Origin of the sequence: Bradyrhizobium sp. Mp27 (assembly GCF_029953005.1) — a bacterium.
In the GTDB taxonomy this organism is placed as follows: domain Bacteria; phylum Pseudomonadota; class Alphaproteobacteria; order Rhizobiales; family Xanthobacteraceae; genus Bradyrhizobium; species Bradyrhizobium barranii.
Genome location: NZ_JASAUS010000035.1, coordinates 1 through 55,683, shown reverse-complemented (window position 1 = coordinate 55,683; position 55,683 = coordinate 1). Strand labels below are relative to the sequence as shown.

The 55,683-nt window shown below is 64.3% G+C and carries 54 protein-coding genes and 1 pseudogene (1 of these 55 only partly in view); 29 read left to right on the top strand and 26 right to left on the bottom strand.

The window, feature by feature from the left end:
- Both QJT78_RS19465 and QJT78_RS19460 read right to left on the bottom strand, forming a co-directional pair.
- Positions 1-1,417, bottom strand: the 5' portion of a protein-coding gene (locus tag QJT78_RS19465; protein WP_028147772.1) for an FAD-dependent monooxygenase. The gene continues 176 nt to the left of window position 1, outside the view; only the first 1,417 of its 1,593 coding nucleotides appear in the window; its start codon is at positions 1,415-1,417; the stop codon falls past the left edge of the window.
- 95 nt (positions 1,418-1,512) lie between these two features.
- The gene (locus tag QJT78_RS19460; RefSeq protein WP_038943088.1) at positions 1,513-2,271 is read right to left on the bottom strand and encodes an IclR family transcriptional regulator; all 759 of its coding nucleotides are present in this window, start codon (positions 2,269-2,271) and stop codon (positions 1,513-1,515) included.
- Between the two features lie 155 nt (positions 2,272-2,426).
- On the opposite strand from QJT78_RS19460, the gene QJT78_RS19455 reads away from it, so the two are divergent.
- Together QJT78_RS19455 and QJT78_RS19450 are read left to right on the top strand one after the other, a co-directional pair.
- The gene (locus tag QJT78_RS19455) at positions 2,427-3,758 is read left to right on the top strand and encodes an MFS transporter (RefSeq protein WP_038952658.1); all 1,332 of its coding nucleotides are present in this window, start codon (positions 2,427-2,429) and stop codon (positions 3,756-3,758) included.
- A 195-nt stretch (positions 3,759-3,953) separates the two neighbouring features.
- The gene (locus QJT78_RS19450) at positions 3,954-5,336 is read left to right on the top strand and encodes an aspartate aminotransferase family protein (RefSeq protein ID WP_028147775.1); all 1,383 of its coding nucleotides are present in this window, start codon (positions 3,954-3,956) and stop codon (positions 5,334-5,336) included.
- A gap of 149 nt (positions 5,337-5,485) precedes the next feature.
- Here the strand turns inward: QJT78_RS19450 and rnd are convergent, their stop codons facing one another.
- Both rnd and QJT78_RS19440 read right to left on the bottom strand, forming a co-directional pair.
- Positions 5,486-6,634, bottom strand: a complete 1,149-nt coding sequence (gene rnd, locus QJT78_RS19445) for a ribonuclease D (RefSeq protein WP_028147776.1) — start codon at positions 6,632-6,634, stop codon at positions 5,486-5,488.
- A 352-nt stretch (positions 6,635-6,986) separates the two neighbouring features.
- Entirely contained in the window at positions 6,987-7,886 is a 900-nt protein-coding gene (locus QJT78_RS19440) for a LysR family transcriptional regulator (RefSeq protein ID WP_028147777.1), read from the bottom strand.
- A 103-nt stretch (positions 7,887-7,989) separates the two neighbouring features.
- Here QJT78_RS19440 and QJT78_RS19435 point away from each other — a divergent pair, with 103 nt between their 5' ends.
- Positions 7,990-8,979 (top strand): zinc-dependent alcohol dehydrogenase family protein, encoded by a 990-nt coding sequence (locus QJT78_RS19435; protein WP_028147778.1) that lies wholly within the window; start codon positions 7,990-7,992, stop codon positions 8,977-8,979.
- A gap of 32 nt (positions 8,980-9,011) precedes the next feature.
- On the opposite strand, the gene QJT78_RS19430 is transcribed toward QJT78_RS19435, so the two are convergent.
- The gene (locus QJT78_RS19430) at positions 9,012-9,746 is read right to left on the bottom strand and encodes a FadR/GntR family transcriptional regulator (protein ID WP_199877100.1); all 735 of its coding nucleotides are present in this window, start codon (positions 9,744-9,746) and stop codon (positions 9,012-9,014) included.
- Between the two features lie 192 nt (positions 9,747-9,938).
- Between QJT78_RS19430 and QJT78_RS19425 the strand changes: the two genes are divergently transcribed.
- The 4 genes from QJT78_RS19425 to QJT78_RS19410 all read left to right on the top strand — a co-directional run bounded on the left by QJT78_RS19425 (position 9,939) and on the right by QJT78_RS19410 (position 13,936).
- Entirely contained in the window at positions 9,939-11,078 is a 1,140-nt protein-coding gene (locus QJT78_RS19425; protein WP_028147780.1) for an extracellular solute-binding protein, read from the top strand.
- A gap of 66 nt (positions 11,079-11,144) precedes the next feature.
- Positions 11,145-12,209 (top strand): ABC transporter ATP-binding protein, encoded by a 1,065-nt coding sequence (locus tag QJT78_RS19420; RefSeq protein WP_038943086.1) that lies wholly within the window; start codon positions 11,145-11,147, stop codon positions 12,207-12,209.
- An 11-nt stretch (positions 12,210-12,220) separates the two neighbouring features.
- Positions 12,221-13,105 (top strand): sugar ABC transporter permease, encoded by an 885-nt coding sequence (locus QJT78_RS19415; protein ID WP_028147781.1) that lies wholly within the window; start codon positions 12,221-12,223, stop codon positions 13,103-13,105.
- A gap of 24 nt (positions 13,106-13,129) precedes the next feature.
- Complete coding sequence (locus QJT78_RS19410; RefSeq protein ID WP_281460277.1) at positions 13,130-13,936, top strand: ABC transporter permease subunit; 807 nt, start codon at positions 13,130-13,132, stop codon at positions 13,934-13,936.
- 75 nt (positions 13,937-14,011) lie between these two features.
- Here QJT78_RS19410 and QJT78_RS19405 read toward each other — a convergent pair whose 3' ends face one another.
- The 4 genes and pseudogenes from QJT78_RS19405 to QJT78_RS19390 form a co-directional block, all read right to left on the bottom strand.
- Positions 14,012-15,343, bottom strand: a complete 1,332-nt coding sequence (locus QJT78_RS19405; protein ID WP_028147783.1) for an ABC transporter substrate-binding protein — start codon at positions 15,341-15,343, stop codon at positions 14,012-14,014.
- A gap of 11 nt (positions 15,344-15,354) precedes the next feature.
- A complete protein-coding gene (locus tag QJT78_RS19400; protein ID WP_028147784.1) occupies positions 15,355-16,224 on the bottom strand; it encodes a carbohydrate ABC transporter permease in 870 nt (289 codons plus the stop codon).
- A pseudogene (locus QJT78_RS19395) lies at positions 16,221-17,170 on the bottom strand (sugar ABC transporter permease). Before QJT78_RS19395 ends, QJT78_RS19400 begins: the two are co-directional and overlap by 4 nt.
- 1 nt (position 17,171) lies before the next feature.
- Positions 17,172-18,023 carry a phosphodiesterase gene (locus tag QJT78_RS19390; protein ID WP_028147786.1) on the bottom strand — a complete coding sequence of 284 codons (852 nt, stop codon included), beginning with the start codon at positions 18,021-18,023 and terminating at the stop codon, positions 17,172-17,174.
- Positions 18,024-18,283: 260 nt separating this feature from the next.
- Here QJT78_RS19390 and QJT78_RS19385 point away from each other — a divergent pair, with 260 nt between their 5' ends.
- Positions 18,284-19,294: a M23 family metallopeptidase gene (locus tag QJT78_RS19385; protein WP_049807577.1), complete on the top strand. Its 1,011-nt coding sequence runs from the start codon at positions 18,284-18,286 to the stop codon at positions 19,292-19,294.
- Positions 19,295-19,400: 106 nt separating this feature from the next.
- Here QJT78_RS19385 and QJT78_RS19380 read toward each other — a convergent pair whose 3' ends face one another.
- Positions 19,401-20,873: a protein adenylyltransferase SelO gene (locus QJT78_RS19380; protein WP_028147787.1), complete on the bottom strand. Its 1,473-nt coding sequence runs from the start codon at positions 20,871-20,873 to the stop codon at positions 19,401-19,403.
- A 197-nt stretch (positions 20,874-21,070) separates the two neighbouring features.
- Here QJT78_RS19380 and aspS point away from each other — a divergent pair, with 197 nt between their 5' ends.
- Positions 21,071-22,843 (top strand): aspartate--tRNA ligase, encoded by a 1,773-nt coding sequence (aspS, locus tag QJT78_RS19375; protein ID WP_014495735.1) that lies wholly within the window; start codon positions 21,071-21,073, stop codon positions 22,841-22,843.
- Positions 22,844-23,014: 171 nt separating this feature from the next.
- Here aspS and QJT78_RS19370 read toward each other — a convergent pair whose 3' ends face one another.
- Positions 23,015-24,982, bottom strand: a complete 1,968-nt coding sequence (locus QJT78_RS19370) for a hypothetical protein (RefSeq protein ID WP_028147788.1) — start codon at positions 24,980-24,982, stop codon at positions 23,015-23,017.
- Positions 24,983-25,228: 246 nt separating this feature from the next.
- Between QJT78_RS19370 and QJT78_RS19365 the strand changes: the two genes are divergently transcribed.
- The 3 genes from QJT78_RS19365 (at position 25,229) to QJT78_RS19355 (ending at position 29,941) form a co-directional block, all read left to right on the top strand.
- Positions 25,229-27,538 (top strand): NADP-dependent malic enzyme, encoded by a 2,310-nt coding sequence (locus QJT78_RS19365; RefSeq protein ID WP_028147789.1) that lies wholly within the window; start codon positions 25,229-25,231, stop codon positions 27,536-27,538.
- Between the two features lie 329 nt (positions 27,539-27,867).
- Positions 27,868-28,320, top strand: coding sequence for a DoxX family membrane protein (locus QJT78_RS19360; protein WP_028147790.1), 453 nt, complete (start codon positions 27,868-27,870; stop codon positions 28,318-28,320).
- Between the two features lie 307 nt (positions 28,321-28,627).
- Positions 28,628-29,941 (top strand): outer membrane beta-barrel protein, encoded by a 1,314-nt coding sequence (locus QJT78_RS19355; RefSeq protein ID WP_240537572.1) that lies wholly within the window; start codon positions 28,628-28,630, stop codon positions 29,939-29,941.
- 15 nt (positions 29,942-29,956) lie between these two features.
- On the opposite strand, the gene QJT78_RS19350 is transcribed toward QJT78_RS19355, so the two are convergent.
- From QJT78_RS19350 to QJT78_RS19335, 4 genes are all read right to left on the bottom strand, one after another.
- Entirely contained in the window at positions 29,957-30,508 is a 552-nt protein-coding gene (locus QJT78_RS19350; RefSeq protein WP_028147792.1) for a dihydrofolate reductase, read from the bottom strand.
- A gap of 7 nt (positions 30,509-30,515) precedes the next feature.
- On the bottom strand, positions 30,516-31,529 hold the full coding sequence (locus QJT78_RS19345; RefSeq protein WP_028147793.1) for a polysaccharide deacetylase family protein: 1,014 nt from the start codon (positions 31,527-31,529) through the stop codon (positions 30,516-30,518).
- A gap of 165 nt (positions 31,530-31,694) precedes the next feature.
- Positions 31,695-32,261: a glutathione peroxidase gene (locus tag QJT78_RS19340; RefSeq protein WP_028147794.1), complete on the bottom strand. Its 567-nt coding sequence runs from the start codon at positions 32,259-32,261 to the stop codon at positions 31,695-31,697.
- Between the two features lie 110 nt (positions 32,262-32,371).
- Complete coding sequence (locus QJT78_RS19335; protein ID WP_028147795.1) at positions 32,372-33,991, bottom strand: L,D-transpeptidase; 1,620 nt, start codon at positions 33,989-33,991, stop codon at positions 32,372-32,374.
- A gap of 208 nt (positions 33,992-34,199) precedes the next feature.
- On the opposite strand from QJT78_RS19335, the gene QJT78_RS19330 reads away from it, so the two are divergent.
- Positions 34,200-34,748, top strand: coding sequence for a CreA family protein (locus QJT78_RS19330; RefSeq protein ID WP_028147796.1), 549 nt, complete (start codon positions 34,200-34,202; stop codon positions 34,746-34,748).
- 11 nt (positions 34,749-34,759) lie between these two features.
- Here QJT78_RS19330 and QJT78_RS19325 read toward each other — a convergent pair whose 3' ends face one another.
- Positions 34,760-35,005, bottom strand: a complete 246-nt coding sequence (locus QJT78_RS19325; RefSeq protein WP_049807576.1) for a hypothetical protein — start codon at positions 35,003-35,005, stop codon at positions 34,760-34,762.
- Positions 35,006-35,421: 416 nt separating this feature from the next.
- Here QJT78_RS19325 and QJT78_RS19320 point away from each other — a divergent pair, with 416 nt between their 5' ends.
- Together QJT78_RS19320 and QJT78_RS19315 are read left to right on the top strand one after the other, a co-directional pair.
- Positions 35,422-35,586 (top strand): hypothetical protein, encoded by a 165-nt coding sequence (locus tag QJT78_RS19320; RefSeq protein ID WP_193375936.1) that lies wholly within the window; start codon positions 35,422-35,424, stop codon positions 35,584-35,586.
- Positions 35,587-35,645: 59 nt separating this feature from the next.
- Positions 35,646-36,011, top strand: a complete 366-nt coding sequence (locus tag QJT78_RS19315; RefSeq protein WP_028147797.1) for a hypothetical protein — start codon at positions 35,646-35,648, stop codon at positions 36,009-36,011.
- A 3-nt stretch (positions 36,012-36,014) separates the two neighbouring features.
- Here the strand turns inward: QJT78_RS19315 and QJT78_RS19310 are convergent, their stop codons facing one another.
- Together QJT78_RS19310 and QJT78_RS19305 are read right to left on the bottom strand one after the other, a co-directional pair.
- Complete coding sequence (locus tag QJT78_RS19310) at positions 36,015-36,260, bottom strand: DUF6719 family protein (protein WP_028147798.1); 246 nt, start codon at positions 36,258-36,260, stop codon at positions 36,015-36,017.
- Positions 36,261-36,327: 67 nt separating this feature from the next.
- Positions 36,328-37,797 (bottom strand): PLP-dependent aminotransferase family protein, encoded by a 1,470-nt coding sequence (locus QJT78_RS19305; protein WP_038943080.1) that lies wholly within the window; start codon positions 37,795-37,797, stop codon positions 36,328-36,330.
- A gap of 75 nt (positions 37,798-37,872) precedes the next feature.
- Here QJT78_RS19305 and QJT78_RS19300 point away from each other — a divergent pair, with 75 nt between their 5' ends.
- From QJT78_RS19300 to kynU, 5 genes are all read left to right on the top strand, one after another.
- Positions 37,873-38,586, top strand: coding sequence for a pyridoxamine 5'-phosphate oxidase family protein (locus QJT78_RS19300; protein WP_028147799.1), 714 nt, complete (start codon positions 37,873-37,875; stop codon positions 38,584-38,586).
- A 52-nt stretch (positions 38,587-38,638) separates the two neighbouring features.
- A complete protein-coding gene (locus QJT78_RS19295) occupies positions 38,639-39,916 on the top strand; it encodes an ArgE/DapE family deacylase (protein ID WP_281460276.1) in 1,278 nt (425 codons plus the stop codon).
- A 372-nt stretch (positions 39,917-40,288) separates the two neighbouring features.
- Positions 40,289-41,098 carry an alpha/beta hydrolase gene (locus tag QJT78_RS19290; protein ID WP_038943079.1) on the top strand — a complete coding sequence of 270 codons (810 nt, stop codon included), beginning with the start codon at positions 40,289-40,291 and terminating at the stop codon, positions 41,096-41,098.
- A gap of 30 nt (positions 41,099-41,128) precedes the next feature.
- Positions 41,129-41,968: a tryptophan 2,3-dioxygenase gene (gene kynA, locus QJT78_RS19285; RefSeq protein WP_028147802.1), complete on the top strand. Its 840-nt coding sequence runs from the start codon at positions 41,129-41,131 to the stop codon at positions 41,966-41,968.
- Positions 41,969-41,976: 8 nt separating this feature from the next.
- Entirely contained in the window at positions 41,977-43,179 is a 1,203-nt protein-coding gene (gene kynU, locus QJT78_RS19280; protein ID WP_028147803.1) for a kynureninase, read from the top strand.
- 99 nt (positions 43,180-43,278) lie between these two features.
- On the opposite strand, the gene QJT78_RS19275 is transcribed toward kynU, so the two are convergent.
- Positions 43,279-44,067 (bottom strand): cobalamin-binding protein, encoded by a 789-nt coding sequence (locus QJT78_RS19275; RefSeq protein WP_028147804.1) that lies wholly within the window; start codon positions 44,065-44,067, stop codon positions 43,279-43,281.
- 119 nt (positions 44,068-44,186) lie between these two features.
- On the opposite strand from QJT78_RS19275, the gene QJT78_RS19270 reads away from it, so the two are divergent.
- A complete protein-coding gene (locus tag QJT78_RS19270; RefSeq protein ID WP_028147805.1) occupies positions 44,187-44,588 on the top strand; it encodes a PaaI family thioesterase in 402 nt (133 codons plus the stop codon).
- A gap of 150 nt (positions 44,589-44,738) precedes the next feature.
- A complete protein-coding gene (locus QJT78_RS19265; RefSeq protein WP_028147806.1) occupies positions 44,739-45,350 on the top strand; it encodes a GNAT family N-acetyltransferase in 612 nt (203 codons plus the stop codon).
- Positions 45,351-45,427: 77 nt separating this feature from the next.
- Here QJT78_RS19265 and QJT78_RS19260 read toward each other — a convergent pair whose 3' ends face one another.
- On the bottom strand, positions 45,428-45,733 hold the full coding sequence (locus tag QJT78_RS19260; protein ID WP_014495712.1) for a hypothetical protein: 306 nt from the start codon (positions 45,731-45,733) through the stop codon (positions 45,428-45,430).
- A gap of 95 nt (positions 45,734-45,828) precedes the next feature.
- Complete coding sequence (locus QJT78_RS19255; RefSeq protein ID WP_028147807.1) at positions 45,829-46,515, bottom strand: DUF2161 family putative PD-(D/E)XK-type phosphodiesterase; 687 nt, start codon at positions 46,513-46,515, stop codon at positions 45,829-45,831.
- 126 nt (positions 46,516-46,641) lie between these two features.
- On the opposite strand from QJT78_RS19255, the gene QJT78_RS19250 reads away from it, so the two are divergent.
- The gene (locus QJT78_RS19250; RefSeq protein ID WP_028147808.1) at positions 46,642-46,989 is read left to right on the top strand and encodes a GrlR family regulatory protein; all 348 of its coding nucleotides are present in this window, start codon (positions 46,642-46,644) and stop codon (positions 46,987-46,989) included.
- On the opposite strand, the gene QJT78_RS19245 is transcribed toward QJT78_RS19250, so the two are convergent.
- The gene (locus QJT78_RS19245; RefSeq protein ID WP_028147809.1) at positions 46,986-47,666 is read right to left on the bottom strand and encodes an SDR family oxidoreductase; all 681 of its coding nucleotides are present in this window, start codon (positions 47,664-47,666) and stop codon (positions 46,986-46,988) included. The genes QJT78_RS19250 and QJT78_RS19245 overlap by 4 nt on opposite strands.
- Before the next feature lie 23 nt (positions 47,667-47,689).
- Complete coding sequence (locus QJT78_RS19240) at positions 47,690-48,433, bottom strand: tyrosine-protein phosphatase (RefSeq protein WP_028147810.1); 744 nt, start codon at positions 48,431-48,433, stop codon at positions 47,690-47,692.
- A 68-nt stretch (positions 48,434-48,501) separates the two neighbouring features.
- On the opposite strand from QJT78_RS19240, the gene QJT78_RS19235 reads away from it, so the two are divergent.
- A complete protein-coding gene (locus QJT78_RS19235; protein WP_038943078.1) occupies positions 48,502-48,828 on the top strand; it encodes an MliC family protein in 327 nt (108 codons plus the stop codon).
- A 111-nt stretch (positions 48,829-48,939) separates the two neighbouring features.
- Here the strand turns inward: QJT78_RS19235 and QJT78_RS19230 are convergent, their stop codons facing one another.
- The gene (locus QJT78_RS19230) at positions 48,940-49,143 is read right to left on the bottom strand and encodes a DUF2735 domain-containing protein (RefSeq protein WP_028147811.1); all 204 of its coding nucleotides are present in this window, start codon (positions 49,141-49,143) and stop codon (positions 48,940-48,942) included.
- 535 nt (positions 49,144-49,678) lie between these two features.
- Between QJT78_RS19230 and QJT78_RS19225 the strand changes: the two genes are divergently transcribed.
- The 4 genes from QJT78_RS19225 (at position 49,679) to QJT78_RS19210 (ending at position 53,167) form a co-directional block, all read left to right on the top strand.
- Positions 49,679-50,713 carry a glutamine synthetase beta-grasp domain-containing protein gene (locus QJT78_RS19225; protein ID WP_038943077.1) on the top strand — a complete coding sequence of 345 codons (1,035 nt, stop codon included), beginning with the start codon at positions 49,679-49,681 and terminating at the stop codon, positions 50,711-50,713.
- 196 nt (positions 50,714-50,909) lie between these two features.
- Positions 50,910-51,611: a GrlR family regulatory protein gene (locus QJT78_RS19220; protein ID WP_028147813.1), complete on the top strand. Its 702-nt coding sequence runs from the start codon at positions 50,910-50,912 to the stop codon at positions 51,609-51,611.
- Between the two features lie 18 nt (positions 51,612-51,629).
- Positions 51,630-52,313, top strand: a complete 684-nt coding sequence (locus QJT78_RS19215) for a substrate-binding domain-containing protein (protein ID WP_028147814.1) — start codon at positions 51,630-51,632, stop codon at positions 52,311-52,313.
- A 32-nt stretch (positions 52,314-52,345) separates the two neighbouring features.
- On the top strand, positions 52,346-53,167 hold the full coding sequence (locus QJT78_RS19210; protein ID WP_038943076.1) for a tetratricopeptide repeat protein: 822 nt from the start codon (positions 52,346-52,348) through the stop codon (positions 53,165-53,167).
- Between the two features lies 1 nt (position 53,168).
- Here QJT78_RS19210 and QJT78_RS19205 read toward each other — a convergent pair whose 3' ends face one another.
- Positions 53,169-53,627 carry a hypothetical protein gene (locus tag QJT78_RS19205; RefSeq protein ID WP_028147816.1) on the bottom strand — a complete coding sequence of 153 codons (459 nt, stop codon included), beginning with the start codon at positions 53,625-53,627 and terminating at the stop codon, positions 53,169-53,171.
- A gap of 300 nt (positions 53,628-53,927) precedes the next feature.
- Between QJT78_RS19205 and QJT78_RS19200 the strand changes: the two genes are divergently transcribed.
- Positions 53,928-54,632: a hypothetical protein gene (locus tag QJT78_RS19200; RefSeq protein ID WP_028147817.1), complete on the top strand. Its 705-nt coding sequence runs from the start codon at positions 53,928-53,930 to the stop codon at positions 54,630-54,632.
- 115 nt (positions 54,633-54,747) lie between these two features.
- Here the strand turns inward: QJT78_RS19200 and QJT78_RS19195 are convergent, their stop codons facing one another.
- Positions 54,748-55,563, bottom strand: coding sequence for a hypothetical protein (locus tag QJT78_RS19195; RefSeq protein ID WP_193375935.1), 816 nt, complete (start codon positions 55,561-55,563; stop codon positions 54,748-54,750).
- Positions 55,564-55,683: the final 120 nt, after the last annotated feature.

Sequence of the window (55,683 nt, the reverse complement as noted above, 5' to 3'; positions counted from 1 at the left end):
GCTCGAGAGCTGTAGCCGCGGTGCCGTCCGTCAGATCGATCAAGGTGAAGCCGTCACCCAATTCCTCGAACACGTTTTTGCCTGACGACAGAGGTTGCGGCGTGAGATGATGACCTGCGCGCGCCGGATAGGCGTGCGAGCCGATCGCGCTGCAGACAGCGCCGGCCGGACCAAAGACGATTAGTGACCCCTCGTAGTTCGGCTCGAAGGCGTTGACCTCGGCGCGTGCGCCGGAGTGCCGCTCGTGCCAGGCGACCTCGAAATCCGCCCGATCGCGCGCCGGATCGTGGCGGCGAAGAAAATCGCGGTCGCGGAAGATCGGGGTTTCGATGAAATCGCGCGCGGTGGACGCAAACACCGGACGCCGCTCGGCATCGTAGCTGTCGAGCAGACCGGCTGGCGCCCAGCCTTGCAGGATCGCGGCAAGCTTCCACGCCAGATTTACGGCGTCCTCGAAGCCGGTGTTGATGCCATAGCCGCCGTAGGGCGGATGGCTGTGCGCGGCATCTCCGGCGACGAAGACGCGGCCTGCGCGGTAGCTGTCCGCGACCGTGAAGCGAAGATCCCAGAATCCGACGTGCTCGAATTCGATGTCGAATTGTGCTCCGGCGGCATCGTGCAGCAAGCGTCGGAAATCGAAATTGTCGGCGGTGGTGTCCGCGGGAACGGGGGCATGGAAGAACCAGGTGCTGCCGAGATCGACCCGGCCGAAGAACTTCCAATAGCCCTCGAGGTCCGGATGCAACACGCTATAGAAGGACTTGCCTGGAAAGGCCTCGAGCAGTCGATGCAATTCGACGGAGCGAAACACCAGCAGCACCATTAGCCGGTCGTGGTCGGAGCGGGTCTGGGTGATGCCGGCACGTTCGCGCACGATCGATCGGCTGCCATCGCAGCCGATCACGTAGTCGGCGCGAAGGCTCTGTGTCATCCCGTCGCGATTTTCGATGTCGAGGCTCACGCCCTCGGCGTCAGGCCGGACATCCCGGCAGGTCCAGCCGTATCGCAGGTCAATGGAGGGAAGCTGTGCCGCCCGTTGCCGCAACACGGCTTCGGTTGCGTATTGCGGCAGGCGTTCGTTGTCGGTGAAATAGAAGGGGCGGACGAGTTCGCGCTGCAGCCAGTTGTAATTATAGCCGCTGAGCAGCGTCCCGTAGCTGGTCATTCCGCCGATGCCGTAGTCGGGAGGAATGGTGCGGGCCGCGCGCAGCGCTGCCTCCGCGCCCCAGAAATGGAAATGCTCCATCGTCCGCTGCGTGAGGTTCTGTCCCTTAGGGATCGGCTGCGGCTGTTCGTGGCGTTCCACGACGATGGTCTTAATGCCGCGCTGGCCAAGGCCGATCGCCAGACCCATCCCGACCGGTCCGCCGCCGACGATCACGACGGGCGCGTCGCTATCCGCTGAAGCCTGCCTCACATCGCTTCCCCACGATTGTCATCGCGCGAGGCGCGATCGCTCGTCCTCATGAGACGTCGCATGGATCTCGTCAAGTAAAATCTCACATAGTGAGATTATGATGTGATGCCGTCTGTCGCGGTCTCGGAGATCTGCCGGGCCGCTTCGCGGACCTCCGCGCTGATGCGATCGATCAACTCGCCCTTGGCATGTGGTCCGGCGATCGTGATGCAGAGGCTTGCGATCGGGTAGCCCGCATCGAGGATCGGCGCGGCGATCCCGACCGCGCCCGGTGTCACTTCGCCAAAGGCAACGGCGACGCCCGCGCGCCGCACACGTTTCAGCGCTGCGAGGATTTCGTCGGAAGTGTCGCCGACGCCGACGCTGCGCAGATCGGCGGCATAGCGCGCCACCAGTGGCATCACGCGCTGCTTGGGCAGAAAAGCCATGATCGAGCGCGCGATGGCGCCGCGTCCCATCGCCATCGGTCGGCCGCGCGGATAGCTGCTCACGGGATTCACGACGGAGGCGATCGAAGCCACGCACAGCATCTTTTCGCCATACCAACGCACGACCAGGGCCGTACAGGGGTGCGCGGCCGACAGCCGCTCCAGATGCGGGGTGGCTGCTGCGATCAGCGGATCGGAACGGCGGCTGAGATAGTCCATCTCCACCACGCGCGGGCCAAGCGCGAACCGGCCGCCGCGCGTCGGCATCACGAAGCCGCTGTCCTTCAAGCTCTTCAGATAGCGATACAGCGTCGGCCTCGTGTAGCCGAGCTCCTTCATGAGCTCTTCGGGCGACCATTGCGGCCGTGCCTCGGTGAAGAGATCGAGCACGGCAAGGACCCGATCCTGACTGTTTGCTTTGACCAAGTGAGATTCGATCCAGCTTCGCGTATTCGCCGTGATACCCGCATTCACGCCGGCCGCAAAACGGTGGCACGGCAGCGACTTGCCTTCGTGATAATCTCATTATAAGAGATTTTTAGAAGAATAATAGTGCATGAGCTGCCGGGGAGGGGTTGGGCATGGCCGTCACAGCTACGGATGAGATCGTGTCAGGCACGGTCGACGTTCCCGCCTATGTCGATCGTCAGCCGGTCGGCGCCTTTCAGATCCGGGTCCTGCTCGTCTGCGCCGCGGTGCTGTTCATCGACGGCTTCGACACCCAGGCCATCGGTTATGTCGCGCCCGCAGTCGCGCAGGAATGGAAGCTGGCGCGTGGCAGCCTCGGTCCGGTGTTCAGCGCGGGGCTTCTGGGTCTCATGATCGGCGCCCTGATCTTCGGTCCGATGGCCGACAGGATCGGTCGCCGCCGCATCATCCTCGCAAGCACGCTGGTGTTCGGCATCGGGACGCTGCTCACCGTGTTCGCGGTGGATACGACCTGGCTGATCGCGTTGCGCGTTCTGACCGGTCTTGGTCTCGGCGGTGCGATGCCCAATGCGATTGCGCTGACCTCCGAATTCAGCCCGCATCGCCGCCGCGCCACCATGGTCATGATCATGTTCGCAGGCTTTTCGATCGGTGCGGCCCTGGGCGGGCTGCTGGCGGCCGCCATGATCCCGGCTTTCGGCTGGCGCTCGGTGTTCCTCGTCGGCGGCCTCGTGCCGCTGCTGCTTCTGCCTTTGCTCTTCAAGGCGTTGCCGGAGTCGATCCGGTTCCTCGCGATGATGGGCGGCCGCGACCGCGAGGTGGCGAACCTCCTGCAAAAGCTAGCCCCGGGGGTATCCATCGCCGGCAACGCCAAATTCGTGGTCCAGGAGCCCAAATTGTCGGGATTGCCCGTCGCGCATTTGTTTGCAGAGGGCCGCGCATCGGTGACGGTTCTGCTCTGGGTCGTGTTCTTCATGAGCCTGCTCGACCTGTATTTGCTGTCGAACTGGCTGCCCACCGTGCTCAACGATCTCGGCGTGTCGGTTTCGGGCGCGGCTGCGATTGGTGCTATGCTCCAGGTCGGCGGCGTGGTCGGCACGTTCACGCTCGGCCAGTTCATCGACCGCTTCTCGTTTCGCGCGTTGTCGCTGACCTATCTCGTGGCGGCCGTCGCGGTTGCGGCCGTCGGCATGGCCAGCCATTCGATCGTCCTGGTCACGATCGCGATCTTCGCGTCGGGATTTTGCATCGTCGGAGGACAGATCGCCTCGAACGCGCTGACGGCGACCTTCTATCCGACGGCGATCAGATCGACCGGCGTGGGCTGGGCGCTGGGCATCGGCCGCATCGGCTCGATCGTGGGGCCTCTCATCGGCGGCGTCATGCTGGCCCGCGACATGGGACCGCAGCCGCTGTTTGGCGCTGCGGCCGTCCCGGCATTGATCGCCGCGGCGGCGGCCTTCGTGCTGGCACGGCGAGGCTAGCCGAGGCGATATATCCTGCCGACGTGCGAGCGCTGCTTTCCTGCAACGCTCGTGTGCGCTTGTTGCCAACGAAATGACGTTGCAAGTTGCGGCCTGCCGCAATAGCCAAGATGTCGACGTTTTCTTTGGACAAGCTCGTCGTTTGGACAGGTCTGCGTCATGACCTCCAATGACGCACCGTTGAGGAATCCCGCAATGTCCATGCTGCCCAATTCGCAAGAGGCCCGGGATGTGGCCTACCAGCTCCATTCCTATACCAACGCGCGCGCGCATCAGCAGGCCGGTCCGCTGGTGATCGAGCGCGGCGAGGGTCCTTACGTGTTCGACGCGTCGGGCAAGCGCTATTTCGAGGCCATGGCCGGCCTGTGGAGCGTCGGGCTCGGCTTCAACGAGAAGCGGCTGGTCGAGGCGGCGCACAAGCAGATGCTGGCGCTGCCGTTCTACCATACGTTCTCCGCCAAATCGCACGGGCCCTCGATCGACCTCGCCGAGAAGCTGGTGGCGCTCGCGCCTGTCACGATGAGCAAGGTGTTCTTCACCAATTCCGGCTCGGAGGCGAACGACACCGTCCTCAAGCTGATCGCCTATCGCTCCAATTCGCTTGGCCAGCCGCAGCGCAAGAAGATCATCAGCCGGATGCGCGCCTATCACGGCGTCACCATTGCCTCGGCAAGCCTCACCGGCCTTCCGAACAACCACCGCTCGTTCGACCTGCCGCTGCCCAACATCCTGCACACGGGCTCGCCGCACTTCTACAAGGACGGCGCGCCCGGTGAGAGCGAGGAGGCGTTCGCGACGCGCCGGGCCGAGGAGCTCGACGCGCTGATCCAGAAGGAGGGCCCGGATACGATCGCGGCCTTCTTCGGCGAGCCGGTGATGGGCGCGGGCGGTGTCGTCGTGCCGCCGGCGACCTATTGGGACAAGATCCAGGCAGTCCTGAAGAAGTACGACATCCTGCTGGTCGCAGATGAGGTCATCTGCGGCTTCGGCCGCACCGGCAAGATGTTCGGCTGCGAGACCTACGGCATCAAGCCGGACGTGATGGTGGTCTCCAAGCAGATCACCTCGAGCTATTTCCCGCTGTCGGCGATCATCCTGAACGATCGCATGTTCGAGCCGATCGCGGACGAGAGCAACAAGATCGGCGTGCTCGGCCACGGTTTCACCGCGGGCGGCCATCCCGTCGGCTCGGCCATCGCGCTGGAGAATCTCAAGATCATCGAGGAGCGCGGCCTGGTCGCGCACGCCGCCGAGCTCGGCGGCTACATGCAGGGCAAGCTGCGCGAGCTCACCAGCGATCCGCTGGTCGGCGAGGTCCGCGGCGTCGGCATGATCGCGGCGATCGAGCTCGTGCTCGACAAGGGACGCAAGACGGCCGCCAGCACACCCGGTGCCGTCGGCGGCATCGCCAGCCGCATGCTCCAGGAGCGCGGCGTGATCTCGCGCAACATGCTGGATGCGATCGCCATCTGCCCGCCGCTGATCGTCACCAAGGCCCAGATCGACGAGCTGATCGCGGCGATCGCGGGCGTGCTGAACGACATGAAGCCGGAAGTGGCGAAGCTGACGCCGGCGTAAGCTCTCTCTTCGTCATTGCGAGGAGCCCGCGACAAAATTGCGAAGCAATTTTGCGCTGGCGACGAAGCAATCCAGGCTATTCCGCGGAGACGGTCTGGATTGCTTCGTTTCGCTCGCAATGACGGCGTGGTGAGAGCGGAGCGGGCCGCCTACGCCCGCTGAACCCCGATCACGCGACCCTTCTCGATCGCCAGCGCCAGCTCGCCGCGCTTCAGTTTCAGCGCGGCATCGCCGAACAGCTCGCGGCGCCAGCCGCGCAAGGCGGGGACGTCGGCCTCGTCGTCGGCTGCGATCTCTTCGAGATCGTCAACGGTGGCGATCACCTTGCTGGCGACCGCGTGGCGCTCCGCGGTCATGCGCAGCAGGACCTTCAACAGCTCGACGATGGCGGCGCCATTGTTGTTGTTGCGCGGCTTCTCCAGCTTCGGCAGCGTCGCAAAATCCCGCGCCAGCCCGCGCTCGACCGCGGCGACGATGTCCGCGCCCCATTTGGATTTCTCGAACCCTTTCGGCACCGAGCGCAGATGGGCGAGCTTCTCCAGCGTGTTCGGCGCGTGGGTCGCGATGTCGCTGATGGCTTCATCGCGCAGCACGCGGCCGCGCGGCACGTCGCGGCTCTGCGCTTCCTGCTCGCGCCAGGCCGCGACCTCCATCAGGACCGCGAGGTCCTTGGGCTTGCGGACCCGCGTCTTCAGCCGTTCCCAGGCGCGCTCGGGGTGGAAGTCGTAAGTGCGGGGCGAGGTCAGGACCTCCATCTCGATGGAGACCCATTCGCTGCGGCGCCGCTTCTTGAGGTCGGCATCCAGCGCTGCGAAGACGTCGCGCAGGTGCGTGACGTCGGACACCGCGTAGTGCATCTGCTCTTTCGTCAGCGGCCGGCGCGACCAGTCGGTGAAGCGGTGGGTCTTGTCCGGGCGGTGGCCGGTGACCTTCTCGACCAGCGCGTCATAGGCGATGCTGTCGCCATAGCCGAGCACCATCGCCGCGACCTGGGTGTCGAACACCGGGTGCGGGATGATGTTGGCCTGGTGCCAGATGATCTCGATGTCCTGGCGGGCGGCGTGGAATACCTTCAGCACGCCCTCGTTGCCCATCAGGTCGAAGAACGGCTTGAGGTCGATGCCCTCGGCCAGGGTGTCGATCACCACGGCTTCCTCGGCGCTCGCCATCTGCACCACGCACAGCAGCGGGTAGTAGGTGGTCTCGCGTAGGAACTCGGTATCGACTGTGATGACGGGGTGCTTGGCCAGCCGGCTGCAGGCAGCCGCGAGGTCAGCGGTGGTGGTAATCAAATCCATGAACGGCCCATGACACTTGGTATCAGCCGTTCTGCCGAAAGCGCTGTGATGTCAAGGGGCTCGAAGCGAATTCGAGCCTTGCATCGGGCCGGAATCGCCTGTTTCCGACGAAATTTCTATTCGTAACGGATCCGGTGTGAGGATTTGCGTGCGCAGGGCAGCGCCACCACGACCACGCACATGGCGACCAGCGCCAGCCCCAGGAACTCGAAAACCAACAGATCCACGGCGAATCTCCAGAAACATTGATAGATTTGTCGGGGGTACGTTGAGGGTCTGTTAATGCTCGTGGTTACCGGCCGCACGGCAAGCCGGATGGTGGACGGGGGGTTAACGGGGGCGGGCTCGCCCATCACCCCATGAGCTTCGGCAAGGCGGCAGCGAGCGCGTCCACGGCGGCACGGACTTTTGGCGGAATCCGGGGCGAACGGGGCCACAGAGCGTGGCATTCGTAGAGGAATTCGGGCTGGCCTTCGAACAGGCCGATCAGCGCGCCGCTGTTGAGGCGCTCGCGGACCAGCCAATAAGGCAGCCAGGCGAGACCCATGCCCTGAGCGGCGGCGTCCGCGATCGCCTCCATATCGTCGAGCCTCAGCCTGCCCGAAGGCATGATCTCGCGTGGCGGCTGGTCGGCTTGCGGAAACAGCCACGGCCGGACACGCCCAGAGCGGCGATAGATGATCGCCTGATGCGCGGCGAGATCGTCGAGCGATTTCGGTTTGCCGTTGGCGCGCAGATAGGACCGCGCGCCACACACCACCATGCGCTGGCTTGCGATGCGCCGCGTGATCAGACCGGACTGGTCGTCGAGATCGCCGGTCCGGATCGCAAGATCGTAGCCGGCCTCGATGATGTCAGCGATGGGATCGCCGAAGGAGAGGTCGAGCTCGAGATGCGGATATTTTCGCGCGAGCTTCATCAACAGAGGGGCGATGCAGTGCCGTCCGAGCAGGGCAGGCATGGTCACGCGCAGCCTGCCGCGTGGCGCGGAGAGTTCATCGGCCACGACGGCGTCGGCGGCTTCGGCCTCGCTGAGTACCGTGCGGCAGCGCTCGTAATAGGCCTGGCCAGCCTCGGTCAGGCTCTGGCGCCGCGTGGTGCGGTTGAGGAGGCGGACGCCGAGGCGTTCTTCGAGGAAGCGCACATGCTTGCCGACCATCGGCCCCGACATCTCCAGGGCGTCGGCCGCGGCTGCGAACGAGCCGAGATCGACAGCCCGGACGAATACGGCCATGCTGGTCAGGCGGTCCATGATTGAAAACTCCTGGTTTCGACTGTTCGCGTATTCGGGCCATTTATCCACTTCGGTGGGATCGGCATAGCTCCATTCAGTTCAACTGTTTTGGAGTGTATCCATGACCCGCGTCGTTCGCTTTCACCGGCATGGCGGTCCCGAAGCGCTGCGCATCGAGACGGTCGACGTTCTACCGCCGGCGAAGGGCGAGGTGCAGATCCGGGTCAGGGCGCTCGGTCTCAACCGTGCGGAGGCCCTGTTGCGGACGGGCACCTATATCGAGACCGCGACATTTCCGTCCGGCCTTGGCCTGGAGGCGGCAGGTATCGTCGAGGCCATCGGCGAAGGCGTGGCCGGCTTTGCGCCGGGCGACGCGGTCAGCATCGTGCCGCCGCTGTCGATGGTGCGATGGCCGGCCTATGCCGAGCTTGCCACCTTTCCGGCCGAACTCGTCGTGATGCATCCGCCCGAGCTTGGCTTCGAGGCGGCGGCTGCGGTGTGGATGCAGTATCTGACGGCCTACGGCGCGCTGGTCGATATCGCCGGACTTGGGCGAGGGGACCTCGTCGCCGTCACGGCCGCATCGAGCAGCGTCGGCCTTGCCGCCATCCAGATCGCGAACCGGATCGGCGCTGTCCCGGTCGCCCTGACGCGGACCTCGGCCAAGCGGCGCGCCTTACGCGAGGCCGGCGCTGCGCACGTGATCGCCTCGCAGGAGGAGGACATCGGAGCGCGGCTCGCGGAGATCGCCGGTGCGAGCGGCGTCCGCGTGGTATTTGACGCCGTCGGCGGTCCCGCATTCGAGCCGTTGACTGCGGCGATGGCGCCGGGCGGAATCCTGATCGAGTATGGCGGGCTAAGCCCCGCGCCGACGCCGTTCCCGCTCTTCAACGTGTTGACCAAGAGCCTGGTCCTGCGCGGCTACCTCGTGCACGAGATCATCAGCGACCCTGTGCGGCTTGCGAAAGCAAAGGCGTTCATCCTCGACGGGCTGTCAGACGGCAGCTTGAAGCCGGTGATCGCCAGAACGTTCCCGTTCGAGGAGATCGTCGAGGCGCATCGCTTCCTGGAGTCGAACAATCAGTTCGGCAAGATCGTGGTGACGATCTAACCGCGCGCGGCGGGTGGGTCACGTCGCGGCGATCAACCCCCCTCGAATATTCTCTTGCGGGCATTTTCGACATGCGTGCGCATGGCGCGGCGGGCGCCGTCCTCGTCTTGTGCCTCGATGGCCTCGAACACGCGGCGATGCTCCTGCTGTCCCCTGAGAATGCGACCGCGCGGCTGAATCAGCGACAGGTTGCGGTTGAGATTGACGCCAATGGCGATCTGCTCCCTCAACGAGGTCAGCGTCTCGACAAAGAACCGGTTGCCGCTCGCCTCCGCAATCGTGCGGTGGAAGAGGAGATCTTCCTCGACACCAAGGCCGCCCTCGCGGCCCTGGGCGACCATCGTATCCAGCCTGGTCAGCACCTGCTGAATGCGGCGCAGGCTTTGCCTGTCCCGGTTGCGCGCGGCGAGGGCCGCGGCATCGCCCTCGACGGCCATCCGGAACACGAAGCAGCGCTGGATGTCGGGGATGCTGCTGACGGGCGCGAAGTCGAAGGCATTGGCGGCCGGGCGTCGCGTCACGAACCAGCCCGCGCCCTGGCGTGATGCGATCAACCCGTCATCGCGCAATCGCGTCAGCGCCTCGCGAACGACGGGCCGTGAAACGCCGAGGAGTTCGGCAAGACCATTCTCGGGCGGTAGCCGGCAGTTCACGGGAAGGATGCCGATCGCGATTTGACCCAGCACATGGTCGTAGATCCGGTCGCTCAGTCGTCCCGTTGAGGACGACAGCGGCAACTCCGCGGATTTCATCGCAGGCTTTTTCAAGTCCGGCTCCGCCCGGTTTTGCGTTCGGCTTCCAAACAAGTTTTTGACATTTTAGTCCGTGCACAAGGCGATCGGCCGCCAGTTCAAACAGCTACAGAACAGACCGCTTGACAACTAGCGAAGATTTCGTCGATGCTTGCCTTACAAATAAATAACAAATTCCGCAAAAAATAAAGCGCTTGGGAGGCGAGAATGAAGCCGAGGTCAGCAACCCCAATGGTCGCCGTCCTGTTGGGGGCGTGTCTTTGCAGCGGAGCCCTGGCCGCTCCGATCAGTCTTTCGATCATCGATACCGGCGGTGACCTGGCTTCGGTGCAGACCATCATCGAGAACTACAAGAAGGCGAATCCGGACAAGGTCAGCGAGATCAAGATCCAGCGCGCGCCCGCGCCGGAGCTTCCGGCCAAGATCAAGGCGCAGCAGGATGCCGGACGCCTCGATATCAATCTGGTGCTGACCGGGCAGGATGGCGGCGCGCTGCTCGCCCAGAACGGCCAGCTCATCGCCATCCCCGATTATCAGAAGAATTTTCCGCGCGACGGCCTCACCGATGCGGGCAAGGCGCTTTACGACGAGGGCAAGGGCGTCCTCATTCCTTCAGTCGGCAATGCCGGTGGACCGGTGCTGATCTACAATCCGGCGAAGGTGCCGAGCCCGCCGAAGACGGCGCAGGAATTGCTGACTTGGGTGAAGGCGAACCCGGGCAAATTCATGTATGCGCGTCCGGCGAACAGTGGGCCGGGCCGCGCGATCCTCCAGGGCTTTGCCTTCATTCTAGGGGACTCCAAGCCGCTCGACCCCGAAAAGGGCTGGGACAAGAGCTGGGATTTCCTGAAAGAGCTTGGCAAGTCCGTCGAATATTATCCGACCGGTACCGCGATCACGTTGAAGGAGTTCGCCCAGGGGCAGCGCTGGATGATCGCCGGGATCATGGAATGGGACATGAAGCCGCGCGCACAGAGCGTGATCCCACCGGACTCGAAGATCGCAATTTTGGAGAACACCACGTTCGTGGTGGACGGTCACTATTGGTGCATCCCGAAGGGCGTGCCGCAGGAACAGGTCGATGTCATCGTCGACCTCATGAAGTTCATGTGGAAGCCGGAGCAGCAGGCGCTCAGCTGGAAGGCCTTCATCGGGCCGGTCGTGAAGGCCGCAGCCCTGGCATCGGCGCCCAAGGACATCCAGGATGAGGTGAAGGAGTTCTGGCGTCCTGAATATGATCAGATCGGGACCAAATGGAAAGTATCGCCTCCGCTGGGCGTCACCGAGCTGAGCTACGCGATGGAACGGTGGGACCGCGAGGTCGGCGCCGATCAGGTCAAGAAATAACAATAACCGGGACCAGGACGCGAGGGCGCGCAGGTGCGGCCCTCGCGCGCGTATGCGGGGCGGGGAATGGCCGACTCTATCGATAAGCTGCAGATGTCGATCACCAAGCGTTATGGCGGCAAGGTGGTGCTCGACCGCTTTCCGCTGGAGATCGGCGGCGGCGAGTTCGTCACCTTCCTCGGGCCGAGCGGGTGCGGAAAGTCCACGGCGCTCGGCATCATCGCGGGCCTGGTGCCGCCGAGCGACGGCGAGATCCATCTCAACGGACGACGGATTGACGACGTCTCGCCCGAAAAGCGCGGGTTCGGCATGGTGTTCCAGAACTACGCGCTGTTTCCGCATCTGACTGTGTTCGGCAACGTCGCGTTCGGCCTCTCGCTGCAGAAGCGCTCGTCTGAGGAGATCGACAAGCGCGTTCGGGAAATGCTGGGTCTGGTTCGTCTTGCGGGCTATGAAGACCGCTATCCCGGCCAGCTCTCCGGAGGACAGCAGCAGCGCGTCGCCATCGCGCGCGCCCTTGTGTTGCACCCTCGATTGATGCTGTTTGACGAGCCGCTGTCCAACCTAGACGCAAAGCTTCGGGTCGAGATGCGCGCCGAGATCAAGCAGCTGCATACGCGGCTTGGCTTGACCTCCATTTACGTGACCCACGACCAGGCCGAAGCGCTCTCGCTCTCCGACCGCATCGTCGTGCTGCGTGAAGGTGTGCTCATGCAGGTCGGGACGCCGCAGGAAATCCACGACCGTCCCAAGAACGTCTTCGTGGCGGATTTCATGGGCTTTCGAAATTTCCTCGATGTGACGCTCGGCAAGGAAGCGGGCGGCATGATCGAAGCCGGTTTCAAGGGGCAAATCCTGCAGGCGGGGGCCAGGGATAGCTTCCGCCCGGGCGACCACGCCGTTCTGGCCATCCGGCCGGAAGATGTGCGTCTCGGCAAGTCGGGTGATGGCGTCAATGTGCTGCGCGGCAGGGTCGAGCTCGTCGAATATCTCGGACGCGAGCAGGAGGCCGAGATCGCGCTCGATGGCGACGCAAGGCTCTGGGTGCGCTCGCACGAGAAGCTCGTATTGGGCGAGATGCTGGATCTGACCTTGCCGGCGGACAAATTCGTCCTGCTGCGTCGCGAGTGAGGTGACAGACCGTGGCTCGCATCCGCTCTGATTCTCGCAGCGAACTGGATCTCGTCGCGATCCTCTGCCTTGCGCCGTCGCTGCTCTACGTGCTCGCGATGTTCGTCTACCCGTTCCTCTACGGGATCTACATCAGCTTGCAGCCGAAGAAGCGCGACGCCGGGATATTCTCGAACTATGTCGCGTTCTTCAACGACGCCTACCAGTACAATACGATCAAGACGACCTTCATGTTGGCGTTGCCGACGACGGTCGCGGTCGTGTTGGTTGCGCTGTTCCTCGCATACGGCATGCGGCGCGGCATCTGGTTCGAGCGCACCATCACGACCATTCTCGTGCTTCCGATCTCGCTCGGTGTCGTCTTCCTGTCGGAAGGGATCCTCGGCTTCTACGGCCACAATGGCTGGCTCAACCAGTTGCTGCTAGCGGTCGGATTGATCCAGAACCCGCTCGAACTGACGCATAATTCGATCGGCGTCATCTTCTCGCTGTTCATGCAGAACTTTCCGTTCTGCTTCCTGATGTTGCTCGGTTACATCTCCGGCATCGACCCGAGCCTGGAAAGCTCCGCCCGCATGCTGGGTGCCGGGCCCTGGACCATCTTTCGGCGCGTCATGTTCCCGTTGATCGCACCGGGCCTGATCATCGCGTTTGCCCTCGTCTTCGTGATGAGCTTTGCCGTGTTTCCATCCGCGGTGATGGTTGGTCAGCCGGCCGGTTCGACGCGGACGATCTCGATCGCGGCCTACCAGCAGGCCTTCGAGCAATATGACATGTCCTACGCGTCCGCGATCGCGGTTATCATGGGGCTCTGCCAGCTCGCGGCACTGGTGGTCATCGTGCTGGTTCGCCGCCGCATGACGATTGCAACAACCATGGGCGTCGGCAAACGCTGAGGGGAAGCAGATGCGCGGACGGATGTGGAAATTGGCGATCTACCTGTTCCTGCTGGGATCATCCTGAACCTGCTCGGAATCGTGACGCATGTCGTGGTGAGCTCGTTCGCTAAACGCTGGTTCGGCAAGCCGTTGCCGCCGGCATTCACGACGGATTGGTTTACCTACGCATGGCGGGAGTTCGAGCTCCCCCATGTTCTCTTCATCACGCTATTTATCGCGCTGGCCGTGGTCTTCATCGCGCTCGCGATCGGATTTCCGGCGGCCTACGTGCTGGCGCGGCGGAATTTCAACGCCAAGCCGGTCCTGCTGCTGCTCTACTTCCTGCCGCTGCTGATCCCTCAGATGACCTACGGCATTCCGCTTGCCACGACGCTTTATGGATTTGGTGTCGGCGCGACGGTCATTGGCGTCATTCTCGCCGTGCTCGTCCCCATGGTTCCTCTTGCGGTCTTCATCCTGTTGCCTTTCTTCGAGCAGATCAGCTTGAACCTTGAATGGTCGGCCCAGATGCTCGGCGCGAGCCGGCTGCAGATATTCCGCCGCATCCTGTTGCCGCTGATGCTGCCCGGCATTTTGACAGCGGGCCTGCTGGTTCTCGTGAATACGATCTCGAACTTCGAGCTGGCCTTTCTGCTCGCGGGCGGGGGATCGCAGACCCTGGTCGTCGCGCTGTATTACAACGTCTTCGCTGGCGGTGTGCGGCCGGTCTATTCGATCGATGCGATGGCTGTCATCTACATGTGCACCGTCATGGCCGTGCTGCTGGTCGCATTGCGGTTCGTGCGTCCGACGCAGATGGTGTTCAGGCTCGACGGCAGGCGCAACTGAGGCGATCGTGACCCCTGAAATGAGTTCGGCGCCCCACACCGTGGAGCGCCGAGCTTGTTTGGCTGATCGCTGGCCTTACGGGAGCTTCAGCGAGGTCTCCGCGTTGTACGGCTTTAGCGTCTCGTCGGCGGCCTTCTGGGCGGCGACGAGGGCCTCCTTCGGCTGCTTCTTGCCGTTAAGGACCAGCATCACCTCGTCCTCCAGCGTCTTGCGGACCGGCACCGTCTTGTAGGTCGCGAACCAGGGTTTTGCGACGTCGAGCTGCTCGACGGCGGTCTTGGCGTCCGGGTTCTTGTTGAGGAAGTCGACCATGTCAGGCGTCTTATAGGCGGCCATGTTGGGTGCAAAATAGCCGGTGGCGCGGCTCCACCAGGCGCTCTTCTCGGGCGAGGTCATCCACTTGATCAGGGTCCAGGCGGCCTTCTGCTTGTCGGCTTCGAGGCCGGCCGGAACGATCAGCGAGGCGCCGCCGATCGGCACGGCGTTGCGGACGTTGCGCGGGATGAAGGCGACCTTGTAGTTGAACTTGGCGTTGTCGCGCACATAGGTCAGCGAGCCCGTCGAGAGCATCATCATCGCAGCATTGCCGGAGATGAAGGAGGTGCTGACGGCCGGGCCGGGCGTCGCGCCGGGGGCGTGGACCTTGTGCTTGTAGACGAGGTCGTTCCACCAGGTCAGCGCGCCCAGCATCGAGGGCGTGTCGTAATAGACCTCGCCGCCGAACTCCTCATTGTAGTAGCGCCCGCCATTGGTCATGGTGAGCGTTTCCATCATCCAGCCGCAATAGTCATAGGCGCAGGGGATCGCGATGCCCCATTGGGTCACCTTGTCGCCCTCGCGTTTGGTGAGCTTCTTGGCCCAGTCGGTGAGTTCGGCCCAGGTCTGCGGCGGCTTGCTCGGATCGAGGCCGGCTTCCTTGGCCTTGTCGGCGTTAATGTAGAGCAGCGGCGTCGAATTGTGGAAAGGCACGCCGTAGACCGAGCGGTTGATCACCGCGTTGCCTTGGAGCGCCGGGAAGAACTGGCCGAGGAACTGGTCCTTGGTGGTGCCGTCGGCGGCGATCAGGCTGTCGAGATTGGTTAGCTCGTTCTCGATCTGCATGTCGAGCAGGAAGTTCGCGGACATGATCACGGCGGACGGCGGCTTGCCGGCCTTGATGGCGGCGCGCGTCTTGATCAGCGTGTCGTCATAGGAGCCGGTGTAGACGGCGGTCGCCTTGATGGCGGGATGGGTCTCGTTGAACTCCTTGATCAAGGTGCCCATGTCGCGGGCGAGCTTGCCGTCGACGGGGACGGGGAAGAACAGGTCGATCTCGGTCGGGCCTTCGGCCATCGCCGGGACGGCGAGGGCGCCAGCCATGGAGCCTGCCATGGCAAGGCCAAGCATGAGCCTGCGGGTAAACAGCATCGAAAACTCTCCTATTTGATGCCTGAGGTGACGAAAGAACTGATGAAGCGCTTCTGGAAGATCAGGAAGGTGATGAGCAGCGGCGCGATCACCATCAGCGTGCCGGCGGCAATCGTGCCCCAGGCCTGCGTGCCTTCGGCGGTCGCGGTGAAGACGGACAGACCAACCGTGAGCGGCCGCTTGTCCGGCGAATTGATCACCATCAGCGGCCATAGGAAGTCGTTCCAGTGGCTGGTAACGGAGATGATGGCGAAGGCGGAAAAGCTCGGCATCGACAACGGCACGTAGATGTGGCGGATGCGCTGGAGAAGGCTGGCGCCGTCGATCAGGGCGGCGTCTTCCAGCTCGGTCGGAATCGCTTCAAAAGCCTGCCTCATCAGGAAGGTGCCGAAGGCCGAGGCGAAGAACGGCATCATCACGCCGGCGAGCGTGTCGTAGAGCCCGAGCTGCGCCACCAGGCTCAAATTCGGCACGATCAGCAGCACCGGCACCAGCATCAGCTGCATCAGGAACAAATAGAAGATCAGCGTCTTGCCGGCGAATTCGAGCCGCGCAAAGGCAAAGCCCGCCAGCGTGATCGTGGCGAACTGCACCAGCAGAATGCCGGTGCAGATGATCGTGGTGTTGAGGGTGTAGCGCGGGAAGTCGCCGATCTCCCAGGCATCCCTGACATTGTCGAGCGTGGGCTTGAGGCTCGGGATCAGCTCGGCCATCACGTTGATGCCGTTGGACGCCGGGCGCAGCGTCGCCACGCCCATCCACAGGAACGGGATCAGCCAGACGATCGCGAGCAGCACGGTCAGCAGAAAGCCGAGCTTTGGCGTGATCTCGCGGCGCGTGGCGAGCGGGGCATTCTTGAGCAGGCGGTCGATCAGCGTCATGGCCCGCCCTCGCGGTTTGCCATCGTCCGGAATGAGAGCGCGGTGAGGCCCATCAGCGCCGCAAGTGTCAGCAGCGTTGCCGCCGAGGCCTTGCCGATGTCGTAATGCTCGACCGCCTGCTGGTAGATGTAGAACAGCACGAGATTGGTCGAGTTCGACGGCCCGCCTTTGGTCATGACGAAGACGTGGTCGACCTGCGTGACGGCGTTGAGCGTGGCGATGACGATGACGAACAGGAAGGTGGGCTTGAGCTCCGGCAGGATGATGTAGCGCAGCCGCATGAACGGGCCGGCGCCGTCGAGATGCGCGGCTTCCATGACATCCTCGGGCACGGCCTGGAGGCCGGCGAGGAAGAACAGCATGTAGTAGCCGGCGTTCTTCCAGATGGTGATCAGCATGATCGCATAGAGCGCGATGTCGGGGTCGCCGAGCCAGTTCGGCACCACCGGAAGCAGGCGGCCGATGTAATAGTCGAGCAGGCCGACATTGGGCAGGAAGATGAACAGGAACAGCGCAGAGGCCGCGACCATCGGGATCAGCACCGGCAGGAACAGCGCGGCGCGCAGCGCGCTGCTCACCGCATTGGTGCGCGACAGCGCCAGCGCGAACAGCAGTGCAAGTCCTATGCTGGGGATCGCCGTGCCGATGGCGTAGACGAGATTGTTGACGACCGCGCCGGTGAAGGCGGGATCGGCAAGCACCGCACTGACATTGTCGAGGCCGACGAAGCGGACCGGCGCGTTCGGCGTGGCGCGCTGGTAGAGCGCGTCGATCAGCACGCGGCCCATCGCGCCATAGGTGAACAGTGCGAGGAAGACCAGCGATGGCAGAAGCAAAAGGTAGGCGGGCAGCGAGGCTTTGAATCGGCAAGAAACCGCTTCAGGACGTGCAGACGCGGTGCCGCCGAAGTCGCGACCGGGAGAGCCGCGGGTTCAGCGAGGCTCATCTCATCGCGCCGGGAAATTGAGCGCGTAGTCGCGGTCGTTCATTCCCGTCGGTGCGGCGAATGGAAAGCGCAGGCTGGTGTCGAGGAAGTCGTGGCTGTGCACGACCAGGTTCTCGCGGTCGATCAGCACCACGCCATAGGCCGGCGGCTCATGGCTGGCGAGATGGTCGGTCGCGGCAGCGTCAAGCTCGAACCAGACCTGGTGGTTGGTGCCGCGGAGCGTCGAGAACGGGATCTTGCCGTAGCTGCCGAAGATCGGCCGGTGCACGTGGCCGAAGAAGAGGTGACGGATGCGTGCGCGATAGGGCGCGATCACCTCGGCGAATTCGGCGCTCTGCGCCAGTGCGATCTCGTCCATTGCGTGGACGCCGACCGGGAAGGGCGGATGATGCATGAAGACGACGAACGGCATGTCGGCGGGCGCGGCCGCCAGCGTGCTTGCGAGCCAGCCGAGGCGCTTGGCGCACATCTCGCCGGCGTGGCTGGTCTCGTCCAGCGTGTCCAGGAACACGAACAACCCGTGCTCGGTGGTGCGCGTGCCCTGCACAAAGCCGTTCAGGTCGCGCGGCGCGGCCTTCAGGCCGTCGAGGCAGGCCACGCGCTTGTCGTGATTGCCGACCATGGCGATGTACGGAATTTTCAGCGCGGCCATCGCCTCGGCGAAATTGGCGTAGGATTCAGGCTCGCCCCAATGGGTGAGGTCACCGGTCACGACTGCGAAGGCAGCATCGGACTGGTGCTTGTTGATGTCGGCAACCGCCGCGTCCAGCCGTGCGCGCGGATCGAGGCCATAGAGCTTCAGTCCGGGGTTCGCGAGATGCGTGTCGGTGATGTGGATGAATTTGAAGGGCATGGCGCGTCAGGACTGTTGGAGGATGGGCGCCTCCGGCAGGACGTCCCTGACAGGCCGTTAGAGCGCCAGTGTTTCAGTTTGATGACAGCGGTTCCTACGGCGCGTGGAAGGTGTGGACATGCTTGGGACGACCGGGCGAGCGTACTCTGGGGCCGAATGACCTCTCATGATTGAGGCGCAAGCTGCGGTCTACCTTACCGCGAAGATGCGGTCGTGGTTTGCTCATGCTGCTCACCAAATTTGCATCACGAGACCTCCGAATGTTGCCGCCGCGTGTCCTCCCCAAGCTGGGTTTGCTTGCTGCCTCCCTGCTGCTTGTCGTCGTCTGCGCCGTCCCCGATGCGGTGCGCGCCGAATTCAATTTCGCCCGTTACAAGGAGACCGATCTCGACGAGTTCCTGGCGCGGCGGCGACCGGCTACCGGCCTCGACGTCTACCCGATGTCGCCGCTGAAGCTTGACGTCACGCTGGCCTCCCACGGGGAGCCGTGCGCCAGCGGCGCGCTCGAGCGATCGCTGATCATGAGCGGCATGCCCAAGACCGACGCCGACGCCTTGCTGGCGACCAACTGCATCGCGGTCCGCTCCGCCAAGGGGCGCGAGCTCAAGGTCTTCATCCAGGATGTGGTCTACGGCTTCTTGCCGGCGGAGGTGTCGGTTGGGGACAAGCTCTCGCTCTTTGCGATCCATGCCTTCACGTCCCCCGAAGGGCCGGGGCTGCTGGTCAATGAATTCCTGACCCCGCGCAGCTTTCCGCGCGCCGACAAGCCGGCAGACAAGACGATGACCTCCTGTGGATGCTGGACCCACGACGAGCATCCCGGCGTCGATTTCACCTCCGACAAGGCAGGCGGCCTGGTGGCGGCGATGGCGGACGGCGTCGTCTTCAAGATCGAGACCAGCGAGCAAGCGCCGGCCGACCTGCCCGTGATCGGCGGTTGCGGCCGCTACGTCGTGCTCAAGCATACTTATCCGAACGGCGGCATCGTCTACACACGCTACGTCCAGCTCGGTCGCATTGTTGGGCCGAAGGGAAGGGCACTTGCGGTCGATGCGAGCGTCAAGGCCAAGGACACGATCGGCGAGATCGGCCCGAACAAGGTGCTGCATTTCGAGATCCGCCCGGTCGCGCCCGGCACAACGACGACGAACAAGGCCTGGGCCGAGCGGTACGGCAATGTGCCGGACATGGAGTGGTCCCGCTACGATCCCGTCGATCCGCAAAAGTTCGACGCGGCGTCGTTCGGTGGGGTCAGGAAGGCGACGAAGTAAGAAGATGCGTAGGGTGGATTAGCGAAGCGTAATCCGCCTCTTTACTTTCCGTTTGTTGAGAGAAGCGGTGGATTACGCCTTCGGCTAATCCACCCTACGCACCGAGCTACGTCCCGCAGAACGTCTGCAGCACCCGCTGGTCCGGCAGCGGCGGGTCGGCGTAGGCAGCATAGTCCGGCTGGTGCTCGAACGGCTTGGCCAGCACCTTCACCAGCTCTTCGAACGGCGCGTAGTCGTCGTTGTTCACCGCGGCCTGGATCACGGCCTCGACGCGGTGGTTGCGCGGGATGAAGATCGGGTTGACGGCGTGCATCGCGGCCTGCCGCTCGGCCGCGGTCTGCGGCTCCAGGGCGACGCGTTCGCGCCAGCGTCCGGCCCACTCGTCGAAGGCTGCGGGCTCCATGAACTGCGCGCGCACATCGGCGCCATCATCACGTGCGGCGTCGCCGAGCTTGCGGAAGGTGAGGGTGAAGTCGGCCTGGTTCTTTGCCATGGCATCGAGCAGGTCCTGGATCAGGGCCTCGTCGCCATCACGCTCGGTGAACAGGCCGACCTTCTTGCGCAGGCCCGCCTGATAGGCCGTGCTGAACGTCTCGGCGAAGGCGCCAAGAATGTCCTGGGCTTCGGCGACCGCCTTTTCCTGGTCGTCGGAGAACAGCGGCAGCAGGCATTCGGCGAGCCGGGTCAGATTCCACAGCGCGATGCGCGGTTGATTGGCATAGGCGTAGCGGCCCATCTCGTCGATCGACGAAAACACCTGCGCAGGGTTGTACGCGTCCATGAAGGCGCAGGGGCCGTAATCGATGGTCTCGCCCGAGATGGAGCTGTTGTCGGTGTTCATCACGCCGTGGATGAAGCCGACCAGCAGCCAGCGCGCGATGAGATCGGCCTGACGCGCGACGACGCCGGCGAGCAGGGCGTGATAGGGGCGCTCTGCATGGAGCAGATCCGGATAGTGGCGGGCGATGACGTGGTCGGCGAGCCGGCGGATCGCGCCGGTGTCGCGGCGGACGGCGAAGAACTGGAAGGTGCCGACGCGGATGTGGCTCGCGGCGACGCGCGTCAGCACGGCGCCGGGCAGCGCGGTCTCGCGGATGACGTGCTCGCCGGTGACGACCGCGGCGAGCGAGCGCGTGGTCGGGATGCCGAGCGCAAACATGGCTTCGCTGACGATGTATTCGCGCAGCACCGGCCCGAGCGCGGCGCGGCCATCGCCGCGGCGGGAGAACGGGGTGGGGCCCGAGCCCTTGAGCTGGATGTCGCGGCGGACGCCGTCCCTGTCGATGACCTCGCCGAGCAGGATCGCCCGGCCGTCACCGAGCTGGGGCACGAATTGCCCGAACTGATGGCCGGCATAGGCCATGGCGATTGGGTCGGCGCCAGCGGGAACCGTTTTCCCGGCCAGGATCTCGGCACCCTCAGGGGTCTCCAGCAGATCCGGGTCGAGCCCGAGCTGAACCGCCAGCGGGCGGTTCAGCTTGATCAGCCGGGGGGCGGCCACAGGGGTCGGAGCGACCCGGGCAAAGAAGCTGTCCGGCAGTGCCGAATACGAGTTCTGGAAGGGGAAATGGACGGTCATGGAGGTAAAGATAGGCGGGGAACGCCTGATGGCAAAGGCTTGAGGCCCAATCGGCCAAAAATGCGCGCTTCGGCCCCAAAACAGCCCGTTCCCTTGGTTGCCGCCCCCGGCGTCGTCGGGTAAACCCTGCCGCAACTTCGGACCGGTCGTTTCAGGCCGTCCGATTCGACCCCTCCGACATTGATTTTGGGACGACCATGCATCGCTACCGGTCACATACATGCGGCGCGCTCCGCGAGAGCAACATCGGCGAAACAGTTCGCCTCTCGGGCTGGGTCCATCGCGTTCGCGACCATGGCGGCGTGCTGTTCATCGACCTGCGCGACCATTACGGCCTGACCCAGTGCGTGGTCGATCCGGACTCGCCGGCGTTCGCGCTGGCCGAAAAGCTCCGCTCGGAATTCGTGGTCAAGATGGACGGCAAGGTCCGCCGCCGCCCCGAGGGGACCGACAATGACGATCTGCCGACCGGCAAGATCGAGATCTATGTCAGCGAGATCGAGGTGCTGGGTCCGGCCGGCGACCTGCCGCTGCCGGTGTTCGGCGATCAGGACTATCCTGAAGACATCCGCCTGAAGTACCGCTTCCTCGATTTGCGCCGCGAGAAGCTGCACCAGAACATCATGACGCGCGTCGATATCATCAAGTCGATGCGTCGGCGCATGGAGGGGCAGGGGTTCTTCGAGTTCAACACGCCGATCCTGACTGCGTCCTCGCCGGAAGGCGCGCGCGACTTCCTGGTGCCGTCGCGCATCCATCCCGGCAAGTTCTACGCGCTGCCGCAGGCGCCGCAGCAGTACAAGCAGCTGCTGATGATGTCGGGCTTCGACCGCTATTTCCAGATTGCGCCCTGTTTCCGCGACGAGGACCCGCGCGCCGACCGTCTGCCGGGCGAGTTCTATCAGCTCGACGTCGAGATGAGCTTTGTCACGCAGGAGGACGTCTTTGCGGCGATGGAGCCCGTCATCACTGGCGTGTTCGAGGAGTTCGCCAAGGGCAAGCCGGTGAGCAAGAACTGGCGCCGCATCCCGTTCGCCGAGGCGCTGCGCAAATACGGCAGCGATAAGCCGGACCTGCGCAACCCGATCGAGATGCAGGACGTCTCCGAGCATTTCCGCGGCTCCGGCTTCAAGGTCTTTGCGCGCATGCTCGAAGACCCCAAGAACCAGGTCTGGGCGATCCCGGCGCCGGGCGGTGGCAGCCGCGCGTTCTGCGACCGCATGAACTCGTGGGCGCAGGGTGAAGGCCAACCCGGTCTCGGCTACATCATGTGGCGCGAGGGCGGCGAGGGCGCTGGCCCGCTCGCGAACAACATCGGGCCTGAGCGCACCGCAGCGATCCGCGCGCAGATCGGCGTCAAGGAAGGCGATGCGGCCTTCTTCGTCGCCGGCGATCCCGACAAGTTCTGGAAATTCTCAGGTCTCGCCCGCAACAAGGTCGGCGAGGAGCTGAACCTCACAGACAAGGAGCGGTTCGAACTCGCCTGGATCGTCGACTTCCCGATGTACGAGTACAACGAAGACGACAAGAAGGTCGACTTCTCGCACAACCCGTTCTCGATGCCGCAGGGCGGCTTGGATGCGTTGAAGGGCCAGGATCCGCTGACCATCAAGGCGTTCCAGTACGACATCACCTGCAACGGCTATGAGATCGCCTCGGGCGGCATCCGCAACCACGTGCCGGAAGCGATGGTGAAGGCGTTCGAGATCGCGGGTTACGGCGAGCAGGAAGTGGTCGACCGCTTCGGCGGCATGTACCGCGCCTTCCAATACGGCGCGCCGCCGCATGGCGGCATGGCCGCGGGCGTCGACCGCATCGTGATGCTTCTGTGCGGCACCAATAATCTGCGCGAGATCTCGCTGTTCCCGATGAACCAGCAGGCCATGGATCTGCTGATGGGTGCACCGTCGGAACCCAGCACCAAGCAGCTCCGCGAGCTGCATGTGCGGGTGAACCTGCCGCAGAAGTGATCTGAGCCGGTTTTCGGTCTCGTGCCCCGGACGCAGCGCAGCGCGACTTCAGCGGTGCGCTGCAGAGCCGGGGCCCATGTCTCGGCGAGCAGCGGCGCTTCTGGGTCCCGGCTCTGCGCAGCAGCGTACGAACGCTGCAGCGCGTCCGGGATACAAGACCACCGCTCGCCCCTACAGCCCCGTCGACGCCTCGATCCTGAACTGCGCCAGCGCGACGATCGGCTCGCTGTTCAGCGCGTCTATGAGCTGGACCACCGGCAGCTTGCCGAGCGGCGTGAGCTTGATCGTCAGCGTCTGACCTGAGGTCTCGACGAAGCCGGCGAGTGCATCGACCGCCGCTTTGGCATCGAGATTGGCGGCCGTGACCTTCTCGCCCTGCGCCCGGATCATCTCGGCGATGGCGCTGCGGGCGGCGTCGCGGCTGACATTCTGCATGCGCGAGAACTGCGCCACGACGAGATCGACGACGCCGCTGTCGCGCAGGGAGAGCTCGATCGCGCCGGTCTCGATCTGCGCCGCCTGGCCCATGGCCTGCACCGGATCGGCCGTGAACACGCCGCGCGGCACATTGGCGAGCGCGAAGCGGGCCTGAGCTTTCGCAAGGTTGCCGAGATCGATCGTGGCAGGCGCGAGCGCAAACGCGCCGGAGGACTCCGTCCAGGCGGCACCGAGATCGAGGTCGATCGCGAGCTTGTCCACGCCCGCCATGATCAGCGGCCGTTGCGCCGGATTGGAGGGATCGGTCGGCGTGACCATCTTCACGACCAGATTGGCCTTGCTCGGGATCGATCCGACCAACTGGCCCCAGTTCAGGCTGATCGTGTCGATGGTGATGAGCTGCCGCGTGTTCTTGAAAGGAGAGACCACGCCCTTGATCTCGGCACCTTCGAGCACCCGGAACAGGCCGAGCATCTGATCGGGCGAGGGGGGCTGCCCGGGGGTTCTGAGGCTCGCCGCCCAGCGTATCAGATTCGCCGCGCTGAAGGATTTCAGCGCGAAGCGCTCCATCCTGAGCTGCCCCTGCGGCGTCGGCATATCGAGGCCTTCCAGCGCTATTCTGTTTTGTTCGTATTTGAAGGCGTTGAGCTTTCCCGTTCCTTGCGGCGTCTCGACCGTTTGCTTGCCGATTTCGGCCTTGCCGATCTGAAAGCCCTCGAAGAAGTCGGCCACCTTCTCGATCATGTCGCGCGATTGCGCCGGCGTCGGGATCGAACCGTCAGCCGGCATCAACGCCATGATTTCGGCCATGCGGAATTTCGAGGGCCGGATCGCAATGTCGTCGATGGCGACGTCGTCGATTTTCACACGCACGCCCGGTGCCATCGTCACCACGTATGAATTGGCCGAGATGCGTCGATAGATCCTGTGGAAACTGTCGTCGCTCGACCCTTGCGGATCGAGCGCGGCCGTCACTGCGCTTGCGTCGAAATCGTAAGCGGCCAGACCGGACAGCTCGCCGGTCATTTTCCCGGGCTTGCCCGGCTGGGTCACGTCGAGCGAGTAGGTGATGCGGTCCGTTTTCGCCGTTTCGATCTTGCCGCGATTGACGTTCTGGACCGCAAGACCGGAATAGACGAAATCTCCGCCGCCGGCATTGCCGGTGCCCGCGTCGACGTTGACTGCGATGGTCGGTGCCATGATCGAGGACGCCGAGACAGTTGCGTATTGCGCGAGCATGAAGCGGTACATGTCGACGATCGAGCCGGACAGCGGAGCGCTGGCCGCACGGGTGGGACCGGAAAACTCGTGAGCGATGATCTGCGGAATCTTGTAGTTCGCTTTCAGCTTCGCCCGATCGGTGTACGTGAAGGCGACCTCGACCCCTGACACGTCGATGCTGTCGGCCGAGAAATGGGCCTCATTCGGCTGGCGTACGCCGACGGCCGTGACCTTTGCAATCTTGACGTTGGCTAACTCAGGCTGGGCGGGCTCGACATTGATATTCTCGATCGTCAGCGTCCGAGTCGCGAGCTCGAACGCCACCTTGCCGTGGCTCGCCTTGCCGCCACTGGCGCGGATCTGCTCGAACGCCGCCTCGACCTCGGCGGTGGCCCGATGCTGGGTGTAGAGATTGAAGCCGAACCATCCGCCCGCGGCAAGCACGGCCGCCGCGATCAGGCCGATCAGGATCCGCTTCATTCCCAGCTCCAGTTGCCCGTTTTGCACTGCGCAACCTGCCATATTCGGGAAATGCCGCGCGGTCTAGGGAAAGCTAACGCTATCAGATATTTGACCATGCGCCCTGTTGATGGGGCCGTAATCGGATGTTGCCACCGGGGCGCCCGCCGTGCTTCATCCCGTTTCCATGACCCGGAAATACCGTCCGCTTGGGCGGCGGCTCCGGATGAGGCATTTTGAAGCCGGTAACGCGAGGCGAGACACCGCATGTCGTCTTATTCTGATGATCTCCACCGGGCGGCGCTGGCCTATCACCGTCTGCCGCGCCCCGGAAAGCTCGAGATCCAGGCGAGCAAGCCGCTTGCCAACCAGCGTGACCTCGCGCTTGCCTATTCTCCGGGCGTTGCTGCCGCCTGCACCGAGATCGCCAAGAACCCGGCGGAGGCTGCCACGCTCACCACCCGCGCCAATCTGGTCGCGGTGGTCTCCAACGGCACCGCGGTGCTCGGCCTCGGCAATATCGGCCCGCTGGCCTCCAAGCCGGTGATGGAGGGCAAGGCCGTCCTGTTCAAGAAATTCGCCGGCATCGACGTGTTCGACATCGAGATCGCCGCCGACACCATCGAGCGCGTGGTCGAGACCGTGGCGGCGCTCGAGCCGACCTTCGGCGGCATCAATCTCGAGGACATCCGCGGACCGGAATGCTTCGAGATCGAGGCGCAGCTGAAGGAGCGCATGAAGATCCCGGTCTTCCATGACGATCAGCACGGCACCGCCATCATCGTCGCCGCCGCCATCACCAATGGCCTGAGGCTGAACGGCAAGAAGCTGTCCGACGTCAAGATCGTGGCGTCGGGGGCAGGGGCCGCCGCGATCGCGACGCTCAACCTCCTGGTCTCGATGGGCGCGCAGCGCAAGAACATCTGGGTCTGCGACATCGACGGTCTCGTGCATGAGGGCCGCAACACCACGATGGACCGCTGGAAGGCGGTCTACGCGCAGAAGACCGACAAGCGCACGCTGGGTGACGTCATCGGCGGCGCCGACATCTTCATCGGACTGTCGGCACCGGGCGTGCTCAAGCCGGAGATGGCCAAGGCGATGGGCGACAAGCCCCTGATCATGGCGCTCGCCAATCCGACCCCGGAGATCATGCCGGAGGAGGCGCGGAAGGTGCGCCCCGACGCCATGATCTGCACCGGGCGCTCGGACTATCCGAACCAGGTCAACAACGTCCTCTGCTTTCCGTTCATCTTCCGCGGCGCGCTCGACGTCGGCGCCAGCGCCATCAACGAGGAGATGAAGCACGCCGCCGTCGAAGCCATCGCGCAGCTCGCGCGTGAGGCGCCGTCTGATGCAGTCGCGCAAGGCTTTGACACCGGCGAAACACAGGGCTTTGGCCCGGGCTCGCTGATCCCGAGCCCCTTTGATCCCAGGTTGATTCTGCGCATCGCGCCCGCCGTCGCCAAGGCGGCGATGGAGTCGGGCGTCGCGACGCGCCCCATCACCAATTTTGACGAATACACCGCGCTGCTCGAGCGCTTCGCCTTCCGCTCCGGCCTCGTCATGAAGCCGATGTTCGCCAAGGCCAAGACCCAGCCGGTGCGCGTGATCTACGCCGAAGGCGAGGACGAGCGCGTGCTGCGTGCCACGCAAGTGGTGCTGGAGGAGAAGCTGGCGACGCCGATCCTGGTCGGGCGTCCGTCGGTCGTCGAGGCGCGCATCAAGCGCTTCGGCCTGTCGATCAAGGCAGGCAAGGATTTCGACCTCGTCAATCCCGAGGACGATCCGCGCTATCGCTCCTATGTGCAGTCCTATGTCGAGGTCGCCGGCCGTCGCGGCGTGACGCCGGATGCGGCGCGCACGGTGGTGCGCACTAACAACACGGTGATCGCCGCGCTCGCGGTCACACGCGGGGAGGCGGATGCCATGCTCTGCGGCGTCGAAGGCCGCTACATGCACCACCTCCGCCACGTCCGCGAGATCATCGGCTTCTCCGCGGGGATCATCGACTATGCGGCGCTGGCGCTGCTGATTACCAGCAAGGGCGCCTTCTTCATCGCCGACACGCAAGTTCGGCCCAATCCGAGCGCCGAGGAGCTCGCCGAGATCGCCTCGCTGGCGGCGGTCCATGTCCAGCGCTTCAACATCAAACCGAAGATCGCCTTCGTCTCGCACTCGGATTTCGGCAGCTACGACACCGAGTCCTCGCGCAAGATGCGCCGTGCGACCCAGCTGTTGAAGGAGAAGCATCCGGAGATCGAGGCCGACGGCGAGATGCAGGGCGACACCGCGCTCTCGTCGGCTGCGCGCCGCATGGTGCTGCCGCACTCCAAGCTCGAGGGCGAGGCCAACATCATGATCATGCCGAGCCTCGACACCGCCAACGTCGCCTATCAGATGATCAAGTCGCTGGCGGATGCGCTCCCTGTCGGCCCGATCCTGATCGGCCCGGCACGCCCGGCCCATATCCTCACGCCGTCGGTGACGGCGCGAGGCATCCTCAACATGACGGCAGTTGCGGTCGTGGAAGCGCAGGAGCGCGCTGCACGGCAGCAGCCGACGTTGTTTACGTAAGGCGAGCGAGCTCCGGCCGCTCGAAAGGTCTAGTCCCTTCTCCCCTTGCGGGAGAAGGTGGCGCGTAGCGCCGGATGAGGGGTATCTCTCCGCGAGACGACATCGCAGGAATTGCCCGTGCCGATAGTAACCCTTCGCCCGTCTCGCCGCTACGCGGCGATCCATCCTCTCCCACCACAAGGGGAGAAGGTGCACCGCCCGAATCGCCAACTTTGAATTGCTCGCAGTTCGCCATTTCCCCGTTTGTAAACCGGCGCACGACTCTTCATAATCGCCCGGTACTCTCGTCAAGACGCCGATTTCAAAAAGCCTGAGCCAAGAGGCCGATCATGCCAGCGTTCGTGACTTTCGGGCGAATCCTGTTCGCCGTGCTGTTCATCTACACGGGCGCGACCAAGCTCTTTGCCCTCCAGGCGACGGCCGATTTCATCGCCACCAAGGTCGTGGTGCCGGAAGTCATCGAGCCTTATGCCAAGCAGATCGAGACGGCGACCGCCATGGCCACGCCGCAGCTTCTGGCGATCGCGGTCGGCGGGCTCGAGATCATTGCAGGCGTGATGATCGCACTGAATTTCGGCGCGCGCTTTTTCGCTTTGCTGATGATCATCTACATCGCGGTCTCGACCGTCCTGTTCTCCGATTTCTGGAATCAGGCCGCGCCCGACAACGCCAGGATGGTGGTCGACGCGCTGAAGAATCTCTCGATCATCGGCGCGCTGTTCATGATCATGGGCTATGGCCGCGCTACGCGCTCGGCCGAGACGGCCTACGGGGACGTGTAAAGCAAGTTGATGGCTCGTCCGTTTGCGATGAGCGCATGAACCATCATTCACAGATTATGGTTTTGAGATCACAGCGGTTCAACAAAATCGTGGCCGCTGCGGATCGACCGGTCTCTCCACTTGTCGGAATCCGTCCGAGCCCAATAGTACCGACAGTTCCGGTTGCACAGGTGCAATCGGCACTGGGTGATTGGGGGCGGACTTGGTTCAATCGAAGCGCAAGGCGGCGGCGCGCGCTGCTGTCGTTCTGGGGGCGGCGCAAGTTGCGGCGGTTTCTTTAACCGCGGCCTGTGCTGCAGACTTGCCCGTGAAGGCGCGGCCGCTGACGGCACCCGTGGCGAACTGGACCCAGTTTTACGCCGGCGGCGGACTGGGCTTCGACTTCGCGACCGGACGGTCGAACCTGACGCCGGTCGGCGGTGGCCCGGATTTGTTCAGCCTCGACGGCTTGCAGGGCGCCGATCTCGGGCTGTCGGTTTTCGCCGGATTTGACGTCCAGGTTGCGCCGCGTTTCGTGGTCGGCGGTTTCGTCGATTACGACTGGTCGCGCCAGCGCACGACGGCCAGTGCGTCGAGCCCGTTCTTTGGCCAGAGCCTGAGTGCTGCGCTGCCATCGCTGGACCAAGGCTGGACGATCGGCGGCCGTGCGGGATTTCTGGTGACGCCCGATATCCTGCTCTACGGCCTCGCCGGCTACAGCGAGATGCGCATCAATAATTGGAACTTGAACTACGTGATCCTCGGGGGAGGGCCTTCGTTCACGGTGCAGGAATCGGGGCTGACGTCGCACGGTTACACGGTCGGCGCCGGCGCGGAATATCGCCTCGCGAGCAACGTGTCACTGCGCGGCGAATACCGCTACGTCGCGCTTGGCCGCAACACGACGGTCGATCCGCTCGGCGCGGTCTGGACCACGGACCTGTCCGAGCATGTGGTCAGGATCGGCGCGGCCTATCGCTTCGGCCAGTTCGGCGGACCTGCGACCGCTTCAGTGGCGCCCGCGCTGAATCCGACATGGACGGGCGTTTACGTTGGCGCGGGTATCGGGGGCGACGTCATCACGCCCCATGTCGCGGGATCGTTTGCCGGCGTGCTGGATTTCGACGCGTCCGGTCTGGGCGGCGCCGATGTCGGCGGCACTTTCACGATCGGCTACGATCGTCAGGTCGCGCCGAGATGGGTCCTCGGCGCATTCGGGTTGATCGATGCTGGGACCAATGGCGGCGCCAAGGTCAACGCATCGGGCGGAGGTGTTGCGATCTCGTCTGATCTCGCGGCGGTGAAGTGGGGGTGGACCGTCGGTGGACGCGTCGGCTATCTCGTGGCACCGGAGACGCTGGTCTACCTGCTCGGCGGCTACAGCGGAACGACGGCGCAGTCGATCTCGTACAATTTCCTCGGATTTCCCGGCACCGCTCCGACGCGGGAATATCACGGCGCGACATTCGGCGGCGGATTCGAGCGGTTCTTCACCGACAGCATCTCCGCACGCGCCGAATATCGCGTCACGCATCTCGGGGCACGAGACGATCTGGCGTCTGATTTCATGACCAGCCTGAGCGCGGGCGGCACGGTGCACACGCTGCGCGGTGTGCTGGCCTATCACCTTCCGGCGCCGTAGCGCAGATCGCCTGTGCTAGACTCGGCGCCACGGCGTCACTGTGACGTCATGCGCCGCGTCGAGCAGATACGGCGCCCCAGGCTTCATCCCGTGTGACGCCAGCACCTCATGCGGCGTCCGCTCCGGCACGCCGACAAAGCAGCCTTCGCCGCCGGGCAGCCGCACATGCGGGGCTTCCGACAGCCAGAACGTGTCGTAGCGGTCCATGAACATGTCGAACACTACGGGGCCGCCGATGATTGCGACCGTGCCGGAGGCGACATCGGCGAAAGCGCAGGCCTCCTCGAAGCTCGCATGCTCGGGATTCCACAGCGTCGCGTTCGGCATCTCCGGGTCGACGGTGAGCGCCTTGATCTTGCGGGTGAGGATCAGCCGCTTGCGCTTCGGCGAATTCGGCTGCTGCTCGTGCGAGTGTCCGCCGTGCACGACGACCGCGGCTCGATCGAGCGCTTGCTCGAAAAAGCGCTTGTCGCCTTCGAACACCAACGTTGAGGGCATGATGTGCGACGGATCGGCAAGCATGCCGTCCGCCGATATGATGACGTAACCTTCAAACCGGAAAGACAATTGCGGTCTATTCCGAGACCGTCGTCACGACGGAATTGACCGGGCGCGTGCTCACCGTCGGCAGCTTGACGTCCTTGAGCAGCTCCTGGTCGTATTCCGGCAGCGTCGAGGCCGGGAACTTCGCGCGCATCGCCACCACCTTGTAGCCGCCGGCCTTCAGGCGCTTGAGCAGCTCGGGCAGGGCTTCCGCCGTGTGCTTCTGGAAGTCGTGCATCAGGATGATGCCCTTGCCCTTGGTGTCGAGCTTCTTCATCACGGTCTCGATCACCTTCTCGGGCTTCGACGCCTTGAAGTCGAACGAGTCGATGTCACAGGAGAAGATCGCGACGTTGCGGTTGCCGAGATAGGTGACCATCTCCGGCGGGTGCTGGAGCGCCGGGAAGCGGAAGAACGGCGAGGGCGAGATGCCGCCGAGCGCCCACTTCACTGCCGAGAATCCCTTCTCGATCTCTTCCTTGCGCTGCGCTTCCGTGAGCTTCTTGTTGTTGAGGTTGGCGTGCGACCAGGTGTGGGCGCCGACGGTGTGGCCGGCCGCATAGACCTGCTTCAGGATCTCCGGCTCATAGGTCGCGTGCTTGCCGATCGAGAAGAAGATGCCGGTGGTGCATTCGTCGGCGAGCGCCTTCAACACGGCCGGCGTGTTCTTCGGCCATGGGCCGTCGTCGAAGGTCAGCACGACCTCCTTGTCGCGCAGGAAGTCGAGCTCCTTGAAATGCTCGAAGCCGAAGCCCGGACCACCCGTGGTGTCGATCTCCACGGTGCGGGCGACGCCGAGCGCACCGGGCGTGTTGCAGGCCGCGCGGGCGGGCTGGGGCGCCTGTTTCGGCGGGGGCGGGAAGGCCGCTTGCGTCGGCGCTGCGGCTGCCGCCGCGGGAGCGGGCGCCGGTGCTGCCGCGGGGGCTGCAGCCGGTGCCGCTTGGGTGGCGGCTGCGGGCTTTGCGGCCGGGGTCTGCGACCACGCTGCGCCTGCCATCGCAACCGACATCGCGCTTGCCAAAATCAGTCCTGCCGCCACACGCATGGTGTTGTCCTCGAGATTGATCCCGTTGTTCCGCCGCAGCTTTTCGCCTCTGGCAAAACCATCCTGCCCCTTGAAAGTCCTAGCCTAGATGGTGGGCCCTCGTCATTGCAACGGCTGTTTGGCACCCCGCCACAATTGTGCCCAACCGGATGCGGGCTGCGGGTGTCAGCTGTCGGCCAGCGCCTTCGCAATCGCCGTCTTGACCCGTGTGTCCGTCGGATCGACCGCAGACGGATACACCTCGGCAATGTAGCCGTCGCGCCCGATCAGGTATTTGTGGAAGTTCCAGCGCGGAACGTCGCGGGGGCGCGCCTCGGCCGCCCATTTGTAGAACGGATGCGCTTTGGCGCCGACCACCACGGCCTTGGCCGCGATCGGGAAGGTAACGCCGTATTGGTGGTGCGCGGTCTCCGTGATCTCGCTGGTGCCGCCGGGCTCCTGGCCGCCGAAATCATTGGAGGGTACGCCGATCACGGTGAGCCCGCGCTCGCGAAACTCGCTCCAGAGCTCCTGCAGGCCGGCATATTGCGGAGTGTAGCCGCAGAGCGAAGCAGTGTTGACGACCAGCAGCGGCTTGCCCGTGAACGCGGCAAGGCGGATGTCGTCGCCTGATAATGCAGGGAAAGAGAAGGCATAGGCCGAGATCCGGCTCATGCCGCCATCGGCACGGCTGCGTCCAGCAGACGCGGTCGTCGCGACAAGCGCGGCGAGCATGGTCCTGCGATGCAGCATGGCAACGTCCCCCGACGTGATCCGGGACGTACCTTACTGCGTCGGCGCGACGCGCCTGGTCAACACCGCGTTATCGGACGCGGCAAGGCGCCACTTCGCTCGAAAGCGCTCTAGTACAGGCGGACGATGAAGTCGGTGCCTTCGCCGGTCTCGCCCTGGTTGATGCCCTGGTCGGAGACGATGATCGAGCCGCCCGAAGTCAGCATCTCGTTGATCTTCGCCATGGTGTCCGCAGGGATCGAGATACGGTCGAGTGCCTCGGCCGGGCTGTCCGGCGTGACCATGGGCTTGGCTGTAACGGACTTGGCGGCGACGGGGATCACGGCGGCGCCACGCTGGCGGAGTGTCACGCGACTGTCATCTTGGCGCGCGGCGGCGCGGGCGGAGACCGGCAGCGACACCACCGACCAACGCAGCGCATTGGTGTCGGTCTTGTCGACCTCGGCGGTGAAGACGTGGGTGCCGAGCGGCCGGTCGCTCGCAGCGATCGTGACGGGAACCTCGAACAGCGGGGCAAAGTTCTGCCGCACGTAGAGCTTGGAATCCTTGCGGCTGATGAACACCGCGATCTGGCCGGCCCGTTTGGGCGTCTCGGGCTTCGCGGCAGGCGCAGGATCGGCGACGCGGGTCTCGTCCTTCTTGGCGTCGGGCGATGCGGTGAGCGCCGGTGCGGCAGCGGGCGCATCGGGTTTCTTCGCGGGCTCGGCGGCTTCAGCCTTGGGCGCTTCCGCAGTCTTGGGCGCTTCTGCGGCCTCAACGGGCTTTGCGTCGGTGCTTGCGGGCTTGGCGGCTTCTTCCGACTGCGGCTTGACCGGGTCAGACGCCTCGGCGGTCTTTTCAGACTTGGCCTCAACCTTGTCGGCCGGAGCGGCTGCTTCCGCGCGCGCCGGTGCATTGCCGGTGGTCACATCCGACATCACGGTATGGCCGACTGACGAACGCAGCTCGAGCGCGCTCTCCGCGCTGGCGGTCTTCGTCTCGACGGGTTTTGCTTCGCTGACTTTGGTTGGTGCGGCGCCCTTGTCGGCCTTGTCGCCGACATTGATCTGCGGCTCCAGGCTGACGGCGGGCTGCGGCGGCACGCGCACCGAGGCGAGCAGGGGATGCGAGAAATTTTGCGGCGACATCTGGCCGGGCGAGACGATCACGCGCGCGCCCATCCTTGTCCAGTTCCACATCTTCACCGCGAACGCCATCGGCATGCGGATGCAACCGTGCGAGGCCGGATAGCCCGGCAGCACGCCGGCATGCATGGCGATGCCGGACCAGGTGATCCGCTGCATGTACGGCATCGGCGCGCCGCTATAGATGTTGGACTGGTGGAATTTGTGCTTCTGGATCACGCTGAACACGCCCATCGGCGTCGAGTGGCCCTTCATGCCTGTCGACACCGGGGATTCCGCGAACACGCCGTTGGTGTCGTAGACCGTCACCTTCTGCCGATCGATCGACACGACGATCACGAGCGGACCTTGCGGCTTGGTGCCGGCTTCCTTCTCGGCGACGACCGCTTTCTTGCCAGCCGTACTGCGCTTCTGAGGCTTCTGCCGGGGAAAGTCGGGATAGCGCTCCTGCCGGGCGGTGTAGGACCCGTCGGAGTAGTCGCTCCAGTAGTAGTACGCCGCGTCCGCCTGGCTGGTCCAGCCAATCGCACCGGCCGCCGTCAAAATGGCGACCTGCCACAGCCGGACCGGCCTGGCAGAAAAACTGGCCCCGTTCACGCTATTCATTCCTCGAATCCACAATCCAACTCAGAAATTAGTCTCGCAGAGGGGATACGCGTTCACTAGCACGGCAGTTCTGCCGCCAGTGACTTTTGTCCATGACGTAGCAAAAAAGCCTCACGGAGCGGTAAACGGTGGCCGCGACGGCAGCCGGTCGTCTTCCTGACCGGCTGTCGCATGCCTACATTGCCGGGACTTCCTACCGGAGAACTTCATGTCATCTCGTTTCCCCGGTCTTTCCGGCATCCGCTTGAAAGACCTTGCTTTATTCCTTCTGTTGCTGGCTGTCCCAGCGAACTCTGCAATCGCCGCCGACGAGCCGGATCTGATCTTCCGCCGCTCGACGGTGTTCAAATGGATGAGCCCGAATGACAAGCTCGCGACCTACGGTCTCGACGACCCCGAAGTCGAGGGCGTGGCGTGCCATTTCACGGTGCCGGAGAAGGGTGGCTTCAAGGGCTGGCTCGGCCTTGCCGAGGAGGTCTCGGATATCTCGCTGGCCTGCCGCCAGGTCGGTCCGATCAAGTTCAAGAACAAGATGGAGCAGGGCGACGACATGTTCCGCCAGCGCCGCTCGCTGTTCTTCAAGAAGATGCAGATCGTGCGCGGCTGTGACGCCAAACGCAATGTGCTGGTCTACATGGTCTATTCGGACCGGCTGATCGAGGGCTCGCCGAAGAACTCGACCTCGACGGTGCCGGTCATGCCGTGGGGACCGGCTGACGCAAACGTCCAGAAGTGCGGCGAGTTCTTCACTCAGTGACGAGAGCGCGTTCAGTGACGCGGTTGCGTTCCCTGAGTGACGCGCGTGCGTTCACTCAGTGAGGAGAGTGCGGCTGGCACACGCGGCTTTGCGAGATGCGAGCCGGTCAGTCGCACGAATGCTTGTGGGGCTGCCTCGTGGCCGCGGCCCGACTGCAGCGACATTGCCCCGATTGACGCGACCTTGCTGGCTTGTTGGTCGGCGCGGTCCGTCGGCAGGTCCGCGTCGCGCGGCGTTGCGCGATCTTGCGCCGTCATGATGGCATCCCTCAACTGAACGCGCCCGGTGGTTCCGGGCTTCTCGGTTTCGATGGCTTGGGTCGCAGTCGAATCGTCCCCGGTTCGACGGAACCCAGCCCTCGTTCGGGCTTCTCTTCAGCAGAAAAACGTAAAATGCATGTGAAGTGCGGAAGGCGTGCGTGTGACTGCGCGCAGTGTGGGCCCGCTTCCAAGCGCGGAGAGAGCCTACAAGGCCACTTTCAGACCCGCCGCGGCCCCTCTGAAAAGACTGGGATTTTCCGCTGAATGTTTCGTCGCCTGGGGCGCGATGAAACAATTCTCACAAAGACGAAACCATTTTCCGCTTTTGGCGCATCACGCGCGAAACGACGCATGGTTATCAGCTTCGCAACGACGACGGCGCATCGCCGGCCACGGAACTGGGACACAAGATCATGCGCACGCTCAGCTTCATCCTTGCCTTCGCTTTCGTGCTCGCCGGCTCTTCGTTCGCGGGGGCGCCGGACGGCAATCTCCCGGGTGTCGGCACCTTCCAGTACAGCGGCTCGCCGGTCACCACCACGGCGCCGCAGCAGATCGTGGTCGCTGCGCGTTTCTGATCGACAGCCAAGAAAAATCACAAGAAAATCACAAGAAAAACCAGCCGATAAAGGCCATCATGATTGTCCGGTTCTGCGCCGCAGCGTTCGTTTCGCTTCTGACGATCAGCGCTGCCCACGCGCAGGTTCGCGCTCCCTCGAGGCTACCGGATCCCCGCAGCGAGTTCGTGCGTCAGTGTGCGCCGCGGATGCTCGGGCGCTGGGAGCATCCCGAGGAGGTCTGCGGCTGCCTGCATGACCACGCCGCCGCGGCCGTCGAGGACCGCGATCTGCGCGAGGCGCTGTTGCGCGGCATCAGCGAGACCGGCGTGCCAACGATCGAGACTGATTGGGTGCCGGCGTCCAAGCAGGGCGAGATCGGCTCGACCTTCACCAAGATCGCCAAACCGACCTTGCAGTGCATGTTCGACCCGGCGAAGTCGTGACCATCACTTCGATTTCGGACCGTAGCGCGGTACGCAGGCGCTGGTCCGCGCCACGCCCTTGTCGGTCATTCTCGCGCCGCGCACTTCCTTGACCTGCCCGGCGGGGCAGGTTCCGTCATCCACTTGCACGCGCTGGCCGAGCTTGAGATCGGTGATGTCCTGTTCACGTCCGACAGTGACGGCATGCGCCGTCGTCGCGAGCGCGACCCAGATCAGCAGCGAGAGGCAGGTCGCGCGGCGCAGCAGCATGATGTGAGGTCCCGGCATCGATGCCGCAATGTAGGGAGCGGCAGGCGATTCTCATAGTGAACGTTCGTCATGCCCGCCGGGCCGATTTGCTCCTCGCGCGCAAGGCGCTGCGCGACTCCAGCGCGAGCCGTTCGGCGGAGGCCACGAGTTGCGGAACCGCGTGACCGGAAAATCCCAGCACGAACCCGGGCAGGGGACGCGCGCGCGAATAGGTGTCGGCCAGCAGCCAGCCTTCTGCGCCCGCGGCCTGCTTCGCGTGCGCCGCGACCGTAAGCTCGACCGACGGATCGAACCGGGCGACGAGGTGCAGCCCTTGCGACGGCACCGGCACCGACAGCGCGCCGTCGGATGCTGCCTCCAGCGTCTCGGCCAGCGCGTCGCGCGCCTCGCGATAAAGCTTGCGCACGCGCTTCAAGTTGGCGGCGAACGCGCCGGAATTGAGCATGTCGGCCACCGCACCCTCCATCAGCGTGCCGGGAAAGCGGTCGAGCGCGGCGCGCGCGGCCGTGACATCAGCGATCAGCCGCTCGGGCAGCGCGCAATAGCCGATGCGCAGGCCCGGAAACAGCGTCTTGGCGAACGTGCCCATGTAGATCACGCGCTGGAGATGATCGATGCCGGCAAGCGACATCAACGGCGCGCCGTCATAGCGGAACTCGCTGTCGTAGTCGTCCTCGAGCACGAAGGCGCCGGCCTGCCTCGCCCAATCCAGCAGCTCCAGCCGTCGCGGCATCGACATCTGCACGCCCAGCGGAAACTGGTGCGATGGCGTCACATAGGCTGCGCGTGCGGACGATGCGGCGGTGCGGCCCTTGGCGATACGTATCCCGTGCTCGTCGACGGGAACGGGCACGGCACGATAACCGCAATGCGAAATGGTGTTTCGCGCAGCGGGGTAGCCCGGGTCCTCGCACCAGACCTGGTCGTTCGGCTTCAGGATCGCGCTCAGCACGATGCGCAACGCGTGCAGCGTGCCCGATGTCAGCATGATCTGATCGGGATCGCAGCGCAGTCCACGTGCCGACAGCAGATGATCGGCGATCGCCGCGCGCAGCTCGCGGCTGCCGCGCGGATCGCCATAATGCAGATGCTCGGACCCGAACGCGCGCATGCGCCGCCCGACGAAGGCACGGAAGCGCTGCAGCGCGCGCTCGTCGATATGGGTACAGCCGAGCGAGAATGCGCCCCGCCGCGGCGCTTCGACCACGGCCTTCGGCTTCTTCGACTCGGCCGCAGGCGCCGGAATGCGTGCGGCGACGAAAGTGCCGGAGCCAACGGTCGCGTCGGCAAAGCCGTCGGCGATCAGCCGTTCATAGGCAGTGACGACGGCGTTGCGGCGGAAGCCGGTCTGCTTGGCCAGTGTCCGCGACGGCGGCAGCGGCTCACCGGGTTTGACGAGGCCAGAGACGATCATGTCGCACAACGCCTGGTACAGCCGGTGCGCCGATGACGCGCCCGCGGTGATGTGCGGGCCGGTGAGGTCGAGGGGCAACTCCGCCTTGGCGGGTGCGGGTAAATTGGTCGGAATTTTTCGCATGGAATTGGCACTATCGCAGACCAAATCGGCGGCTACAACTCTCCTGGAATTGTTCCAAGCCCGACAGGAGCGGCCGTGAGCCAGAATTCCTATCCGACGTCAGCGCGCAACCAGGTGAAGCGCCGTCACGACCGTGGCTTCTACGATCACGACACGGTTCATCGCATCCTGGATTCCTCGATGCTCTGTCACGTCTCCTACGTGATCGACGGCCAGCCCTATTGCACGCCGACCTTCTTCTGGCGCGAGGGGACAAAACTCTATTGGCACGGCTCGAGCGCGAGCCGCATGCTGCGCAACCAGACCAGGGGCGAGCGCGTCTGCCTCACGGTCGCCCATCTCGACAGCCTCGTGCTGGCGCGCTGCGGCTTCAACCATTCCGCCGACTACCGCGCCGTGATGGCGTTCGGCACTGCCTATCTCGTCACCGACCCCGAGGAGAAGGAGCGGGCAGTGACCGCGATGGTCGACCGTTTTTTCCCGGACCGCACCGCGAGCCTGCGTCAGAGCAGCGCGCAGGAGATCAAGGCGACCTCCTTCATCGCGATGGAGATCGAGGAGGCCTCGGCCAAAGTCCGCGCCAAGGGTGTGGCTGACGACGAGGAGGACTACGAATTGCCGATCTATGCCGAGCGCATCCCCGTGCGCACCGTCTTGGCCGCGCCGGAGCCGTGCCCGCGCCTGCTGGATGGTGTAACCCGGCCAGCGACGCTGAATGGCTATTCGGAAGGCCGGCTGCTCGAAGATGCATTGCGGGATGCTTATTTTGTGGAGTACCCGAACGGCTGAAATCGGCTAGCTTGCGCGCACCATTGACCTATTGGATGCCTGGAGTTGCCTGATGAATGCCGACACGCAGCAGAGGATTCTTGACGCCGTCGATGCCGGCTTCGAAGCCCAGCTTGCGACCACAAGCGATTTCGTCGCGATCCCTTCGACCCGCGGGGCAGAGGGGCCGTGCCAGGACATGATCGGCGACCTCCTGCGCGCGCGTGGCTACGAGGTCGACGACTGGCACATCGATGTCGATGACCTCAAGGACCTGCGCGGCTTCGGCCCGATCGAGCATGATTTCTCCAAGGCGCGCACGGTGGTGGGCACCTACCGTCCGCAAACGAATGGCGGCAAATCGCTGATCCTCCAGGGGCACTGCGACGTGGTGCCCGCGGGGCCGCTGGAACTGTGGGACACGCCGCCATTCTCGCCGGTCATCAAGGACGGGAAGATGTTCGGCCGCGGCGCCTGCGACATGAAGTCGGGCACGATCGGCGCGCTCTACGCGCTTGATGCGATCAAGGCGGCGGGTTTCAAGCCGACGGCGCGGATCCACTTCCAGTCCGTGATCGAGGAGGAGAGCACCGGCGTCGGCGCGCTCTCGACATTGCAGCGCGGCTATCGCGCCGACGCCTGCTTCATCCCGGAGCCGACCGGCGGCAAGATGGTGCGCTCGCAGGTCGGCGTGATCTGGTTTCGCCTGCGCGTGAAGGGCCATCCGACCCACGTTGCCTTCGCCGGCTCCGGCGCCAACGCAATCATGGCGGCCTATCATTTGATCCAGGCGCTGCAGAAACTCGAGATCGAATGGAACGAGCGCGCGAAAGCCGATCGGCACTTCAAGACGCTGAACCATCCCATCAACTTCAACCCTGGCATCATCAAGGGCGGCGACTGGGCCTCCAGCGTGCCGGCCTGGTGCGACGTCGATTGCCGTATCGCGGTCCTGCCGGGCTGGTCGATCGCCGATCACCAGAAGGAGATCATGGCCTGCGTTGCGGCTGCCGCGCGCAACCACCGCTTCCTCGCCAACAATCCGCCGGAGGTCGAATGGTCGGGTTTCCTGTCGGAAGGGTATGAACTGACCGACGCCGCGGTGCCGGAGGACGCGTTCGGCAAGGCCTTCAGCACCGTCTATGGCGGCGAAATCCAAGACCTCGTCTTCACCGCGCTCACCGACACCCGCTTCTACGGTCTCAATCACGGCATCCCGAGCCTCTGCTTCGGCGCGAGCGGCGGCGAGATGCACGGCTTCAACGAATTCGTCGACCTGGAGTCGCTGAAGAAGTCGACCAAGGCGATGGCCCTGTTCATCGCGGATTGGTGCGGGGTGGAGAAGGCGTAGGTCTCTCCCCCGTCATTGCGAGGAGCCCTTGCGACGAAGCAATCCAGACCGTCGCTGCGGAAGCAGACTGGATTGCTTCGCTGCGCTCGCAATGACGGGCGGACGGTCCTGTAGGGTGGGCAAAGGCGCTCTTGCGCCGTGCCCACCATCTCTCTTCGATCTTGCACGAAAGGGTGGGCCCGCTTCCGCCTTCGCTCTTCGAGCTACGGCGGACAAGTCGCTTTGCCCACCCTACGGCATCTCGGCCGGGGCGACCGCTGCCCGAAACACGGGCGCGTCCAAATGCTTTAAGCTTAAAAGAAAGACTAGGACGCCGTCCTGACTGGTGGCAGACTGGCGCCCAGTTCGACGGCCGAATCCTTGGGTGTCACGATGCGCGATTGGGATGATGCTTATGCCAATTCGGCCCATATCCCGGGCTCGGACAAGATGCCGGCCCTATGGGCGGAGCGGGCGGCGGCTTACCGCGCCGGCCTGAAAGACTTCCGCGCGGACGTCGCCTACGGCCCGGGCGAACGCCAGCGTCTCGACCTGATCCTGCCAGACGGCGACAGCAAGGGCCTCGTCGTCTTCGTGCACGGCGGCTACTGGATGCGCTTCGACAAGTCGACCTGGACCGATCTGGCCGAAGGCGCGCGGCATCACGGCTGGACAGTGGCGCTGCCGAGCTACATGCTGACGCCGGCCGCCCGCATCTCCGACGTCACCGCAGAGATCACCGCCGCGATCGCCAAGGCGGCTTCGCTCGTTTCCGGCCCGATCCGGCTCGCCGGCCATTCCGCCGGCGGCCATCTCGTCACGCGCATGCTGTGCAACGACAGCCGGCTCGAGCCTGCCGTCTACAACCGCATCGCCGGCACGCTCTCGATCAGCGGGCTGCATGATCTGCGACCGCTGCTCAACACGAAGATGAACGAGACGTTGCGCATGACCATGGAGGAGGCGACGCTTGAAAGCGCGGCGCTGCACCTGCCGCGGGGACATTCGCCGGTCACGGCCTGGGTCGGCGGCGGCGAGCGGCCCGAATTCATGCGGCAGTCCGATCTGATCGCCAATGTCTGGACCGGCTTCGACGTGCCGACGCGCCTCGTCGTCGATCCCGGGCTCAACCATTTTACGGTGATCGACGGACTGAAGGATCCTTCGTCCCCGATCACCGCGCGCCTGATCGGCCTCGACTGACGCGGCGAAGATCGATCGAAAGGGCCTGCCATGACGTCCAGCGATTACGATCCCACGAGCGAAGGCGCCGAGACCGATTTCGCCCGGCGCATGTCCTACGGCGACTATCTGGCGCTGGATGCGATCCTCGGCGCGCAGCATCCGCTCTCGGAGGCCCATGACGAGATGCTGTTCATCATCCAGCATCAGACCACGGAGCTGTGGATGCGGCTTGCCATTCACGAGCTCAGCGCCGCGCGCGGCGCCATCGCCAGGGACGAAGTGCAGCCCGCGATGAAGATGCTGGCGCGGATGTCGCGCATCTTCGAGCAGCTCAACGGTGCCTGGGACGTGCTGCGCACCATGACGCCCAGCGAGTATACGCGTTTCCGTTCGCAGCTTGGCCAGTCCTCGGGCTTCCAGTCGCGTCAGTACCGGCTGATCGAATTTCTGGTCGGCAACCGCAACCACGCCATGCTCAAGCCGCACGCGCACGATGTGGAAACGACCAGGCTGCTGGAAGGCGAGCTGGCCACGCCGAGCCTGTACGACGAGGTGCTGCGGCTCGCCGACCGCAACGGGCTCAAGATGCCCGCGTCCGTGCTGGCGCGCGACGTTCGCGAGACCCACAGCTTCAACGAGGGCGTGCTCCAGGCCTGGCGTATCGTCTACGAAGCGCCCGAGACGCATTGGATGCTCTACGAGCTTGCCGAGAAGCTGGTCGATTTCGAGGACTACTTCCGGCGCTGGCGCTTCAACCATGTCACGACGGTCGAGCGCGTCATCGGCTTCAAGCGCGGCACCGGCGGCACCGGCGGCGTCAGCTATCTCAAGCGCATGCTGGAGGTCGAGCTGTTCCCCGAGCTCTGGCGCGTCCGCACGATTCTGTAGAGATCGCCATGACCAAGCTTCGCGTCTATGACGACACCAGGGCCTTATTCCATTTGCCCGAGGGCGTGATCTATCTCGACGGCAATTCGCTCGGCGCGCTGCCGCTGGGCGTCGCCGAGCGCGTCGGCAACGTCATCACGGCCGAGTGGGGCAACGAGCTGATCCGCGCCTGGAACACGGCTGGCTGGTATGCCCAGCCGCGCCATGTCGGCGATCGCATCGCGCGATTGGTCGGTGCGGAAACCGGCTCGGTGATGGTCGGAGACACGCTGTCGCTCAAGGTCTACCAGGCACTCGCCGCCGCGCTCGACATGAACGCCTCGCGCAAGGTCGTGCTATCGGACACCGGAAACTTTCCGACCGATCTCTACATGGCCGAGGGCCTGATCGCGACGCTCGGCCGCGGCCATCAATTGCGCCTGGTGGCGCCGGAGGAGATCGAGGCCGCGTTGTCGGAGGAGATTGCGGTCCTCTACATCACCGAGGTCGACTATCGCACCGGACGGCGCCATGACATGGCGACGCTGACCGCAAAGGCGCATGCGCTCGGCATCGTCACCGTCTGGGACCTCGCGCATTCGGCTGGCGCGCTGCCGGTCGATCTCGCTGGCTGCGGCGCCGATTTCGCCGCCGGCTGCACCTACAAATACATCAATGCCGGCCCCGGCGCGCCGGCCTTCCTCTACGTCGCGCCGCGCCACGCCGACGGCGTGCGCGCCGCGCTGTCGGGTTGGATGGGCCACGCCAAGCCGTTTGCGTTCGAGCTTGGCTACGCGGCGGCCGGCGGCGTCGAGCGCATGCGCGTCGGCACCCCGCCGGTGCTTGCAATGGCAGCGCTGGAGGCCTCGCTCGACATCTGGGACAGGGTCGACATTCGTGAAGTCCGCGCGCGTTCGCTGGCGCTTGGCGATCTCCTGATCGCCGAGGTCGAACGCCGCTGCCCCGAGCTCAAGCTCGTCACCCCGCGCGCGCACGAGCGCCGCGGCTCACAAGTCTCCTTCGCCTTCGACGGCGGCTACGCCGCCATGCAGGCCCTGATCGCCCGTGGCCTCATCGGCGATTTCCGCGCGCCCGACATCATGAGGTTCGGGATTACACCGCTCTACATTGGGGAGAGCGAGATCATGCGAGCAGCCGAGATCATCGAGGAGGTGATTGCGGGCGAGGTCTGGCGTCGGCCGGAATATCAGGTCGTGAACGCGGTGACCTGACGAAGGTCTCGTGCCCCGGACGCGGCGCTACGCCTCTTGGCTCTGCGCAGCAACGCTGACGCGTTGCAGCGCGTCCGGGACACGAGAGCTGCGATCAAGCTATTTGAGTCTACCCCACAACGCCGTCACGATCGCATCGAGCCCATCCGTCAGCGCCGCCGGCCCCGGCTGCAAGATGATCGGTGACTTGATCTCGACGATGCGGTCGTCGCGCACGGCGGGGATCTCGTTCCAGCAATCGCGCGCGCGGATGCGGGCAGGGACGACCTTCTTGCCGCACCAGGAGGCAAGGATCACGTCGGGCGCTGCCTCGCGCACCGCCTCCGCCGAGACGATGCGATCCTTTGCCGCCTGCCGATGTCGCAATTCCTGAAACACATCCTGACCGCCGGCGATCTCGATCAACTCGGACACCCAGCCGATGCCGGAGATCAACGGATCGTCCCATTCCTCGAAATAGACCTTTGGCCGCGCCGAGGGGCGAGGTGTTGCCGCTATCTCTGCGAGGCGCCGTTCGAGATCACGGGCAAGGCCTTCGGCGCGTTCAGCGGCGCCGACCAGCGCACCAAGTGTCCGGATCATCGCCAAAATCCCGGCGATGTCGCGCTGATTGAAAACATGGACGTCCACGCCCGCGCGCACGAGATCGGCGACGATGCCGGCCTGGAGGTCGGAGAAGGCCAGCACCAGCTCCGGTTCCAGCGCCAGGATCTTCGGAATGTCCGCGGAGACGAAGGCCGACACCCGCGGCTTCTCCCGCCGCACCTGGGGCGGGCGGACGGCGTAGCCGGAGACACCGACGATGCGGTCCTGCTCGCCGAGCAGGTACAGCGTTTCGACCGTCTCTTCGGTCAGGCAGACGATGCGGCGGGGCGGGAAGTGGCGCATGGGAAGAGCATATGCGCAAATGCCGTCGCCGATGTCAGCAGGGCCATTACCTCGGACGTCATTGCTTTGCCGCCCGAAGCAATTCACGCTGAAACAACAATGAATTGGGAGGAAATCCGATGACGCCGCTCGAGAAACTTAAAGCGATGAAGATGCCGTTTGCCGAGCTCAAGGGCGTCGAGTTCGTCGAGGCCGAGAAGGACCGCGTGGTGGCGCGGATGACGGTCAGGCCCGACCTCTGCACACTCCACCACACCATCCACGGCGGCGCAGTGATGGCGCTCGCCGATTCCGTCGGTGCCGCCGCGACCGTGATCAATCTGCCGGAGGATGCCAAGGGCACCACGACGCTCGAGAGCAAGACCAACTTCATCGGCGGGGCGAAGGAGGGAACCACGGTTATCGCCACGGCTACACCGGTCCATCTGGGACGGCGGACCCAGGTCTGGAGCACCCGGCTGGAGACCGAGGACGGCAAGCTGGTCGCCGTGGTGACCCAGACCCAGTTGGTCCTCGTATGACTACGGGGGCTTGATTTTATTAACGAATTGGTCGCTTTCGATGCCTGAAACTTGGGCAGGTTCCCGCCTTGAAAAACATGCTGCGTCGCACAATATTGGGGGCCTAGGGATTCGAACGCCTCCTCGAGGGACACCAAGAGGAGTTTTGACGTGGTACTTGAAGACACGACCCGCACGACGCCCGTTCCGGGCTATGTGCGGACCTTGAGCCAGCAGGAAGAATTGCCGCTTCTGCGCGATCACCTCCTGCGGCTTGATTCCGCAAGCCGGCACGACCGTTTCAACGGCTTTCTCGACGACAGCTTCATTGAGCGTTACGCCGCCCGCTGCGCCGAGGACGGCACCGTGATTGTCGCCTATATCGTCGACGGCGTGGTCCGCGGTGCGGCCGAGCTGCATCCGCCGGAGGACGATTCGTTGCCCGAGGTCGCCTTCAGCGTGGAAGCCTCGGCACGGCGCCAGAACGTCGGCACCATCTTGTTCAGCCGGCTGATCGCGGAAGCGCGCTGGAAAGGCTACAAGCGCCTGCGCATCACCACCGGCGCCGAGAATCACGCCATGCGGGCGCTCGCCAGGAAGTTCGGAGCGAATCTGCAATTCCGTCATGGCGAATCGACCGGCACGATCGATCTCGCCAAGACGCCCGAGGCCGAGCTCGCTGAACTCGCGGCCTCGCCCTTCACGGCCGGCCGCGCTCTTCTGAGCTTCAATTCGACCTGCTGGAAGATCATCTCCAGCATGTACGGCAATCGCGCTGCCTAAATCCAAACGCGGATTGGAATCAAAAAGCGGACCGGCAAGACCGGTCCGCTTTCGTATTGAGATAGGGAATTGAGCGCTCAGGTACCGGTGCGCTTGTCATTGCCGAAGCGGCGGACGACACGGCGTTCGACCACCACCGAGCGCTGCGCACCCTGTTCGCCTGCGATCACGCGCGTGGCGGTGATGCGGCCGTTGGTGCGGGCCTGCTTCTTCACCTCGGCCTGCACGATTTCGATCGGCATCCCCATCAGCGCTGCCGCGATCTCCGCCTGCTGCTCCTGATCGTCGGTGATGCCGACGGCGGCGAAGATCGCCTCGTCCAGGGTCGGCGGATCGTGGCGCACGCGCCGCGTGCCATATTTGGTATTCCAGTCTGCGCTCATAACGGCCTCGGTTTGATGCCGGGATACCTAGTGCCGGAGATGTTGCATTGCAATATGGAATCCGTGTGGCATCTCAGCTATGCACCGGTCGGGTGTCATGGCGGTGACGCGACACCGGCATCGCCTTCAATCCGCTGCTGCGGCCAACGCTTCAATGCGGCATGACCGGCCTCGGTGAGCCCGTAGATTCCCCGGTCCGCACGTTCGAACCAGCCATACACATTGCTAAGCAAGATCTTACCGGCATCGGGACAGCGCTCGCGCAATTCGCGCACCTTTCGTGGCCCACCGACGAGTTCCGACGCACAGGCCAGCGCCTGCTGGCGATAGGCCGTCATGATCGGCGCGCGCGTGCTGCCGCCGAGTACGGGATCGCCCTGGCGACGCTGGTGTTCGGCGACCAGGCGCGAACGGACCTTCGGCTCGCGGCGTGGCGCTGCCGTCGGTGGCTTCACCAGCACCTCGACCTGGCCGCGGTCAGTGACCCCAAGCATACCGAAGCCGAGGCGGCGGCAGAGGTTGCGATAACGCGCATCGCTCTCGCGTCCCTTGCCGCGGATCGACATTTTTGCGGCGATCCAGACCTCATCGGCTGCCGATGCACGATCGACCGCCTGGAGGATCAACTCGAGATTGAAGGCGAGCTTGAGCTCGCCGATCACTACCACAGGCGGATCACCGGCGCTGAGGCCCACGAGATCGCAGCCGCCGATCTCGCCCTTGACCGTGAAGCCGAGCTCTTCGAGGAAGCGTTTGACGGGCAGATAAAGCGCGGTTTCCAAAGGACGTCCGATCGGAGAATCAGTCGCAAGCAGTTTAGCCCGGATCGGACTCGCGCTCTGCGTCATTTGATCGGGAACAGATGGTGCGATTATCCTGCGACTGGGACACAGCGGGCAGTTCGCGGCATGACAATCAGGAATGGCCTCTACCACATTCGCATCGAGATGCTGGATGCCGTCCAGGGCGGCAACCAGGGCGTCATGGTCCTGCGCGACGGCACCATGCGAGGCGGCGATTCATTCTTCTTCGCCTATGGCAGCTACAGCTCGGCCGACGGCAAGTGGAAGGGCGAGCTGACCAACGAGGAGCACTCGCCCTCGTTCGACGAGCGCCCGGTGTGGGGCCGCAAGGTCGTGACCATCGGCTTCAGCGGCACCTACGCCGGCGAGACCGCCTATGGCGAAGGCATTGCGCTCGCCGGCAAGCAGAGCATCCGCTTCAAAGGCAATCTGCGGCTATTGGTGCCGGACTAGACCCGGCCGCTCACCGGGATCAGCGCGCCGGTGACGCCGCTCGCGGCATCGCTGGCGAGGAAGAGGATCACCTCGGCGAGTTCCTGCGGTGTCACCCATTTGGAGAAATCCGCTTTCGGCATGTCGGCGCGGTTGGCCTTGGTGTCGATGATCGACGGCAGCACCGCGTTCACGGTCACCTTGCCCTTCCACTCGTTGGCAAGCGCCTCGGTGAGGCGATGCACGCCGGCTTTCGACGCCGCATAGGGGCCCATGCCCGAACCTGCCTGAAGCGCGCCCATGGCGCCGATATTGACGATGCGGCCGGCCCCGGACGCGGCGAGATGCGGCAGTGCCGCGCGCGAGGTGTTGAGGGCCGTCAGCACGTTGAGCGCATGCATGCGCTGCCACGTCTTGATGTCGCCGTCGCCCACGGTCTCGAACGCGAAGCCGCCGGCGATGTTGATCAGCGCATCCAGCCTGCCGAAGTGCTTTGCCGCCGCCTCGACCGCCGTCTTCGCTTGTGCTGGGTCGGACAGATCGACGCCGCCGATCTCGATGCGTTCGGGCGTTGCCGACATCTGCGAGGGCGCGTGATCGATGCCGGCCACGCGCGCGCCGCGCGCCAACGCCGTCTCGGCGACAACCTTGCCAAGTGCGCCGAGCGCGCCCGTCACGATCAGAACCTTGCCTTGCATCGTCGTTCTCCCGGCACGGCCGCTTACGATTGCAGATAACGCGCCTTCAGCGCGGTTTGCTCCGGTCTGCCGAGCTTGAGGCCGTCGCGCAAGTAGGTTTCGAGATCGCCATATTCGTTGGAGACGGCCTCGAAGGCAGCACCAAGATATGAGGCTTCGACGCTGCCGATCGCATCGAGGACGTCGGCGGGAAGATCGGAAGCGTTCGATGTGTCGCGCCTGTAGTGTCGGTTGGTCAACAGGTAGTCCTCGGCAATGACCTCGTCGGTTACGCCGAGCGCATGCAGGATCAGCGCGCTTGCAAAGCCGGTGCGGTCCTTGCCGGCGGTGCAGTGGATCACCAGCGGCGCGCGGTCTTCCAGGAGATGGCCGAACAGCGCGCGAAAACTGTGCGTACTGTGGCGGACATAGTTGCGGTAGGACTCCCGCATGAGCTCGAGCGCAACCGGTGCGGTGAGCCTGCCCTTGGCAAGCTCGGCGCGAAGCGCGGCCACCACGGTCGGCTCGATCGGCAGCGAATGCACCGTGATCTCGTTCACGACGCAGACGCCGGCCGCGCGCTCCTCGACGCCGCGAAAATCGAAGGCGCTGCGCACGCCCAGCGCGCGGACGATTTCAACGTCGGCGGCCGTGAGCTGGCCAAGATGGTTGGAGCGGAAGATGTGGCGCCAGCGCGTAGTGCGGCCATCCGAAGTCGGGTAGCCGCCGAGGTCGCGAAAATTGCTGGCGCCTTGCAGGGCGAGGTGGCGGGCAGGGGAATCTGGCATGAGATCAGCTTGGGTTATGTTTCCACTGGACGCACTACGGCGTCCTTGAGTGCATTCAGGGGGCAATCATGGGCCGGCACAAGGCTATTGTTTTGGCGATCACCATGCTGTCGGGCGGAATTATCGGTGCGGGACAGGCGGACGCGCAGACGTTCCGGACCTGTCGCTGTGCCGATGGTACGCAGTTCATCGTGGGATTTTATGACCATGACAAACGCGCCTTCCTCCAGATCGACGGCGAGCCTGTCACGCTGGAGAAACGGCTGGCGCTTTCTGGCACGCGCTATTCGGGGGCGGGGATCACGCTGAGGATCGGCAAGACCGGAGCGACCACGGTCAAGCATCTGAAGCGGCCGGTCACGGCCTGCACGGTGATCGAAAAGCCCGCGCTCTAGCCGGAAGTCCACCAGGAATCAAAAAGGGCCGAAACCTCGTTGTTTCGACCCTTTTTCAAACTTCCGTCGGACGCGTGCGCGAGCGCGGCGGTATCATACCAAACACAAACATTAGCGTTCCCATTTGGGCTTTGCTTCGTCGACCGCATCCTGGTGGTACCAGCTGTCGCTGCAGATCGAGACGTTCGCGGGAAGCGAAGCATGATCGGCGGGAAGGCGGGTGTCGCCATAGCGGCGTCCGGCGAGAGCCGCGCGGCCCCCGACAGGGAATTGGTAGATCGTTGCAGATCCGTGATTCAGACCATTATTCATCATTGCGATTGCTCCTGGGTCGAAGCGCCTTGGCCTCCATGGTGCGCCCGACTCGTTCGATTGTGGTTACTGGATTCCCCATATCGGCCGCGCATCCCGAATTGGAAAGTGCTGAAAAGGAAATCAGTTGCTGCCCAATCTGTAGGCAGGTGACCCTCTGCCCCCCCGTAAGGCACCGTGTCGGTGGCTAACGCCTGGGCCATTCCAAAGGTTGCTAGGCAGGGCGCAGGACTTTGCGAAAATTGCTGGACGTTGATGCGCGTTTCATCGGCAACCTCCGGCAACGGTGCGGCTGCTCCAGAATCAGGCGTTTTCCGCGGGATTTTTGCGATGCAGCTTCACGCGAAGGTGCGCGGCTATGACGCACGCCGCCGGGACGGTTTGTCGTCGGCAGGCCGATCCCGGCCGCTGTGGAAAACCTCCCGGGCTGCGGCCTTTTGGCACGCAAAATGCTTGTAGAGGGTCGGCCGATGATGGCCGGGTACAAACGTGCGGGGGCTCTCAACCCCACCTTTCGCATCATCTACAGAGAGGCTCAATGACCAAGTATAAGCTCGAGTACATTTGGCTCGACGGATATACGCCGACTCCGAACTTGCGCGGCAAAACACAGATCAAGGAATTCGCGTCGTTCCCGACGCTCGAGCAGCTTCCGCTCTGGGGCTTCGATGGCTCCTCCACGCAGCAGGCCGAAGGCCACAGCTCCGATTGCGTGCTGAAGCCGGTCGCCGTGTTCCCGGACGCCGCGCGCACCAACGGCGTGCTCGTGATGTGCGAAGTCATGATGCCCGATGGCAAGACCCCGCACGCCTCCAACAAGCGCGCCACCATCCTCGATGACGCCGGCGCATGGTTCGGCTTCGAGCAGGAATACTTCTTCTACAAGGACGGCCGTCCGCTCGGCTTCCCGGCCTCGGGCTATCCGGCGCCGCAGGGCCCGTACTACACCGGCGTCGGTTTCTCGAATGTCGGCGACGTCGCCCGCAAGATCGTCGAAGAGCATCTCGACCTCTGCTTGGCTGCCGGCATCAACCATGAAGGCATCAACGCGGAAGTCGCGAAGGGCCAGTGGGAATTCCAGATCTTCGGCAAGGGCTCCAAGAAGGCCGCTGACGAAATGTGGATGGCCCGCTACCTGATGCTGCGCCTGACCGAGAAGTATGGCATCGACATCGAGTTCCACTGCAAGCCGCTCGGCGACACCGACTGGAACGGCTCCGGCATGCACGCCAACTTCTCCACCGAATACATGCGTACGGTCGGCGGCAAGGAGTATTTCGAGGCGCTGATGGCGGCCTTCGACAAGAACCTGATGGACCACATCGCCGTCTACGGCCCGGACAACGACAAGCGTCTGACCGGCAAGCACGAGACCGCGCCGTGGAACAAGTTCAGCTACGGCGTTGCCGATCGCGGCGCGTCGATCCGCGTTCCGCACTCCTTCGTCAACAACGGCTACAAGGGCTATCTGGAAGACCGCCGTCCGAACTCGCAGGGCGACCCATACCAGATCGCTTCGCAGATCCTGAAGACGATCGCGTCCGTGCCGGCCGACAAGAAGGCCGCGGCCTAAGATCCTCCCGGCCCGGGCCGGGGGGCTGGTCCGGGTTGGTCTTCAATCCGCCGGAGCCAAGAGGCTCCGGCGGATTTTTGCGTTCCGATGACAGCCGTTGTTGTGGGTCTGCCGGCCATGCCGGCTTGAAGTCTGTCCATCGCCGGCGAAACCGGGATAGAATGCCCCGGGATGCGCGGGGCCGGGGACACGGCTGGTGTTTGAAGGCTTCTACAAGGTGCGATTTCAGCTCGGCGACGCGGTCGGCCGAAGCGTGATGCATGCCGGCAATGGCAAGATGCTCGGCGGCAATTCGGCCTTCGCTCATATCGGCACCTATCAGAGAACCGAAGCCGGCGTCGACATCGTCATCAAGACGGTCCGCCACAACCCGGACCCGAACTACCGCGCCATGGCCGGCACCGACGATGCGACCTTACTTGCGAAGGGCTGGGCGGACGGCGATCTCTATCGCTTCAAGGGCGAACTGAAAGAGCTGCCCGGCGTGCCCTTCCAGTCGGTGATGACGCCGATCACCGAAGACGAGGTGCCGATCGCGGGCGGCGTCGGCGAGGCCGGCATCGCCGACGGGCTCTATTCGGTGCACCTGCGCATGCTCGACGGCGTCGATGGCGGCCTGACCGGCGTGATGCTGTTCAACCACGGCCGCATCCTCGGCGGCGATGCCTCGTTCTACTATCTCGGCAGCTACACCGCTGCGAATGGCCGCTGGAAGGGCCAGATCCTCAACCAGGAGCACACGCCGGCCAAGGACGATCCGATCTTCGGCGGCCACGAGGTCGGAATCGGTTTCTCCGGCACCTATGACGCGGAGCAGGCGGTGCTGGAGGCAACGGCGCTCGCCGGCAAGCGCAGCCTGCGCCTGACCGCCGCGCTCAAGCTGATGCACCGCGCCTGATCGCGACAGGAATAGCCCATGGAAAAAATTCGCATGCTCTCGACGCTCGGCCTGATGGGCGCGATGCGCAGCCTGTCCTCCGCCTTCGAGGCCGCCAGCGGCATCCACGTCGATGCCGACTTCGCGCCGACCCTGGCATTGCTGAAACGGCTGCGCGACGGCGAGGCCGCCGATCTCGTCATCCTTACCCGTGAGGGGCTCGACGAGATGATCGGCGAGGGCCGCGTGGCGGCAGGTAGCGCGGCTGATCTGGCGCGCTCCTTCGTCGGCATTGCCGTGCGGGCAGGGCAGGCGCATCCCGACATCTCCAGCGAAGCTGCATTGCGAAAGTCGCTGCTCGCCGCGCGCTCCGTCGCCTATTCTCGGCTGGGCGCGAGCGGTGTCTATTTCGCCGAGTTGATCCAGCGATGGGGCATCGCAGCCGAGATCAACGCCAAGGCCACCATCGTCGAGCAGGGCTTTACGGCGGAGCGGCTCGTCAGCGGCGAGGCTGACCTCGCCGTGCAGCAGATCAGTGAGCTGAAGCAGGTCGAGGGCATCGAGGTCGTCGGCCCGATCCCGCACGATTTGCAGACACCGGCCGTGTTTTCCGCCGGCCGCATGGCCAACGCCAGACATGCCGAAGCGGCCGATCGGCTGTTGCGCTATCTGGCATCGCCGGAGGTCGTCCCGGTGCTGCGCCAATCGGGACTCGAGCCTTGAATTTGCCGGAGCAGAGACGCAACGTGATGCCCATGCGGACTTGTCTCCTTGCCATCCTCCTCGCGCTTGCAGCGCCGTTATCGGCGCATGCCCAATCGGCCGATCTCGTCCTGTGCGACCGGCTGGCCGCCGATCCCAGCGATCCCGACAAGCCGGCCGACGTGAAGGGCGTGACGGAGCTTGCTGCCTCGGACATTGCGACCGCCGTCAAATTCTGCAAGCAGGCCGCACCGTCGTCGCGGCGGGCGATGTTTGCGCTCGGCCGCGCCTATGCCGCCAACCGGCAGACGGCGGAGGCGATCGCCGCCTGGAGCAAGGCGGCCGACAAGGGCTCGAGCGCGGCGATGGTCGAGCTCGGCGTCGCCTACGGCACCGGCTCCGGTGTTGCGAAAGACGAAGCACAAGCGCGAAAGCTGTTCGAGCGAGCGGCTCAGGCCGGCAATCCTCGTGGTGTCAGCAATCTTGCCGCGCTCGGCGGCGCCGGCGGTGCTGCGCCGGCCGATCCTGCACAGGCGCGCGCGCTGCTCGGCAGAGCGGCCGAGACCAATGCGGAGGCGCAGTACCAGCTTGGCCTGATGCTCTCCAACGGCAACGGCGGCGAGAAGGACGACGTCGCGGCGCGCGCGATGTTCGAGAAGGCGGCGGCGCAAAACCACCCCGGCGCGCTGGAGCGGATGGGCGCGTTCGCGCAGGAAGGTCGCGGCGGCGCCAAGGACAAAGATGCTGCAAAGGCCTATTACGAGCGCGCTGCCGCGCTCGGCGACGAGGACGCCAAGAAGGCGCTGGAGCGGCTGCGCTGCCCCTATGCGATCAAGGACAAGCAGGGCAAGCTCGTCACCACGCTGTGCTTCTAGCTCACTTGTAGTAGTAGGCGACGTTGTTGCGGGCGTCGCGATAAGTCGTCTCGAGAAAGTCCGGATATTGAGCGGCCGCGCGCGCGACGGCGCGCACGACGCACTCCCAGAAATCGCCGTTCCAGTTGAAATGCTCGAAGGTGGCATCTTCGAACTTCACCGCGGTGATGATGGCCTGCCGGATTGCTGCGTCATCGGCGCGTGGATGGGCGCGCTTCACATAACCGAACATCGGCCCCTCATGGGCGTGGTCGCGGTCGTAGCGGTATTTCGCGCGGAACTGCTCCGGCGTGAGCGTGCGATTGATGCGCACCTCTTCGTCGCTCGGGCGTCCGTCGAGTGAGTCTAGCCGGTAGCGCCGGCACCAGAGCTCGAAGGCTGCATCGAGCAGCGGCCGCTTTGCAGCGCTGGCAATGATCGCTACGAGCTGCGCTTCGGCTGAAGGCTCTGTCTGGTTCATGCCGCTTTGTCGTGCGCTCGCTCCGGCGGGTTCGAAGAAGCCTCAAGGAGGAACCTGCTCCGGACAGGGCAAACAAAAAAGTCGAAAAACAACCCCATGCACAGTAGCCAAGTCGTTGAAATTATTGATTTCGTATTTGGCGAAAAATCAATTGACCCGTCGGGCAAAACAGGGGCATGATGGCATCATTCGGCGAGTGGGCTCCGCTCCCGGCCCTGCGCTGAAAAGCCGGATGGCCTCGGTGCGGCGACAGTGCTAGGTAGCCCGCGATTCTTTTTCTGATTTTGTGGACTTATTGAATTGCTGGACGGACTCTACAAGGTTGAATACGGCGTCAACGATGCGTTCGGCCGCAGCATCATGTGCCTGCACGACGGCAAGATGCTGGGCGGCAATTCGGCCTTCGCGCACCTTGGAACCTATGCCGAGCGCGACGGCGAGATCGTCGCCGAGGTGATCACCGAACGGCACAACGAGGATCCCAATTACAAGCCGCTGATGGGAGCCGATATCGCCTCGATCGGTGCGCGCGGGCGGCTCACCGGCAACCAGATCCGTCTCGAGGGTGGCGCGGACACCATGCCGGGCGCAAAATTCTGGGCCAATCTCACCCGGCTCGACGACGAGGGGCTGCCTCCGAGCGGTGCGGTCGGTCCGGGCGGCATCGCCAACGGACTCTATGGGATGAGCCTGCGCGCGCTTGACGGTGTCGATGCCGGATTATCGGGCGTGATGCTCCTGATCGACGGCCGCATCCTCGGCGGCGATGCGTTCTTCTACTATCTCGGCTCCTATTCTTCGGCGGACGGCCGCTGGAAGGGCGAGATGCTGAACCAGGAGCACACGCCGGCGAAGGGCGAAAACCCCGTGTTTGGCGGCTATGAGGTCGGGATCGGCTTCTCCGGAACCTGCACGGCGGAGAGCGGCGAGATCGAAGGCATCGCGCTCGCCGGCAAGCGCAGTTTGCGCCTTGCAGCCTCGCTCAAGCTGATGCGGCGGGCCTAGGACGTGTACTCTTAGAAGCCGCGCCGGCTTACGCCAAAAACTGACATCGAAGTGGTCTGGACGAATTCGTCCTTGGGCCAGAGGCGGGAAGGCCAGTTCTTTGGCCACTCCCGCTTCATTTCATCGCAACATCGCGGTCGATGTCTTGCAGGTGCACGAAAGTTGTCCAGGCGTTTCGATATTCGCTGTCTGCGGGATCGATCCCAAGCAATGCGCGACACGCCTCTTTGATCTCGTCCGACGAGGGACGCATCGCGACGTTTCCGGACGACTTGGCTTGGTTCCAGCGTTCCTCGATGCCTTTCGCCAAGGCGAGTGCTTCGGAGGGGCTCCGTTTTCGGGTTGACCTTGCCAACGGGTGATCCGGAGGGAATTTGGGCCACGCGACAGGAGGCTGATCGGCTCGCCACTCGCTCTCCTTGCCGGTCCCGCGCCCTGCCGACGGGGTTGCCTGGGCTCCATTGGCCGATTCAGGCGGGACAGTCCGCGCGCCGAGCTCGCGGAGCTGCTGTTCCATGGTCCCGCCGGACGCCGTCGCACCTGCTGCAGGTGCACGCGTCGTCAGACCTGACACAGTTGAGGTGCCGGCCTGCGGAGCGACCTGCTGAACGGTTTTCGCGACGGACAGCATGCCAGGCTTCTGCTGCGCGACCTTGTCATTTTCAGTGGGGCAAGGCCGAAACCCCGAGCGCAGCTGCGTGATCCGGCCGTCGTCGTCGATGCGGGCAAAGTCGACGGCCAAAGTGTAGACGAAAGCGGCATCGATGGATTGGCCGGATTTGTCTCTGGCGTTGACGGCGCCGCAGACATATCGCGCCGCGTCGGCCTCGACTGAGCGCAATGCGCTGAATTTGGCCGAGTTCGGATCGATCAGCACATGTCGAACTGCTGCGCGAGCTTTCATGTGCTCGGTGGAGAAGATGCTGAGCACGACATCCGGATCCCCGTGGGTCGGTCAAAATCCCCCGGGTATGGTCACTTGAAACTCCCCCACCTGATGATCGCCGTCAGCGCCGCTGAACAGCAGTAGCCGGTCAGGCAGGACGTTTAT

Excerpts from the sequence above, each read along its gene's own strand:
- QJT78_RS19455 (WP_038952658.1), top strand. The coding sequence starts at position 2,427 with ATGGCCGTCACAGCTACGGATGAGATCGTGTCAGGCACGGTCGACGTT.
- QJT78_RS19450 (WP_028147775.1), top strand. The coding sequence starts at position 3,954 with ATGTCCATGCTGCCCAATTCGCAAGAGGCCCGGGATGTGGCCTACCAG.
- rnd (WP_028147776.1), bottom strand. The coding sequence starts at position 6,634 with ATGGATTTGATTACCACCACCGCTGACCTCGCGGCTGCCTGCAGCCGG.
- QJT78_RS19440 (WP_028147777.1), bottom strand. The coding sequence starts at position 7,886 with ATGGACCGCCTGACCAGCATGGCCGTATTCGTCCGGGCTGTCGATCTC.
- QJT78_RS19435 (WP_028147778.1), top strand. The coding sequence starts at position 7,990 with ATGACCCGCGTCGTTCGCTTTCACCGGCATGGCGGTCCCGAAGCGCTG.
- QJT78_RS19425 (WP_028147780.1), top strand. The coding sequence starts at position 9,939 with ATGAAGCCGAGGTCAGCAACCCCAATGGTCGCCGTCCTGTTGGGGGCG.
- QJT78_RS19420 (WP_038943086.1), top strand. The coding sequence starts at position 11,145 with ATGGCCGACTCTATCGATAAGCTGCAGATGTCGATCACCAAGCGTTAT.
- QJT78_RS19405 (WP_028147783.1), bottom strand. The coding sequence starts at position 15,343 with ATGCTGTTTACCCGCAGGCTCATGCTTGGCCTTGCCATGGCAGGCTCC.
- QJT78_RS19400 (WP_028147784.1), bottom strand. The coding sequence starts at position 16,224 with ATGACGCTGATCGACCGCCTGCTCAAGAATGCCCCGCTCGCCACGCGC.
- QJT78_RS19390 (WP_028147786.1), bottom strand. The coding sequence starts at position 18,023 with ATGCCCTTCAAATTCATCCACATCACCGACACGCATCTCGCGAACCCC.
- QJT78_RS19385 (WP_049807577.1), top strand. The coding sequence starts at position 18,284 with ATGTTGCCGCCGCGTGTCCTCCCCAAGCTGGGTTTGCTTGCTGCCTCC.
- QJT78_RS19380 (WP_028147787.1), bottom strand. The coding sequence starts at position 20,873 with ATGACCGTCCATTTCCCCTTCCAGAACTCGTATTCGGCACTGCCGGAC.
- aspS (WP_014495735.1), top strand. The coding sequence starts at position 21,071 with ATGCATCGCTACCGGTCACATACATGCGGCGCGCTCCGCGAGAGCAAC.
- QJT78_RS19370 (WP_028147788.1), bottom strand. The coding sequence starts at position 24,982 with ATGAAGCGGATCCTGATCGGCCTGATCGCGGCGGCCGTGCTTGCCGCG.
- QJT78_RS19365 (WP_028147789.1), top strand. The coding sequence starts at position 25,229 with ATGTCGTCTTATTCTGATGATCTCCACCGGGCGGCGCTGGCCTATCAC.
- QJT78_RS19360 (WP_028147790.1), top strand. The coding sequence starts at position 27,868 with ATGCCAGCGTTCGTGACTTTCGGGCGAATCCTGTTCGCCGTGCTGTTC.
- QJT78_RS19345 (WP_028147793.1), bottom strand. The coding sequence starts at position 31,529 with ATGCGTGTGGCGGCAGGACTGATTTTGGCAAGCGCGATGTCGGTTGCG.
- QJT78_RS19340 (WP_028147794.1), bottom strand. The coding sequence starts at position 32,261 with ATGCTGCATCGCAGGACCATGCTCGCCGCGCTTGTCGCGACGACCGCG.
- QJT78_RS19335 (WP_028147795.1), bottom strand. The coding sequence starts at position 33,991 with ATGAATAGCGTGAACGGGGCCAGTTTTTCTGCCAGGCCGGTCCGGCTG.
- QJT78_RS19330 (WP_028147796.1), top strand. The coding sequence starts at position 34,200 with ATGTCATCTCGTTTCCCCGGTCTTTCCGGCATCCGCTTGAAAGACCTT.
- QJT78_RS19325 (WP_049807576.1), bottom strand. The coding sequence starts at position 35,005 with ATGACGGCGCAAGATCGCGCAACGCCGCGCGACGCGGACCTGCCGACG.
- QJT78_RS19320 (WP_193375936.1), top strand. The coding sequence starts at position 35,422 with ATGCGCACGCTCAGCTTCATCCTTGCCTTCGCTTTCGTGCTCGCCGGC.
- QJT78_RS19315 (WP_028147797.1), top strand. The coding sequence starts at position 35,646 with ATGATTGTCCGGTTCTGCGCCGCAGCGTTCGTTTCGCTTCTGACGATC.
- QJT78_RS19310 (WP_028147798.1), bottom strand. The coding sequence starts at position 36,260 with ATGCTGCTGCGCCGCGCGACCTGCCTCTCGCTGCTGATCTGGGTCGCG.
- QJT78_RS19305 (WP_038943080.1), bottom strand. The coding sequence starts at position 37,797 with ATGCGAAAAATTCCGACCAATTTACCCGCACCCGCCAAGGCGGAGTTG.
- QJT78_RS19295 (WP_281460276.1), top strand. The coding sequence starts at position 38,639 with ATGAATGCCGACACGCAGCAGAGGATTCTTGACGCCGTCGATGCCGGC.
- QJT78_RS19290 (WP_038943079.1), top strand. The coding sequence starts at position 40,289 with ATGCGCGATTGGGATGATGCTTATGCCAATTCGGCCCATATCCCGGGC.
- kynA (WP_028147802.1), top strand. The coding sequence starts at position 41,129 with ATGACGTCCAGCGATTACGATCCCACGAGCGAAGGCGCCGAGACCGAT.
- kynU (WP_028147803.1), top strand. The coding sequence starts at position 41,977 with ATGACCAAGCTTCGCGTCTATGACGACACCAGGGCCTTATTCCATTTG.
- QJT78_RS19275 (WP_028147804.1), bottom strand. The coding sequence starts at position 44,067 with ATGCGCCACTTCCCGCCCCGCCGCATCGTCTGCCTGACCGAAGAGACG.
- QJT78_RS19270 (WP_028147805.1), top strand. The coding sequence starts at position 44,187 with ATGACGCCGCTCGAGAAACTTAAAGCGATGAAGATGCCGTTTGCCGAG.
- QJT78_RS19260 (WP_014495712.1), bottom strand. The coding sequence starts at position 45,733 with ATGAGCGCAGACTGGAATACCAAATATGGCACGCGGCGCGTGCGCCAC.
- QJT78_RS19250 (WP_028147808.1), top strand. The coding sequence starts at position 46,642 with ATGACAATCAGGAATGGCCTCTACCACATTCGCATCGAGATGCTGGAT.
- QJT78_RS19245 (WP_028147809.1), bottom strand. The coding sequence starts at position 47,666 with ATGCAAGGCAAGGTTCTGATCGTGACGGGCGCGCTCGGCGCACTTGGC.
- QJT78_RS19240 (WP_028147810.1), bottom strand. The coding sequence starts at position 48,433 with ATGCCAGATTCCCCTGCCCGCCACCTCGCCCTGCAAGGCGCCAGCAAT.
- QJT78_RS19235 (WP_038943078.1), top strand. The coding sequence starts at position 48,502 with ATGGGCCGGCACAAGGCTATTGTTTTGGCGATCACCATGCTGTCGGGC.
- QJT78_RS19230 (WP_028147811.1), bottom strand. The coding sequence starts at position 49,143 with ATGATGAATAATGGTCTGAATCACGGATCTGCAACGATCTACCAATTC.
- QJT78_RS19225 (WP_038943077.1), top strand. The coding sequence starts at position 49,679 with ATGACCAAGTATAAGCTCGAGTACATTTGGCTCGACGGATATACGCCG.
- QJT78_RS19215 (WP_028147814.1), top strand. The coding sequence starts at position 51,630 with ATGGAAAAAATTCGCATGCTCTCGACGCTCGGCCTGATGGGCGCGATG.
- QJT78_RS19210 (WP_038943076.1), top strand. The coding sequence starts at position 52,346 with ATGCGGACTTGTCTCCTTGCCATCCTCCTCGCGCTTGCAGCGCCGTTA.
- QJT78_RS19205 (WP_028147816.1), bottom strand. The coding sequence starts at position 53,627 with ATGAACCAGACAGAGCCTTCAGCCGAAGCGCAGCTCGTAGCGATCATT.